Source organism: Stenomitos frigidus ULC18 (assembly GCF_003003795.1).
Classification (GTDB): domain Bacteria; phylum Cyanobacteriota; class Cyanobacteriia; order Leptolyngbyales; family Leptolyngbyaceae; genus Stenomitos; species Stenomitos frigidus_A.
Window position 1 is genome coordinate 57,672 of the sequence record NZ_PVWK01000063.1, and the last position, 52,217, is coordinate 109,888.

A 52,217-nucleotide genomic window follows, 5' to 3' on the forward strand; every position below is an offset into this window, starting at 1 on the left:
AAAGATGTCATTTGCCCGCTTCTGCAACGTCCCCCTAACGCCGCCCAGCTCATTGTAAGCATCTAGCGTTAATCGAGCAGGCCCACCACCAGGGTCGAGCTGCCGCTGCTGCCAGAGTTCGAGCAGTGTGTATTGTAAGAGCGGCAGTTCTCCTGGTGCGCCCACAACGTCAAGCAAAATGTTGTAAATCAGGTTGGGTTCGCAGACGATACCTGCCTTATCCGCTGGCTTGACTATAGAGGCTTTGATCTGGTCGTAGGTCAACGGGGTCACCGTCACCAGATGCTGCTCAATTTTCTCTGCCAGTCTGTTGTAAAGGGAGTATTTGCCAAAAAAGTCTGCCCGAAGCACGACGACAACGCTGAAGCAATCGCCGAGTTCGCGGAGAGCGGTAATGAGACTATTAAAAAAACTTTGTCGATCGCGTTCTGCATGGAGACCTTGACAGAGAGTGAAGATCTCCTCAAATTGGTCAATGATTAACAGCAGCCGAGAATTTCTGCCATGCTTGGCAGACATCAGGCTGGCACGCACCAGGTGAGACAGGCCAGCGCCTCCATCCAGGAGCAGGGTTTCTGCTCGCCGCAATTGCTCAGCACGATCGATCGCTGAGTCTTTGGGGTTAACGAAGGCGGTTGCCAAACTTTTTAACGGTTGATCGGTGGGGCTAATCAGTTGAATACGCCATCGATCGCTTCCCGAAAACTTTTTACCCTGCCGCAAGGTGTGGATTAAGCCAGCTCGCACTAAGGAAGATTTGCCGCTACCCGACGCTCCCACGATGGCAACAAAATTCCCAATTCTAAGTTTTTCGATCAATTGATCAGTCAGGTCTTCGCGCCCAAAAAAATACTCAGCGTGTGCCTCATCAAAAAACTCTAGACCTCTGTAAGGGCAAACGTCCTGGGCAAGCTCTGTCTTGACGATCGGCGAAGCCCCTTGACCCCGCGTGAGGAGAATTTCACTGCCAGAATTTTCAAACAGTGGCTGTTGCTGCTCCCGCTTCAGTGCGTTACTCACCCAATCCGTGAGTGCATAGTTAGTGACAGTGCCATTCACCGTGCGGGATGGCTCTAAGCCATCTAACAGTGCCTGAGTAAAGACGCTGTACTTACCGATCATCGATTCGTAGGCCGCTTCGTATTCGCGTGATGCCGCCATAAATAAGCGATCGGTGCCTGAGCGCGCACCCGGATCAGCCTCAAGGAAATTGAGCAGTTCACCACTGTGACAGCAATCTAACAGCACGATGCGTTGACGTACTGGGCTTTCCTGCAACAACCGCCGTAGCCAAAATAGCGATAATCCATAAAAGCTGTTGCTTGGATTAGCGTCACTGGTGGCCAGAAATCCTTCTTGCACACCAGCATCTTTTTGTAACCCGTGCCCCGAAAAGTAAAACAATGCTGTTTGCGGAATGTTGTTGCCCTTTGGCTTAAACAGCTTGACGAGGGCTCCTTCCAAATCAGCAACAGTCACTTGAGTTTTGAAGCCAATTCTGGATTGACCTGCTTGGACAATCTCTGGCATCCGAGCAACCCGGAAATCCCCATCTGCATGTAGGCGCTGAGCGATCGCTTCAGCATCATGGGAGGGGGCACTTAAACCCGGTAACCACTGATAAGTACTAATTCCGACAACTAAAGCATCGCGTGACACTATGTAACCCTCCCCAACAGTTTTTTGTCATGGGGCTGAACAATGTACTTAATAAGACTTGGTGATAAATACAGGGTTCAAACCGTCTAAAAACAGCAACAGGGCACACTTAAGACTCACATTGGAAGATCACCAAGAGTGATTGATCGCTCTGAAGAACAAAAACAATCGAGCAATTTGCACACGTTCAAGCTTGTTAAAGCTAATTCCTGTGGCTAGGTGAAATCTAAAGCGTTTGGCTTAGATTTCACCTAATCTAATAACAACGGCATTTAGAATCCTTTGCCTAAGCCGATTTCAAGGATTGAAGTTAAATCTCATTCTATGCTCAATCCTGGGCTTGCTGATTTAAATGTAGTGAATTTTGAGGCAGGCGTAAAAGGGGGTAACACCCCTAAGGGTGATTTTTAAAGCGATATTCGCCTGTCCCAGCTAAATAAGGGCTTTTACGTAAAGAACCTTATTTAGCTGGCTGGCTCAAACAATTGCAAAAGACTTTATGTGATTAAAAACTGCCGCAAAAATACTGTTTTTTATTCAAATAATGTTGAAAATCGCACACTTGCTGCGTAACTTTACTGAGCTTGAATGACTCTCAAGAAGGATTTTCGTTGACAAGGCTGAGATGAAAACAGATCAACCGTCGAGCACACGGATGTTTACTGAGGAAAACTCAGTGCCTTACAGCTCCGTGTCTCAAAAGTCACTTTTCTTATTTCTGCCTAAACTGAATCTTATTTCTGCAACTGATGTGATCGGCAAGGCCCTGTAGCAATGACAGTTAAGCATCACTTGATACTATGAACGCTGATGCAAAGTTAGTCTCAAGTTAAATTACTAGGGCTACCAAGCTGCTTGAGCATAACTGAGCTGCTGCTGCTCATTAAATAGCCTGGTGTTTGTATTAGCCCTAAATATATAGCAGTCCTAAATCATTCGTAAAACGGAAGGGCTTTGTGAAAAAGGATTCCTCCGGAATCCTTTTTCACAATCCAGATAGGAGTGCTATAAGTCTTAGACGGCTGACGGCTGGCCGTTGGTTTCAGCTGCCAGAGCCTCCAAGCGCTCTTGTTGGTCTTGAGAGATGCAGGTTTGAATGACCTCATCAATATCTCCCTCCAAAACCGGGACAAGTGAGAAGTTTTGCCCCAGCCGATGATCAGTGATGCGGTTATCTTTATAGTTGTAGGTACGAATTTTTTCGGAACGTGAACCTGTGCCAACTTGCGATCGCCGCATAGACGTGACCGCTTCTTGTTGTTCTCGCAATTTAATTTCGTAGAGCTTTGCTCGCAAAATTTGCATCGCACGCTCGCGGTTCTGTAGCTGTGATCGTTCTTCGGTGCAGAAAATTCGGATGCCAGTTGGCTTATGCATCAAGTCAACAGCTGTCTCAACCTTGTTGACATTTTGACCGCCAGCACCGCCCGACCGGGCGGTGGTCAATTCAATATCTTTGGGGTCGATGTGAACTTCGACATCATCCACTTCTGGCATAATTGCCACTGTCGCCGTAGAGGTATGTACTCGACCAGACGCTTCAGTCACCGGAACACGCTGTACTCGATGCACACCTGCCTCAAATTTAAGCTTGCTATAAACGCGATCGCCCTGAATCTCCAGAATAGCTTCTTTGAAGCCACCCATATCCGCTAACGACTCGCTTAGCAGCTTGACTCGCCAATTTTGAGTCTCAGCATAACGTGAGTACATGCGTACCAAATCACCAGCCCAAATACTTGCCTCATCGCCACCTGTACCAGCACGAATCTCCAGCATGATGTTTTTATCATCATTTGGATCGCTTGGTAGTAAGAGGATCTTTAGACGCGTCTCCAAAGCAGCAGACTTAGCTTCTAACTCAGCAGCTTCTAGAGTGGCCATCTCCTGCAGCTCCAGATCGCCACCAGACTCTTTCAAGATCTGTCTTGCTTCCGTTAGCCCCTGCTGTGTGGTCTTCCAGTCTTCAAAGGTGTTGACAACCTCTTCCAAAGACGACCGCGTCTTTGCGATCCGCTGAAACTCACCAGGATCTTTTGCCACGTCAGGGTCTGCTAATCGGCGAGTCAGCTCATGAAATGTCTGCTCTACCGATCGCAGCTTGTCTAGCAGATATGCTTCAGCCATAGGACTAACTCACCGAAAAACATAGAGGGGCTAACTAAATCTAAGAGACTCGATTTCAAAGCTTAGATTTGCTGTTTAGCTTTTCATCTAAGATCTTCAATCGTGACCTACAGTCAGCCTGTCTAACGCTTTTTCTTCTTTTGCGGCTGAGCCTCTGCAGCCTCTTCGCCTTCTAACATGCCGTACTTTCGAAGGAAACGATCGACGCGCCCTTCGGTATCAATAATCTTTTGAGTACCCGTGTAGAAGGGATGATTCCCCGACCAAACGTCCACATGTAGTTCAGGTTTGGTCGAACCAATGGTCATGACCACTTCCCCATTGCAGTAGACTTTTGCGTCGGGATACCACTTGGGGTGAATATCAGGCTTAGGCATCGTTAACTCTCCAACTTACCGTCTCATTTTTCAATTCTAGCGCTCAGCCGTGTCAACCTAAAGACTGACAGCTAAGCATACATCCCGTCCTAACGTTTCGAGAACTGAGGTGCTTTACGCGCTTTGCGTAAGCCGTACTTCTTCCGTTCTTTGGCACGGGGATCACGGGTCAAGTAACCTTCAATCTTCAAAGGCTTACGATTGTCGGGATCGAGCTGGCATAGAGCGCGTGCCACACCTAAACGTACTGCATCGGCTTGTCCAGTTAATCCGCCACCATGAGCATTCACCAAAATGTCGTACTCACCCTCAAGGCCTAATGTTTCCAGTGGGGCTTTAGCAACAGATAAATACTCGGCATTAAATTGAAGATAAAGATCTCCGGGTTTACCGTTGATGGTCAATTGACCGCTGCCAGGAACTAAACGCACCCGTGCCACTGCCGACTTCCGCCGACCGGTTCCCAAATATACAACTCGACCTTGGTCTATGGCTTGCATTAGTGCTGTCCTCCTGGAATTGTCTGAATCGCTAACGTTTGAGGCATCTGAGCTTGATGCGGATGGTCAGACCCTGCATAAACCTTCAGCTTTGTGAAAAGCTGTCGACCCAAGGTATTTTTGGGCAACATTCCCTTCACGGCTTGCTCAATGATGCGTTCTGGCAAACGCGCCTGAAGCTTTGCAAAGGTTTCGGTCTTCATCCCACCAGGACGACCGGAATGGCGACGATACAATTTCTGACTGCGCTTTCTGCCAGTGACATCAATTTTTTCGGCATTAATGACAATCACAAAATCGCCCGTATCCATATGAGGCGTGAACGTTGGCTTGTTTTTGCCACGTAGTACTGTGGCAATTTCGCTCGCGAGGCGACCCAAACGCTGATCGGTAGCGTCGACAAGATACCAGTTGCGCTCGATTGAATCGACAGAAGGGAGGTAAGTCTTGGTCATAACAGTCTCATGTACTTGAAAGGGTGATGGACAAAACGTAAAGGAATAACGTTAAGGCAGGTTTTTAGGTCACAGGCAGTCGTTCAGGAAATGCCTGTAGACTGAATGCAGGCTGGGTGTCGTACCAAACATCGGGTGGAAACGGAAACTCTGGATAGCCAACTCGCAGCAAGCACAAGCCTTGTGGTGGAGCGGCATACTTCACCTGCTCTCGATGCTCCTTTTCCCAGACTTCAGTAAAGCTAATGGGTGATCGTACTCCCCGTCCTACTTGCACCAACATTCCTACTAAGAGACGCATCATGCCATAGAGGAAACCACTTGCCTGCATCTCAATATAAATTAGGGAGCCTTCACGCTTACATTCTGCCGCTTGCACGTCTACCCAAGAGTGGGGACGATCCGACCCAGCACGATGGAAGGCTGAAAGATGGTGGCGTCCAACCATAGGGGAAAGAGCTTCTCGAATCAACGATTCATTCAGCGGCTCGTAGTAGTAATGCCATGCAAATGGGCGGATAAATAGATTAGGGCGAGGATCGGTATACAGCGTGTAGCGGTAGCGCCGCCAGATCGCAGAGAACCTGGCATGCCAAGTCGAACTGACTGTAGCTGAGGCACGAATCAGGATGTCCTTTGGCATGCGAGCATTGAGAATCGATGACCAACGAGAAGCCGGAATGTGCGAGGGAGCATCAAAGTGGGCTACCTGAGCGGCTGCATGAACACCAGAATCGGTTCGACCTGCCGCATGGATACGAACGGGATGCTGCAGAACCGTCTCCAAAACTGTTTCGATTTCTTCTTGGACGGTTCGGTGTTGCGGTTGTCGCTGCCATCCATGAAAATGAGTACCTAGGTATTGAATCACTAGGGCAACTCGTTGGGTTGGCAGGGGCGCAGAAGACGGCATGGAATCAGGTTAGCTCAATGATTGCCATCTCAGCGTTGTCGCCGCGGCGGTGAACAGTACGAATAATGCGGGTGTAGCCGCCATTGCGATCGCCGTAGCGAGACGCTGCTTGCTCAAACAGTGCGTGCACTAATTGCTTGTCGAACAAATAGCCTAACGCCTGTCGACGTGCTGCGAGTGAGCCGTCTTTAGCAAGTGTAATCATGCGATCGGCCTCGGAACGAACAGCACGAGCACGAGTTTTGGTCGTTTTAATGCGACCATTACGAATCAGCTCCGTGGTCAGTGATCGCAACAACGCACGACGTTGGTCAGCAGGTTTACTAAGTAGAGGAACACGACAGCGGTGGCGCATGAGACTTCACTTTGAGTTAATAAGTTTAAGGAACGAGTTATCAGACCTTTGTAAGCGAAAAAGGTTAACTACTAGCTAGATTTTGAGGTTTTTTCCTGCGGTAGCGTAATGCCTAAACGCTGCTGTAAGGCTTCAACAACCTCTTCAGCCGATTTTTGGCCAAAGTTTTTGATCTCAAGCAAATCTTCTTGGCTGTAGTCCAATAAATCCGCTACAGAGTTGATTTGAGCTCGCTTCAAGCAGTTGTAAGCGCGGACTGAAAGCTGGAGTTCCTCGATCGGAATCTGATTTGCTGGATTCTCCTCGTCCCCTTCATCATCATCCGAGGGCTCAAAGGTGATTTCTTTAAGGGGATTAAATAGGTCGACCAGAATATTTGCTGCCTGACTCAACGCCTCTTGAGGGGTCAAGCTGCCATTCGTCGAAATTTCCATAATCAAACGGTCTCGTTCGATTAAACCACCGCTTCTACCATCTTCTACCGTGTAATTCACCTTACGAACTGGCATAAAGAGTGAATCAATCTGGAGGAAGTCTAAAGCCGTTGTCTCGTCCCGCCCTCTTTCTACCGTACGGTAGCCTTTGCCCCGCTCAATCCTAAACTCCATTTCCAATGTTGCACCGGCTGAGAGGGTAGCAACATACTGATTGGGATCAACCAGTTCCACTTCAGATGGAAGATCAAATTGGTCTGCCGTAACAGTTGCGGGTCCTTGAGCCAACAACCGACCGATCTGAGGTTGAGAGGAATAACTTTTGAGGACGATTTTCTTCATATTGAGCAAGATATCAAGCACGTCCTCACGCACGCCTGGAATGGTAGCGAATTCGTGATTCACTCCCGCAATCCGGACAGCTGTCACTGCTGCTCCTTCTAAGTTAGAAAGCAGCACACGCCTCAAAGCATTGCCTAACGTAATGCCCTGCCCACGCTCCAGCGGTTCAATGACAAATCTGCTATTCTGGCTTTGATCCCGCTCCGTTTTAGACTCAACGCATTCGACCTGAAACTGTGCCATGTAGCAACCTCTCCGCTTCTTAGTGACAGGCAAACGCCTTACCGACTTAACTCTGAACGTACAAATCTTCTGGGGAATATAAGACAGGGTAATATTCAAACATCACGGTTCTCGAGCTGACTTGAACCAGATATATTGAGTCAACTCTTCTTAAACTCGACGTCGCTTCGGAGGGCGACAACCGTTGTGTGGAATTGGTGTCACATCGCGTATCAGCGTAATCTCTAAGCCAGAGCCTTGCAACGCACGGATTGCTGTTTCTCGACCAGCACCCGGTCCACTAACCATGACTTCAAGCTGACGCATCCCCTGATCGGCAGCCCTGCGAGCAGCACTCTCCGCAGCTGTCTGCGCTGCAAAAGGTGTTCCCTTTTTGGCACCTTTGAAACCACTTGAGCCAGCAGAAGCCCATGATATGACTTCACCATTGGTGTCCGAGATCGTAACGATAGTGTTGTTGAAAGTCGATTGAATGTAAGCCACACCGCTCGGGACATTCTTCTTCTGCTTACGTGCTCCGGTTTTTCGAGCTGGTTGTCGAGCCATGTTCAGTTCTCTAATGTGGTGTTAACGTAATTGGCCAAAAGTTTGATCAAAATCAGCGCTAAGAGACTAATAGCTGAATGTATTTGAAATCTGCATTTGCAGCCAAAGCAAAGCCATTTCTTCGAAATACAAGGTTATTGAAGACAGCTACTTCTTACTAGGTGCCTTTTTCTTACCGGCGACGGTGCGACGCCCACCACGCCTGGTACGCGCGTTTGTGCGAGTTCGCTGACCACGGACAGGAAGACCAAGTCGATGACGGCGACCACGATATGTGCCAATGTCCATCAATCGCTTAATGTTCATCGACTCAAGCCGTCTTAAATCACCTTCAATTTGGTAATTCTCTTCAACTTCCTCTCGGAGCAATGAAACGTCAGCGTCACTCAGATCCTTAACGCGGGTATCTGGATTAACGCCAGTTGCTTTCAAAACGTCCTTGGAACGGGTCAGACCAATTCCATAAATGTATGTCAGACCAATCTCGATCCTCTTATCACGAGGTAAGTCTACTCCGGCAATCCGTGCCACGCTTTTCTCTCCCAGTCTTCTACTGCTTAAACTTCAACTTTTATCCGTTAGTATCGCCATGTGTGGCAGATACAGATGCCTATCCCTGACGCTGCTTATGCTTTGGGTTAGGGCAAATCACCATGACTCTGCCGCGACGACGGATAACGCGACACTTTTCACAAATCTTACGAACAGACGCCCGAACTTTCATGCCTCATCTCGCCACTATTACAAACAAAACATTCTATCAAGCTTTAACAAGTATTGTCAAACGCCTTGGAGCTTTACATCTGCTTAAATCAGGGTCTGTGACGTTCAAAAGAGTTATTTTTTATTGCGTAACCGATACGTAATGCGACCTTTGGTTAGGTCGTAGGGTGTCAACTCTACTTTGACCCGATCGCCAGGCAGGATCTTGATATAGTTACGCCGAATCTTGCCGGAAATATGGGCTAAAACATTGAATCCATTGTCCAAATTGACTCGAAACATTGCATTAGGTAGTGACTCGGTCACTGTACCCTCCATTTCAATCAGGTCTTGTTTTGACAATTCGATCTCCTCCAAAAATCAACGATTACGAAACCTTAACCACTTGCGCGATAGGCCATTCCTTCCTTAAGTCTAAATCATCCAATCTCAGTACAGCATATCTGGCGTAGTTGTGGATATAAAGAGCGCTAGATAGAAGGTGGCGATAAGATTTGCTGAAAGCGCTTAAGTCTACTACTAAGCTGGAATACATCTATAACTAAATCATTACAAGATTTTCAGTTAGGAGTGCCTTTGAGAGATTTCGCCTACTAAAGAAGCTTTCTAAGCTCATCTGTTACTGCCTCGGGAGAAACGTTGCCATCGATCGATACCAACTTCTGCCGACTCTGGTAAAAATCAATCAGCGGGGCAGTCTGATCGTGGTAGACCTGTAAACGTCTTCGAATCACCACTTCCGTGTCGTCCTGACGTCCGCGACCCAGCATACGCTGTACAAGTACATCGTCAGGAACTTCTAAATTGACTGCACAGCCATATGTTTGATCGATCTCAACAAGCAGCTCGTCTAAAAAAGATGCCTGTGTTGCATTGCGGGGAAACCCGTCCAAAATCCATCCCTTCTGGGCATCATGCTGGCTCAAGCGCTCTTTAATTAGAGCAATGACAAGCTGATCAGGCACAAGATTCCCCTGATCCATATAGGATTGCGCTTTTAGACCTAGCGGTGTTTTCTGAGCAACTGCTCCACGTAGAATATCGCCCGTAGAGATATGAGGAATCTGTCCCAACGTTGCTAATGCCTTCGCTTGAGTTCCCTTACCAGCCCCAGGAGCACCGAGAAAAATGAGACGAGCCACTATTGTTTCACCATCCCTTCGTAGCGCTGAGAGATGACATAAGTTTGCACTTGCTTAGCAGTGTCGATCGCAACGCCAACTAGAATCAGCAAAGAGGTAGCTCCAATGCCTTGAAACGTTCTCACGTTAGTAGCGCCCTCTACTGCAGTAGGGACAATTGCCACCATACCCAGAAAAATAGCGCCTAAAAACGTGAGGCGATTTAAGACACGCTCGATATAGTCACTGGTTGCTTTACCTGGTCGAATACCTGGGATGCTGGCCCCCATTTTCTTCAGATTTTGAGACATGTCAACAGGATTAACAACTAAAGAGGCATAAAAGTAGCTAAAAAAGAGGATCAAAAGCAGGTAAAGCCCTGCATGAACCCAAGGTGCGGTGCCATTTGGGCTGAGATAGTTAGCTACCTGTATCGCCAGATCATTTTTCGTAAACTGAGCCAGGGTTATGGGCAGAACCAACACAGCAGAAGCAAAAATAATCGGCATAACACCACCTTGATTCAGTCGTAGCGGTAGGTAACTATTCCGCTCCATATAAGTGCGCCGTCCGACTTGGCGACGTGCTGAGATGATTGGAATACGACGGCTACCTTCCTGAACAAAGACAATGCCTACAATCATGACTAAGAAGACGACCAGGAGCATGACAACGCCACTGACTACGCTACGATCGCCACTTTGAGCTAGCTCCAAGGTTTGACCAACAGACGTAGGTAAGCTAGAAACGATGTTGACAAAAATCAGCAAGGAAGCACCATTACCAATACCCCGCTCAGTTATCAACTCGCCAACCCACATCACGAACATTGAACCGGCAGTCAACGCCAGAACAGTTTGTGTAATAAATAAAGGTCCCCAATTCTCAGCGTATGGGCGAACCCAGACGGCGATGCCAACACTTTGAACGATCGCCCATCCCAATGAGACATAGCGGGTAATCTGTGAAATCTTGCGGCGTCCAGCTTCACCTTCATTCTTCTGCAAGTTTTCCAGTGCAGGCAGCGCAGACGTTAAAAGTTGAAGAATAATAGACGCATTGATATAAGGCAGAATGCCAAGTGCAAAGATCCCCAATGCAGCAATGCCACCACCTGAGAACACGTTTAAAAAGCCAATCAAAGGACTATTTTGAATGCTTTGACCAAAAGCCGCTCTGTCAATTCCTGGTAGAGGTAGAAACATCCCCAAACGAATCAAGATCAGCATACCGACGGTAAGGAGAATACGACCTCGCAAACCAGCAGCTTGAGCCATCTGAGCAAATGTTTCCTGCGCACTTGGCGTTCTATCTCGACTACTATCCATGAAGCAGTTCCTCTACGTGTACGTTATTCAAGTACAGAGCTTTTTAGACTATCATGCACATCTGTCTGTCTCAGATGGAGCTAGACTCTGACTCTGAGTCGCCAGTTAAGTAACCAGATGAGGCCGTCACTCAATAGCATCCGAAGCTGAGCTAAGCAGTTCGCAAGTTCCCTTGGCTGCTTCAATCTTAGCGCGAGCAGACGCACTAAAAGCAGATGCTCGCACTGTAAGTGGTGCCGTCACCTCGCCATCACCCAGCAGCTTTAGTGGACCATCATCGTTAGTGACAATGCCTGCCTCAATCAGCGATGTGAGCGTGACATCTGTATTGGCAGGAAGCGAGGACAGGGCGCCAACGTTAATAATGGTGTAATTAGTGCGATTCACTAGCGGAAAGTGCTTCAGCTTTGGAAGCCGTCGGTATAACGGGATCTGTCCACCCTCAAAGCCAGGACGAGTCGGACGGCCCGATCGAGATTTTTGCCCGCGCATGCCAAAACCGCAGCTTGCCCCTTGACCAGCCGCAATCCCACGACCCACGCGGCGAGAGCGCTTTTTAGAGCCATCTTGTGGCGCAATGTCATCAAGTCTCATAGTCTTACCTGGTTGTTAGTTGTTAGCTATTAGCGGTTCGTTATCGGTTTTAGTCTTCTCTAAAAAACAACAACTAAGCACTAATCACTGCTCAAGCGTAGAGGTTTTCAATCGGAACGCCACGCTCTTCAGCGACATCAGCAAACGTGCGTAACGTTTCAAGTGCGTTAACAGTTGCTCTTGCGTTATTCAGAGGATTACCAGAACCAAGCTGTTTCGCTAGAACGTTGCGCACCCCGGCAAGCTCTAAGACGGTGCGCACGGCTCCCCCGGCAATTACACCTGTACCTGGTGCTGCTGGGCGCATCATGATTTTTGCACCGCCGCCCGTACCATTGGCTGGATGAGGAATTGAGTTGGATTTGGTAAGCGGCACATCGACCAAATGCTTCTTACCGTCAGCAACCCCTTTCTTAACGGCACCGATGACGTCGCTGGCCTTGCCTACACCCACTCCGACTTGACCGCGCTCGTTACCAACGACTACGATCGCCCGGAAGCTAAGTTTTTTACCGCCTTTGACGACTTTGGTAACGCGGCGAATTTGCACAACTCGCTCCTGCCAGTCTGTTTCCTTTTCCCGACTCTTAGGACTTTTACGACCCTTTGCCATATCTACTCCAAGTTAGTTGTTGGTTGCTAATTGTTAATGCATAGCGAAGGGCTAATCACTAACAGTAAACAACGATTAGAAAACGAGTCCAGCTTCACGAGCGGCATCAGCCAACGCCTTCACTCGACCGTGATAAAGACTGCCACCGCGATCGAAGACAACCTGCTTGATACCTTTAGCCAATGAACGTTGGGCAACCAACTTGCCAACCTCAATTGAGGCATCACAGTTGGAGCCAGAGTCCAAGGAAACCTTCAGATCGGGATCAAGTGTAGAAGCCGCTGCCAGAGTATGTTGCAGAGTGTCATCGATCACTTGAGCATAAATATGCTGATTTGACCGAAAAATGGCCAAACGAGGCCGCTCCGATGTTCCCGTGACGCGACGTCGAACCCGACTATGACGACGACGTGTTGATTCTTTACGAGTTAATTTCATGGTTACTTCTTCCCTGCCTTACCAACTTTGCGTCTTACCGCTTCACCGGCATAGCGAATACCCTTGCCCTTGTAAGGTTCTGGTGGTCGAACAGCACGAATGCGGGCCGCTGTGTTGCCAACGATCTCTTTATCAATGCCGCTCACAACAACATTGGTGTTGTTTTCTACCGCTACTTGGATACCCGTAGGAGGCTCAACTTCAACAGGCTTGCTATAACCCACGTTCAAGATTAAATTTCGACCCTGAACTTGGGCACGATAGCCAACTCCTTGGATTTCGAGGCGGCGCTGAAACCCCTGCGAAACCCCTTCCACCATGTTGGCAACCAATGTACGGCAGAGACCATGACGTTGCCGCGCTGCGCGGGATTCATCTTGACGGGTGACCAACAGAGTTTCTCCCTCCTGGACGATCGCGACCTCACCCGGTAAAACTCTGGAAAGTTCGCCTTTCGGTCCCTTAACCGTGACAGACTGCCCATCAATGTCTATAGTCACTTTGCCGGGAATATCAATGGGGCGCTTGCCAATACGAGACATAACTGACTACTCCTACTTAAAACAGTTGTTAGTTGTTAGTTGCTAGCTGTTTAGTGATCTAAAAACTAATCGCCAAGAGACTGACAACTGGCTTACCAGATGTAGCACAGCACTTCACCACCCAATCCGGTTTGACGTGCCTCGCGATCGGTCATAATCCCGTTTGAGGTAGAAATAATGGCAATGCCAATTCCACCCAAGACCCGGGGTAATTCCCGCCGATTGGAGTAAACTCGAAATCCTGGCTTGCTAACGCGTCGCAAGGTTGTGATAATTGGTCGCTTCGTTTTGCCTCTATACTTCAGAGCAATGACCAAATTCTGCTTAACGCCCTCACCTGCTTCGGCGAAGTCAGCTATGAAGCCTTCATCCTTTAAGACCTTGGCAATGCTGCGGGTCATCTTAGTGGATGGAACTTCGGTCGTTTGATGACGTGCCAGGTTCGCATTTCGAATCCGCGTCAGCATGTCTGAAATAGTGTCGTGTGCCGCCATAGTTTTCCCTTGATAAAGCTGCCTTAGTTATCCCGGAAGGGCATGCCCAGTTCTTTCAGCAAAGCGCGACCCTCCTCATCGGTATTCGCAGTGGTAATGATTGAAATGTCCATACCACGTACTTGGTCAACGCTGTCATACTCAACTTCTGGGAAAATGAGCTGTTCGCGCAAGCCCAATGTGTAATTTCCCCGCCCATCGAAGCTTTTGGGGCTAATCCCACGAAAATCTCTAATGCGTGGCAGAGTGAGATTGATAAGACGGTCAAGAAAAGCATACATGCGTGCTGATCGAAGCGTCACCATGATGCCGACGGGCATACCCTGACGAATCTTGAAGCCAGCGATCGCTTTCTTTGCTCGTGTGACAACCGGCTTTTGCCCGGTGATCAGACTAATCTCAGCCAACGACGCTTCTAGCGCCTTGGCATTCTGAGCTGCTTCGCCCATCCCTCGATTCACGGTCACTTTGATAACTTTTGGAACCTGATGGATATTTGTATAGCTAAATTGCTCCATTAGTTTTGGAACAATTTTTTCCTGATAGTGAGTCTTGAGTCGTTCTGCCATAGTCGTCGTTCCTTAAGCGCCCCTGGGCTGGGTCAGGGAAATGAATAGTAGTGATTAATCGATGGTCTCGCCAGTCTTTTTGAGCATGCGTACTTTGCGCCCGTCAGCATCGAAGGTATAGCAAACGCGACTAGCAACTTTTTGCTTCTCAGAGTAAAGCATCACGTTAGAGCTATGGATAGGAGCTTCACTTGAGACGATTTGTCCTGACTCGCCTTCCTGTTGAGGCTTAACGTGCTTGGTGCGGATGTTGACACCCTTGACCACAACTTTGCTCGTCTTGGGGTTCGTTTGTAACACCTCGCCCACCTTTCCTTTGTCACTGCCAGCAATGATTTGAACGGTGTCGCCTTTTTTAACATGGAGTTTGTGGCGTACTGCGGTTGGTTTAACCTTGGTCATTACAGAACCTCCGGCGCAAGGGAGACGATTTTAGTAAAGTTTTTATCACGTAGCTCACGGGCAACAGGACCAAAGACACGCGTACCTCTAGGGTTGCCATCGTTATTAATCAGGACGGCGGCATTATCATCGAAGCGGATACTCATACCGCTGTCACGACGCAGACCCTTACGAGTGCGAACGATCACGGCACGCACCACGTCAGATTTTTTAACGGCCATATTGGGGATCGCGTCTTTTACGACCGCGATGATGATATCACCGACACCGCCGTAGCGGCGGTTGCCGCCACCAATGACACGAATACACATCAGCTTTCGGGCACCGCTGTTATCCGCCACATTCAGGTAAGACTCTTGTTGGATCATGGATTCCTCCGACTATGCTTGAGCCGCTGTAGTAATAACGTCGGTCACGATCCAGCGCTTTGTAGCACTAAGGGGTCTCGTTTCCTGAATGCGCACGCGATCGCCCACATGGCATTTGTTCTCTTCATCGTGCGCCTTATAGCGCTTGGTTCGCGCCACGATCTTGCCGTATTTGGGGTGAGCAGAGCGGCTTTCCACTGCTACCACGATCGTTTTTTCCATCTTGTCGCTGACGACTAAGCCAACTCTCTCTTTTACTGCCATGGGACGTCTCCGGGAAAAGGTAAAGGATAAAAAAGGAAAGGTAAAGGACGAGGGCTTTCAGCTCTTTTAGGCTGCTGGCAACCCTCTATGGTGCTTAGCCTTGGGTTTTCAACCTTCATCCTTTTGCTTTAACGCTCGCTCGTTCTCAAGCGTTAGCAATTGAGCTAAACGATGACGGGTGTGCTTAAAGCGGTGGGACTTATCAAGTTGGCGGGTGCCTTTCTGAAAACGCAACTCAAACAATTGGCGTTTCGTCGCTACGATCTGTTCTGTAAGCTCCTGATCACTCAAATCGCGGACTTCACTAATCTTAGGAAGAGGCATGACTTAGGACTCCTCCGTAGCACGGTTAATAAACTTAGTTTTAATGGGCAGTTTGAACGAGGCAAGACGCATAGCCTCTCTTGCCGTTGCCTCAGGTACGCCAGAAATTTCAAACATAATCCGACCAGGTTTAACAACTGCCACCCAGAATTCGGGAGCCCCCTTACCGGAACCCATCCGAGTTTCAGCGGGTCTCATTGTGATGGGCTTATCGGGGAAGATCCGAATCCAAATTTTGCCGCCCCGACGGATGTAACGAGTCATCGCACGACGGCTGGCTTCAATCTGACGAGACGTAATCCAGGAAGGCTCCTGCGCCTGCAAGCCAAACTCGCCAAAGTTAAGCTCGTTGCCACGAGTCGCCAGACCGCTCATTCGTCCGCGCTGCTGTTTCCGAAATTTTGTTCTTCTTGGACTTAACATGACTCAATACCTTGAGAATTCAGGAGCCAGGAGCCAGGAGTCAGGAGCTGAGGAGATTCATTCATCCCTCATCCCTCATCCCTTATCCCTCATTCGATCGATCTTCAAACTGTTGACGGCGGCGCTGTTGACGGCGGCGCGGTTGGTTATTCGTAGGAGCGGGCTCCTGCTCTTGTCCAGGAATAATCTCACCCTTGAAAATCCAAACTTTAATGCCTAACGTGCCGTAGATCGTTTGAGCGGTGCAGTAGGCATAATCAATATCAGCCCGTAGGGTATGCAAGGGCACCCGGCCTTCACGTGTCCACTCAGGACGAGCGATTTCAGCACCATTCAAGCGACCACTGACCTGCACTTTAATGCCCTCAATACCAGCCCGTTGCGCACGCTGGATAGCTTGACGCACAACCCGACGGAACGAAACTCGCCGCTCTAGCTGCTGAGCAATGTATTCTCCAATGAGTGCAGCATCGGCATCGACCCGCGCTACTTCAACGACGTTGATCCGAATCTGACGATCGCCCCCGCCTAGAACAGCCTGCAAGCTTGCCCGCAAAGATTCAATGCCGGTACCGCCTCTACCCACTACAACGCCAGGACGAGCAGTACGCACTTCCAGATCAATTTGATCGGCTTTGCGTTCAATCCGTACTTCCGAAATCCCTGCGCTGCTAAGATTCTTTTCTACAAAACGACGGATTTTATAGTCCTCTTGTAGCAGTTCAGGGTAACGCTTATGGTCACCGAACCAGCGAGAACGGTGTTCTTGGGTAATGCCCAAGCGGAACCCAGTTGGATGAATTTTTTGTCCCACGAATGCGTCCTCTAAATAAAAGCAGTAGGGTGTCAGCGGTGGCTGTAGGCAGCTATTGAAAATCGAGTGACTGGTTAACCTACTCAGCGGCAGTGCCTGGAGCCACTGTGATGGTGATGTGGCAGGTGGGCTTCCGAATCTGATAAGCACGGCCCTGCGCTCTAGGTCGGAAGCGCTTTAGCGAGGGACCCTGGTCGGCAAAGGCTTGACTGACCAACAGTTCCGCTCGACTCAACCCTTCGTTATGCTCAGCATTAGCAGCTGCCGATCGCAGTACTTTGAGTACTGGCTCACATGCGCGATACGGCATGAATTCTAGAATGATGAGCGCTTCCCGGTACGAACGCCCTCGAATCTGGTCAAGCACACGCCGAACCTTGTGAGGAGACATGCGGACATAACGAGCGATCGCTTTAACTTCAGTGGTGGTGTCAATAGCCATACATTTTTCCTTTAGCAGAAGCGATTAACCAATCGCCCAATTTTATCGACGCGCTTTTTTATCGCCACCAGCGTGACTACGAAACGTCCGAGTGGGAGCAAATTCTCCCAGCTTGTGCCCAACCATCTGCTCAGTAACGTAGACCGGGACGTGCTGCCGCCCGTTATGCACTGCGATTGTGTGACCGATCATTTGAGGCAAAATGGTAGACGCACGAGACCAGGTTTTGATCACCTGCTTGTCACCTTTAACATTGAGTGCCTCAATCTTGCTGAGCAGGTGATCAGCAACGAAGGGTCCTTTTTTTAGTGAGCGAGCCATAGTTCTAATTTCCCCCAGTCATTTATGAATCCCGACCGCCTCTGCCTCGTTTAGAAGACTTCCGACGACGACGCACAATCAAGGCGTTGCTCAACTTCTTCTTCTTACGAGTTTTGTAGCCCAGGGTTGGCTTACCCCAAGGTGTTACAGGACCGGAGCGACCGATCGGTGCCCGACCCTCACCACCACCATGGGGATGATCCACTGGGTTCATGACGCTACCTCTCACTTGTGGGCGACGTCCCTTCCAGCGCTTGCGACCCGCTTTACCAAAGCTGGTGTTGCGGATGTCCGCATTACCGACAGCACCGATCGTGGCATAACACTCACGGCGAATAAGGCGAACCTCACCAGACGGTAACTTCAGCGTGACAAAGTTGCCCTCTTTCGCAGCCACTTGGGCACTTGCACCAGCAGCACGTACAATTTGTCCGCCCTTACCAGGAACCAGCTCAACATTATGAACGAGTGTTCCTAATGGAACGCTACCCAGCGGCATGGCGTTGCCCACTTCAAAGGGGGAATCGGGGCCGGATCGGATGATTGTACCAACCGGCAGGTTAGCTGGATGAAGAATGTACCGCTTTTCACCATCCTGATAAAAGACCAACGCGATCCGTGCATTACGGTTGGGATCGTATTCAATCGCGACGACTTTAGCGGGAATGTTGTGCTTATCACGCTTGAAGTCAATCACCCGGTAAAGGCGTTTATGCCCACCGCCCCGATGACGACACGTGATCACGCCTCTATTGTTACGCCCTTTAGGACGATGCTTTGAATGCGTTAGAGACTTTTCTGGTTCGCTTTTGGTGATTTCAGAAAAGGCAGAGACCGTGCGGGTACGCGTACCGGGGGTCATTGGTCGATAAATACGGATGCCCATAAGTTAAGCTCTTGGGGATTTTCGCGATATAAGGGGTCAAACTTTAGCGTTCAAGCTTCACGAGCAGGAATGCCTGCTACACATTAAACTTCTGGGAAGAGCGTGATGGAATCTCCAGTCGCTAAGGTAACGATCGCCCGTTTATAATGCGGACGATGACCCGCAAATTTACCAACACGACGTGCTTTTCGAGGAGGATTTTGAGTGCTAACGTTGACTACTTTGACTTCAAACAGAGTCTCGATCGCCGCTTTGATTTCCGGCTTTTTGGCTCTGGGGTCCACCTCGAACGTATATTGATTGTTCTCCAGTAGGAGAGTCGCTTTCTCGGTCACGATTGGGCGACGCACCAAATCGGCAAGAGCGCCAGCATTGTAGTTAGTCACCGTAGACCTCCTGAATTTTTGTAAGAGCCGATGCTGTAGCAACGATATGATCGGCGGCGAGCAAATCAAAGATGTTCAAATTACTGGCGGAAATCATGCGGAGGTTGTCAATGTTGCGAGCGGATAAGTAAACGTTGTCATTACGTTCAGCAACGATGAGTAGAACTTTCGCTCTAGGTGCAATACCCCAACCTGCCAGCGCTTTAACTACTTCCTTCGTTTTTGGACGAGGCAACTTTTCAGCAAAGTCTTGCACGACCACCAAATCTTCAAACCGACTTTGTAAGGCTGTCCGAAGCGCCAAACGCCGCTCTTTGCGGTTCATTTTGATGGTGTAATCTCTCGGCTTAGGCCCAAAGATTACGCCACCACCCCGCCATAGTGGCGACCGATTAGACCCAGCACGGGCACGCCCTGTACCTTTTTGCCGCCAAGGCTTACGTCCACCACCCCTGACTTCAGCACGAGTTTTCGTAGAAGCCGTCCCCTGGCGTACATTTGCCAACTGGCGCGTCAGAGCACGATGAACAATGTGGGCAGCATTTGCTTCACTTGCCACTTTTAGATCTAGAGAGGCAGTGCCTGCTTCCTGACCTTGCCAATCTTTAACGACACAATCAACCATAGTTTTACCCTTATCTCTCGTTCAGCGTGGTGGTGCATTCTAATGGAATACCCCTGCTAGCGACCAACCAATGTTGCTGGGACAATGTTAAGCAACGCACCGGGCTTGCCGGGCACCGCACCCTTGATGAGCAACAGATTACGATCGGCATCGACTCGCACGACCGTCAACTTCCGAATGGTTACTTGACCGCCACCTAAACGACCTGCCATCCGTTTACCGGGATAGACACGACCAGGCGTTGTTCCTGCCCCAGTAGAGCCGGGTGCACGATGGTTCTTAGAGCCGTGTGCCATGGGACCCCGTCTAAAGTTATGCCGCTTCTGATAACCTGCGAAGCCACGACCAATGCTGGTACCAATGACATCAACAACCTGACCAACCTCGAAGGCATCAGCCTTGAGCTGCTGGCCGAGCTCAAACTCGCCAGGAGCATCCAGACGATATTCGTGGAGGTGACGTACAGGAGCACTGCCTGATTTTGCAAGATGCCCTAGCTCTGGCTTTGTCAACGCTTTCTGAGACACGTCACCGTATCCAACCTGGATCGCAGCGTAGCCATCTGTCTGGGCTGTTTTCACTTGCGTGATGGTGCATGGTCCAGCTTGAATGACAGTAACGGGAATAGCCTTACCCGTTTCGTCAAACACCTGGGTCATACCGAGTTTTGTGCCGAGGATACCAACAGACACGGTGACTAGACTCCATTTCTACACGTACAAAAGCACATTTATAAGTCTTGAAGCTCCAAAGAACCCCAAGAACAGCTTTCATTAAGTCGATCGCAGCAAAGGCCAGACAGAAACCACATCCTGCAAAATCTAGCAACGCTAGAAAACAAAACTGTGTAACAGCCCAACAAGCCATTCAAACAGCTATAAAAGCCGATGAGATTTGATAAACGCTACATGTAATACCTATTTCTGCGAGGACTTGAGTAGACAACCACTCAGTATCCTTTTGAAGCAGAAGTAAATTTCCGGCAAATCTAGAATTCCGACGTTTGCAGATTCAGACTTGAGCCTGGATGCCCTTCGGCATAAATTCAGCAGCAGTCATCTAATATAAAACGAAATTCCTTGTTTTGTCTAGTCATCCGGAAAGATTTATCGCTGCATTGACGATCGTTCCACTTTTTTCGGCTGTGAGCCAGTCAGCGACGACATTGAGCCTTATAGTTAAGAGTAGGACTCTGCTACTGCGAATCTTGCTCTCACGGATTCAGTTAATTCACGACTGTTTTATCAAGCGCAACGATCACTTAAATGCAGTAGGCAACAGACTTCAGGCAACCATATAGCGTCAGTGCAATCTAGCAGAAATGGAGTGAAGGATCGATGGCACTACTTACGGCTGGCAAGCAGCTCATTCGTGACTTGGAAGCATTGGGCGCATTGGGTGTGTACGTTCCGTTAGAAGGTGGGTTTGAGGGGCGCTATAGACGACGGATTCGCACGGCAGGCTATGTGTCGCTGAGCATTACAGCGCGTGGTTTAGGCGATCTGGCTGCCTATTTGACCGATGTACATGGTGTGCGCCCGCCTCACCTGGGCAAGAAAAGCACGGGCACAGGTGCAGCAGTTGGCTACACTTACTTCATTCCACCACTGGTGACCTATCAAATTGAGCAACTGCCTGCCAAGTCTAAAGGGTTATTGCTGTGGATTATTGAGGGCTCCATCTTATCAAACCAGGAGCTTGAGTATCTGGCGGCTTTGCCTGCAATTGAGCCAAAGCTAAAAATCGTAGTTGAGCTGGGAGGCGATCGCGCATTCCGTTGGACACCTTTGGTACAGGCACTAGTTTCAGCTTAAAGCTACGATCATTTGCGAAAAGAGTTCTGTGGATGCCTCGTAATTTTGTAGATGGGGCACTAGGATGTAGGGGTGACTGATCTGTACTACCCTTTGCGATCCCTGAGGGAAGGTGACTGGTTCAAGCTCATTTGTGGAGCCAGTTTCCAACACCTCCCAGCTATTCGGAGCCTGGTACTAGCGTATGCGCTTGCCGGGGCGGATTGCGTTGATATCGCGGCTGATCCGGCTGTGATTGCGACTGCGAGAGAAGCGCTTAGGCTTGCCTCGGAGCTGGCTGCTAGCGATGACTTAGCGCGATCGCACATGCAGGCATTGCCCTGGCTGATGGTTAGCTTAAACGATGGCGAAGATCCTCACTTTCGTAAAGCTGAGTTTGACCCGATCGCCTGCCCACCTGACTGTCCACGCCCTTGTGAGATGATTTGTCCAGCACAGGCAATTGTCTTTGCGCCATCTCCACCAACGGCAGATAGCGCGACAGCCTTCAGAGTCATGCAGCGAAACCAGGTTTCGGCGAGCTGTTCCCCGGTGGATGAACGGGTGTCGGGTGTACTGGGCGACCGCTGCTATGGTTGTGGTCGTTGTTTGCCTGTATGTCCAGTGCAACAGATTTCAACCCGCTCTTATCTTTCAACACCAGCGGTAATCGCGCCACTCGTCTTACAGGCTGGAGTGGACGCGCTTGAAATTCATACACAGGTTGGGCATCTAGAAGACTTTCGGCGACTTTGGCAAACGATCGCGCCGTGGGTCTGCAATCTGAAGCTAGTAGCGATTAGCTGTCCTGATGGCGATGGGTTGCTTGACTACTTGTGGGCGCTGTACGACATCATTTCACCGCTCCCTTGCCCGTTACTTTGGCAAATGGATGGCCGCCCCATGAGTGGTGATATTGGTGTGGGTGCAACGAGGGCTGCGGTTAAACTGGGTCAAAAAGTTTTGGCAACGGGTTTACCAGGTTACGTCCAGTTAGCAGGAGGCACAAATCATCATACAGTGCCAAAACTGAAAGCTCTGGGATTACTGCATCCGCATTGGCGCAACCCAGCAGGAACGTTAGACTCTGCTGAGACCCGGCAATCTGATACTTTTCCCCCTAGCCGTATGCCTGCTTATATTGCGGGCGTTGCTTACGGTAGCTACGCCCGCACGTTGCTAACACCCCTTCTCAATCAGCTAGACACGAGCGTGATGGAGTCAAGCGACCTAGAGCAATCAGTGAGCGCCCCCCGGTTACTCCCGTTGACTCAAGTGACAGCTAGCCTGCGATCGCCAACTGAGCCAAAGCAGGCAACTCGGCGATCACAGCCGCTCCGGCTAGAAGAAAGACCTGAACTGCTTTGGCAAGCAGTGACGCTTGCACACACCCTTGTTTCTCAACTAAAAGCCTTCAACGTGAGTCAACGAACGCGCTTGAATCTTTGATGGCGTTCTTGTTCCTAGCACCATCTACCTCTTAATTCGCTGCTCTTATTCTTCCTTTATCGAGCAAATGGTAAACCCTAACGGCATTGATTCTTCTGATAGGCAGACTGGAACTGGACATGATCTTGAACAGTCGGTGCCTCCATTGGAACGTCGCCCGGATGCGACAGCTACTACTGCCGAAACGCTTCTCGCTGCTGATACCGCTAATCTGACAGGCATGCAAATTACAGACGATTTGACGAAGCTGCTAGACATTTTGCCCGACGCCATTCGACTGCGTTTGGAACAGCATCCCCAGAAGGACATGTTAGTTGAAGTCGTCTTAGACATTGGCCGCCGACCGGAAGCACGGTTTCCCGGTCAGGCTGAATACCTTTCTGAGGCATTGGTTTCGCAGGCAGACCTCGACGAATGTATTACTAAAGTTGGTGATTTCGGCGGTGACAACCGGGCGGGCATCGAACGGACGCTGCACCGTATCAGTGCCATTCGTAATCGTCGAGGCGACGTGATTGGGTTAACTTGTCGCGTGGGCCGAGCGATTTTTGGCACGATCGGCATGATCCGTGATTTGGTTGAGAGTGGTCGATCAATTCTGATGCTCGGTCGTCCGGGCGTTGGAAAAACTACGGCGTTGAGAGAAATTGCCCGTGTGCTGGCAGACGAACTCGAAAAGCGGGTTGTCATTATCGATACCTCTAATGAAATTGCGGGCGATGGCGATGTGCCGCATCCCGCGATCGGTCGCGCACGCCGCATGCAGGTAGCCCGACCTGAACTTCAGCATCAGGTCATGATTGAGGCGGTGGAAAACCACATGCCGGAAGTCATTGTAATCGATGAAATTGGTACTGAGCTGGAAGCGCTGGCCGCTCGCACCATTGCTGAACGGGGTGTGCAGTTGGTTGGTACAGCTCACGGCAACCGCTTGGAGAACCTGATTAAGAACCCAACGCTTTCAGATTTGATCGGCGGCATTCAGTCAGTCACACTTGGGGATGAAGAGGCGCGCCGACGCGGTAGCCAAAAAAGTGTGCTGGAGCGCAAAGCACCACCCACATTTGACATTGCGGTGGAAATGCTAGAGCGACACCGTTGGGTCATTCATGAACAGGTGGCCGAAACCGTAGACAGTTTGCTGCGGGGTCGCCAGCCCAATCCTCAAGTACGTGCGCTGAGTGAGACTGGGAAGGTTGTCATTACGCATGAGCTGTCTAGTGCAGAAGCAGACGCACAAACAGGGCAGCGACGCAGTGCTCGTGGCAGCGTCGCACCCGGACGCAGTGCGCTGAATCCGTTGGGTGGCCAGGCTGATCTTGGCGATCGCTCTGCCTTTGTTAGCTCTGGGCGGCTGGGTGGGGTGCAGAGTCGTGGTTGGCGATCGTCTGGACAGATGCGTCCGCTGTCGGCTCCAAGCCAGCTTGACCTGTCACCCGATGAACAGCAGTTTGAGCAAATGCTGGATGAATCGCTGCAAGGCGGATTTGGTGGTGGTAACGCCGCTTTTTTACACGAGATTTTAGACGGTGATCCGGAGGCGACGTTCGGTGAAGCTGGGCAACGAGTGGGGCCTAACGGTGAAGATACTCTGCATGTTTATCCGTATGCAGTCAGCCGTCATCAGCTGGATCAAGTCATTCGCACGCTCAACCTGCCGGTCATTCTGACGAAAGATATTGACCATGCTGATGCCGTTTTGGCCTTGCGATCGCATGTCAAGAATCACTCCAAGCTACGCCATATTGCCAAAGCTCGTCAGGTACCGATTCACACCATTAAAGCCAGCACGATTCCCCAAATTGCCCACGGGTTAAGGCGGATGCTAGACATGGACGACTCTGGCGCGCCTGATATTGCTGATCTCAACCTATTTTCTAGTAGCGGCAGTGAGGACGAAATCGAGGCGCTTGAAGAGGCCAGACTTGCGGTTGAACAGATTGTAATTCCTAAAGGCCAACCAGTTGAACTTTTACCACGCTCTCCGATCGTACGTAAGATGCAGCATGAGCTAGTGGAACACTACCATCTCAAATCACGCAGCTTTGGAGACGAGCCGAATCGACGGTTACGCATCTATCCAGCGTAACCGTCGCTCCTAGAATTAAGCTCACATGCTTAGCCTGCCAGCATAAGGAGATTTCTAGCAAACAAAATACCCGTATGGGCAGGTTTGATCACAAGGCTAACGGCTAGAGGGCCAGACTCTGGCAAAGCCTGCCCGTACCCGACAGTAAATTTTTCTTTGGACATCTCCTAAGGTGTCGAGCAGTAGAGGCGATCGCCTCTACCGCTCGACACCCTATTGAAAGCAGAACTTGAAGCGTTAAAATCTCAGTCGCAGCTCAAGGTTATCAGGGTTTCGTCGCATCATTCTGATGCTTTGTGGCAACACACCCACTAGCAAAGCAAAGGCTTCATCTGGCAACTGCGCCACTGTTTCGGCGCCGAAATAGTTCTCGAATTGGTTCAAAATCATTTGCGCTCGCTGCAACGGTACAGGATTGTCAGTCAGTTGCTGGGTTAAGCGAATCCATTGTCGCCGAATCAGATAAGCTTTCTGGCGATCTTCCTGATTCTCTGGCTGGACAAGCGAGAGGTCACCCACTGGGACGGCCCGCTGGCAATCGACATCAAAGAAACTGCCCACTGCGGCACCGGGTCCAGCGAACTCAGCATGAAACCGTTTATAGATGATCAATCCATTCCGTCTGCGACTATTGACCACCAACAGTTGACCACTGTTCAACTGAGTCAAAATATCGCGGGTACCGGCATATTCAATAAGCTCTTGCTGTCGATCTAGAGTTTCATCTCTCATACCGCCGAAGCCCTTAAAGCACTGGTATGAGTACAGCCAACAAAGGCAGACTCACAAAGAAACGTAGGCATGACCATCATTGACTTCTCTCTTCTTCAACCTGTATCACAAGGTGTGATTCCTTGTGTGGCATATGCCGGAACCAATGATAGATGCTAAAACATGATCGAAAGATTAAAGGGTAGTGCGACCTCTAATGCAGCGTTCCCCAACAAAATTCCTGATCATGTGACGTTTCAAGAGTAGAGCGAATTGCATTTGCTAATTCCATTCTATGGCATTCTTCAAGTGCGACGTTACAAGGAAAGCGAGGAAATATTAAAGTAACGTTGTTGCTTTATAGCGATTATTTAAAGAAATGATGAAGAACGTCTTGTAAACCTTGAAGTGCCGTCAGCGTTAAGGTAAAGCGATCGTTCTTACTTCATCAGATAAAGTGGGCGCTAGGGGCAATAGCCATGACGGAATCGCGATTGGTTTCTGGGTTATGACAGTATGTTGTTCTGGCCGTATCACTTCAGCAAAGCGCCCCCTTTGCGGTCTAAGGAGGCGCTTTGCTGATGGCGTAACCTGCACGAGCAGCTAGAAGGAGTCCGCTAGAAAGAGAATGTGGTTCTTAGCGTAAGAACCACATAGTCATCGTTGTTACTGTTTTGGTCTGGTGCCGTAATCCAGATCACGCCTGGGGTAATGGAAATATTATCTGTGAGTTGAAATTTGTAGAAGCCTTCGACGTGTAAGGAGGTGTCATTCTGCAGACCCACATTATTCAAGTTCAACCCACGGGTGTTGACACTGCCTAAATACGGTTCCACACCAACAAAAATACCGCCAAGGTTGCCTTTTTTGAATAGATCGGGGAATGCCAAACCCAGTCCGTAGTACCAGATTTCACCATTCCCGCCACCCGAAAAGTCCAGGTCAGTATAGCCACCAAAGCCATTGATGACTAGCTTGGGACTCAGTTTAAACGACACCTCTGCCCCATAAGAGTTGGTCACTGCTGATACCCCCAACGCCGTATGAAAGGCATTCGCTGGCAAAGTACCTGTGACAAAGTTGTTATTGCCAAAGCCCAGGCTAAAGATAGAGTTGCCGCTGGTGTGGTAGCCACGGACGTAAGTTAAACCGAGCTGGAACCGATCGCTCGGTGAAATGGTGAGCTGTCCTAAAGCGGCAAAATCACCGTTGAAGAGTCCATTACTACCGCTGGGAATATTGGCATTGCTTGCCAAATAACCAGCCGAGAAAACAAAGGTTTGCTTGTCATCCAGCGCAAAACTAAAACCTGTGCCCGCACCACCACCAATGCGGTAAATGGGGCTCTCCTGACTAAAGGCAGAAATGGAGCCGTTGCCACCATCAAAGTTTTCGAACAATGGATTGACGGTGCTAGAGACGTAGTACTGGCTCTTGCCACCTGCAGCCGCAATGTAGAATTTGAGGCGTTTGCCCACTGGAAACGTGTAATCTAAGCGATCGAGGAAAATCTGGTTATTACTGGTTTGACTGCTGATGCCAGACGCTAAGGAGCCTTCGACCGTGCCTCTACGTTGACCATTGGTCAAAACGAAGGGTGAAAGGGGATCGCCAACCACAAAAAACGCCGAGGCATTGCTGGCAGCAAGCCGTGTATTCAAGACATCTTTGCCAGTAAAACTGGTTTGTAGTCCAAGACGTACCCGATCTTGAAACACCGTGTTGTTTAAGCTGTCGACCTGGTTGCCAAAAATGTCATTGATGGCAAAGATGGCCTCACCCACAAGTTTTGTAGTAGTCGAGAATTGCTGCTTCTCAATGGTGGCAACACGGGCGTCTAGCGCATCGACACGACCACGGAGAGTCGCCAGTTCAGCAGCAAACTCCTCTTGCAGCTTTTGCACCACCAACAGGTCTTCTTTTTTGACCAAATCGGCTGTGCCAGCAGCAATTAGCTCGTTGATGCGCTCCATACAGGCATTTAATCCGGCTGCGAACTCGTAGCGGCTGAGTGCCCGGTTGCCTCTGTAGGTGCGATCGGGATAACCCACAATACAGCCATAGCGTTCAACCAGCGATTGCAGTGCCTGAAAAGCCCAATCAGTCGGTCTTACATCCGAAAGTTGAGAGACCGAGGTGATGGGCCCGCTCGAAATTGGTTCATCCGATGGGTTTGGGTTCTCGACGGGTTTTGCTGGTTGAGAAACGGGTTTAGCAGCTGGTTTAGTGGGTGGTGTATATGGACTGGGCTGGTAGTCAGCAATCACTTTTACTGGTTTGAGCCGCCAAGCGATTGGTGTCACTGTGTTCTTGAAGGATTGCGTCTGGAGGGAGACCTTTGGAGCCATGTCGCCGATCGCCAAGTTGCTTTGTGGCGTTACTACCGAGCCAGCGAATTGAGCCGCTGGCTTTGCTGCGAAAACGACTGACTTGATTGTTGGGCTAGCCGTCTGAATTTGAAGATCCTTAGCGCTGGTTTTGGGTGTGCTAGCCCAAGCCGATGAGCCCAGCAGAAGCACGCCTAATAGTCCAGAAGCCGCCACCAACGAATTTCTCATCACTTGAAAAGTCATATTCACATCCTCACCCTGCTAGAGTTGCAGTCTATGTTTGTTTACCGAGTCTCTAAATCGCCTGCTGTTTGGAGATTTAGTTTTAGTTAGTCAAGAAACGATTTGGAGTATACCTGTAGGGCGTTATGACTATACCGCTACAGGTATACAAAGAAGTGTGTCGGTTAGGTGATGTTACTGAGCTAGGTGAGCCCTTATCGAGGACCGATCACTGGAAAGCCATCTGGCAACTTGATGACGACCGTGCCAGTAATCGGTGAACCTAATTGACAACCATCCAGCGGTAGCAGTGTAGCTATAACGTCTGGTTTAGCCAGACCTAAACTTTGAGCGGCCATTGGCACAACCGGGATTTTGGCTTGAGTTTGACCAACTTCAAACGTGGCACTGCGTGGCATCGGCTGACAATCGACATTTTCTTTGGCACTACCCGCAACGCTGAAGCTCATAACGAGGCGTCTGGGCGCAGGTTTATCCAAATTAATGGTAAATTCACCCAGGTCGGTTGGCGCTTTCCCTTGCTCCGGCTTCGTGGCGATCGGATCGCTGGCAAACAGAGTAGCGATGGGGACTGGCGGATTGTCCGCGATCGTGACGGTAGCGGTAATACTCGCGCCTAACCGATAGTCAGCACCAGCAACTAGAGTAGCGATCACGGTTTCAGATACTTCAGCGAGGTCATCTGCGATCGGCTTGACTGGAATGATCGCGCTACTCTGACCCTGAGGAATCTGGACGCTCCGACCGATTGGCTGATAGTCTGCACCTTCTGTTGCGGTACCAGATACGCTGTAGCCAATCATCAGAGTCGTCGGTGCAGGTTTGTTAAGCATGATGGTGAACTGACCTGGATCTAACCCCACTTCAGAGGCTTGTGGATCAGTGGCAACAATGACAGCAACTGGCGGCGCTGGTGGATTGTCTTCAATTGTCACCGTCGCGCTGCTGGGTGTACCAGTTTGATAACCACTGCCACCGATTAGCGTAGCGATCACAGTTTCAGAACCTTCAGTCAGTTGATCAGCGATCGGCGTCACGAGAATCTTGGCGCTCGTCTGCCCTTTGGGCATCAGCACGCTGTTGCGGATCGGCTGGTAATCAACACCTTCTGTTGCGGTGCCAGTGACACCATACTTAATTGTTAGATCAGTCAGAGCTGGCTTATCCAGACTGATGGTAAATTCCCCTGTATCCAGTCCCAATTCCTTTGCATTCGGGTCTGAAGCGACGATCGTCGCAACTGGTTGAGTGAGGACGATCGTCGTATCAATACGGAAATGAGATTCGGTAGTATGCCGTTCGGCAAAGAACAAGCGCAGGCTGTACGTAATGCCAACCTTGAGCGATGGCAAGTCTTTTAACTTTAAGGTTTTTGTCGCTTGGGTATGAATGCCACCTAAATCAATGACTAGCTTGTTATCAATAAAAACCCATAGGTCATCATCACCAGTAAACGTAAACTCTTCGCCACCCTGGTACGTGAATTCAGTAGCCAATTCGTAGGTGAAATGATAGTTATGTGCGTTACCTTCATTTCCTAACAGTTCATTGTCAATCGGAAAAAAGGCTTGATTATCGTAGCTATAAATATCAGGGTTCGTGTGAATCTTTTTTAGCGTAATTGAGAATGGCTTTTGGTGAGGATGATCATTGGCGTACCACTGGGCAAAGGCTGCCGCGCCATGTGTTGACTTCGGGTTGACACCTGGATCAGTACCACCGACGTAAATAGGTTTATGGGTAGAGTTATCAAGCTCTAGTCCAACAATGCCTTGCTCAACAGGTACTCCCGAGTCGAAATCCGCCTCAAAATCTGGATGGTTTGTAGGGCCTTGCTGGCTTGGGAGTAAGTCTGGTCGCTCATTAGGTGAGAAATCTCGGATTATTCCTTGCAAAGTAATTGTGTCTGCCATGATTGAGTGCCTCTGTGTTGTTAGTGACGTAAACAGGACGAATCAACAGCATTCCAGAAAGAGAATAATTTAATCACCCATATGTGGTATCTCCTTGACATTGTGGAAGGTACAATAAAAGCCTCCCTAGCATGATGTAGAGAGGCTTTGGCAAAGATATTAACTCAGAATCAGCTAATTTTTCTATATTGTAGAATTTTCTTAAAGTCTAAGGTGTTCAGCAGCACGATCGCATCAATACGGCTCTGTTAACAACCGCTCTATAGCCATCACTTATATCATGTTATGACAACTTACAACGAGTAAAAGCTGACATCGAACACATAGAAATGGTGTCTGTACCGTATCGTTTGTGACAGTGAAACACTCTGTAGCTCAGTATACAAAAGATGCTTTAATTGCGTTTTTTGAACGAAAAAACGGTTCAGGTGTTGCGATCGTCTTACCAATTTCTGGCAAAATGCGTTGTACTGAGTTCGTTTTAATACTACTGCTAGATTGAAAGCTCGATCGAAACGCTGAAATTCTAATGTTATAGAACGATCGCAATTGCATCAGGATAGATGCGTTACACGCAAGCGAAACAAGAGGCTGAGACGCCAGTCGTTTGAGAGCCTAATCTCCGCTAATCTTAGGGTGATAGAAAGCAGAATTTAGATGAGCTAAAAGCAATTCGTGCAATTACAACGCCTGGTTGTCGAGCCAGGGCAACTTCAAAACGGACGGCTTCTTTTAGCCTCATCACAACAGCACTACTTACAGCGAGTCTTGCGGTTGGGTGAGGACGATCGCTTCATTGTCATGGATGGGCTGGGTCATGCATGGCTAGCAACCTTTGTGCAGTCCTCTGATGCGCTAGTGCAAGCAGAGCTTTTAGAGCCCATTACCACTCATACAGAGCTACCCATCCGTGTCACGTTGGTAGCAGCGTTGCCGAAGGGTAATGGTTTCGATGATGTAGTGCGTCAAGCGACCGAATTAGGAGTTGACCAAATTCTGCCTGTGATGAGCGATCGCACCCTTCTGCATCCCAGTGCCCAGAAGGTGGAACGCTGGCAACGCATCGCTAACGAAGCCGCGGAACAATCCGAACGGCTGTGTGTGCCCCGCCTCAATGCACCGATCTCCTTCAGCAAGTATCTTCAGCAAGAGAGCAACAATCTGCAGACACCTGATGTACTTATGCAAAAATACCTCTGTATTGCACGTGGAGCATCCCATCACTTACTCGATCGTCTGCAAGTGTCCATCGCTGATGCAGCCAGCCCATCGATCGTCATAGCCATTGGCCCCGAAGGCGGCTGGACTGATGCCGAAGTTGAGCAAGCGATCGCGGTAGGCTATCAACCTGTCTCTCTCGGTGCCCGCATCCTCCGTGCTGTAACCGCTCCCTTGGTTGCTCTGTCCTTGATTGCAGCAGTTTATGAGAAGCGAGTGGAGAGTAGGAAAGGCTAAAAGCTACAACTAAAGGCTGAACTCAAAACTCAAAACTTCTCCTTCATCCTTCACACCGCTCCTCCCATGCTTGACGAAATCATTGCTGCTTTTGACCGCCAGGATTACCGATTGGCTGCTCAGCTGGTATCGCAACTGCTGGCACAGTCGCCGCAAAACCCATGGGCACTGTTCTATGCAGGGCGCTTACAGGAGGTGGCTGGCAAGCTTGATGTGGCTCTAGACCGCTATCGTCAACTGCTACGCGATACAACTAATCCAAAGCTGGTCATTCAAGTGCGCCAAAGCATCCAGCGAGTAGAGGCAATACAGCGAGAACGCCGACAGCAGGCGATCGCGCAAGCTACTGCCGAACCAAACAACAACGCGACTGGCTTTTTGGTGCTGGAAGCGGTTACGGGAGACGATCGCGCCACCGTCGTCCAGAATTTTGCCCGCGCGATGAAGCTAGATGCCTACACGACACGCTTGCTGATTCCGAATCGCGGATGGCGTTTGTATCGGGTTGGTCTAGCGGGTGAGCTGCAAGTCTACAGCCAGGAATTGCAGCAAGCAGGGGTGCCAAATTTTTGGGCCTCGCAACCTGAGATTCAGGCCATTCAGATCTTTCGGGTGAATTCCTTCCAGCCAGCAGCACCCAAAGCCACGGTTGTTTGCCAGAATGTGCATGATCAGATTGGTTTGCTGAGCTTTGATTGGTCAGAAGTCAGGCAGCGAGTAGAAGGCATGTTGCCAATTTTTGAGCAGGTGCTCGACTTAGGGTACCGTAATCGCCTTGAGCGCAAAGAAGAAACGCAAGACTATGCCCACTTCTGTGATCTTCATTTGCCAGGAAGACGCTGTATTCTTCGCCTACACGACAGTGGCTATCAATTTGGTCAAGGATTGGTTGTTGGCACTCAAGCTGCGATCGACCCACTCGATCGCAACACGATTCGCACAAACTGGAATCAGTTGATGGCACTCATCAAGCGTCAAACGCCCCAGGCTGAGACCTGGTCAAACTTTACGCCGTTTGCTGAAACGGCTGCGGACTTTACGGTGCCACTGCTTCGCTTAACGTCTCACATTCACCTCTCTCGCCAAGCTGATAGTTATTGGGACTCAGCCTTTCAGCTCTACAGCAGTCTCATTTTGCTGCGGGGAGTAAAGCAGTTCGCCTCATAAAGTGGACTCTGCTACGCTAAACCGTGACACCAATTTACGGCCGCTTTCAAATGGGTCAACTATTGACTTCTATCTGCCGCCGATAGTCGTTGATCGGCAAGTGCATGAGGGGGCCAGCGAAGGCAATGCCAGCATTATTAACCAGCCCAAACAAGGTTTCGCCCTTTAGCTGCTCACGCACTTGTTTCGCCGCATTGCCGATAGCCGTTGCATCCGTCACATCAAATTGCAGGGGTGTCACCGCGTCGCCAAACTCAGCGACGAGGCGATCGGTATCGTCAGCTGTTGTTCGTTGCTAGAGTCTATTTGAAACGGTAGAAAGCCTCCTCACTCTGTCGCGACCCTGCCCGTGATTAAACATCCAAGCTCATGGTGCGAGACCCATTTCAACGGGTTAAAGACATGCTCCATAAGGCTTTACCCTTTCAGCGGACTTTACCCTGTGAGACCATGATTTTCAATCACGGGCGACTGGCGCAATAAGCGAGGACGTTTCAAACAGCCTCTTAGCTGAGCCGTTTGCTTGAAACTAGCAACCAAGCACTAACAACTAAACACTAACAACTAAGCACTAACAACTGCTTAGCGATTCACTGAACTCATGTGTTGAGTAGGATAGCGATCGCCCGCTGCAATTCCCTTGGGTGCAGCAGCTTCAATTTGTCTTAATTCCTCTGGAGTCAGCGTAATCTCAGTCGCAGCAACATTTTCCTCTAGATATTTGCGGCGCTTTGTACCGGGAATGGGTACGATGTCGTCGCCTTGAGCCAGCAACCAGGCGAGGGCAAGCTGGCTCGGCGTCACGCCTTTTTTCGTGGCGATCGCCGTTACCTGTTCGACCAACTCCAGATTTTTATAGAAATTCTCGCCCTGAAAGCGGGGTGAATTACGGCGATAGTCGTCAGCAGGCAAGTCGTCTGGACTGGTGAACTGTCCTGACAAGAAGCCGCGACCGAGAGGACTGTAGGGCACGAAGCCAATGCCCAACTCGCGAATGGTCGGCAGAATTTCGTCTTCGGGATCACGGCTCCAGAGAGAATATTCCGTTTGCAGTGCAGAGATGGGATGTACTGCATGGGCCCGTCGAATGGTTGCCGGAGCAGCTTCGGATAAGCCTAAATAGCGGACTTTTCCCTGCTGCACCAGTTCTGCCATTGCACCTACCGTGTCTTCGATCGGCACCGTTGCATCAACCCGATGTTGGTAGTAAAGGTCAATCACATCGACGCCCAAGCGTTTGAGTGAGGCATCACAAGCCTGACGGACGTAATCGGGATGACCGTTGACACCGAGAAAGCCACCCTCTTCCGATCTCACGTTGCCGAATTTTGTCGCCAAAATCACCTGATCGCGGCGATCGCTAATGGCCTGACCGACTAATTTCTCATTAGTAAACGGCCCATACATATCAGCAGTATCGAGGAAGGTGGCACCCAGTTCTAGCGCGCGATGGAGCGTGGCGATCGACTCTGCCTCATCACGTCCAGCGTAGAACTCAGACATGCCCATACAGCCAAGCCCGAGTTCAGATACAGTCAATCCTTGATTGCCGAGTTTTTTCGTTTTCATGAAAGCTTCTCCTGTTGTTGGTCGTTTGCTTGAGCCCGAATCTTTGCGATCGATCAAGGCATGATTCGCAGAGGGTACTCGCAACACCTCTGACACCTGACGGTCATCAACGTCTGTTAACGTTCACTGCATACTCGTGGAGTTTCACCTGTGAACAAGCTACTGATTGGCATTGGAATGTTTATGGGCTCCACTGTTGGAAGCTACATTCCAGCAATCTGGGGCGGTAGCTTGCTCTCACTGACCTCGATTTTGTTTGGCGTGATAGGCGGACTCGTCGGCATCTGGTTGGGCTACCAGCTATCAAAATATTTGGGGTTTATTTGACGCAATTGTGATTTACTTGGCGCTCAAGACATACGTTGATGAGCTGATGACTGAGAGCTGATGGCTGAGAGCTGATAGCTGAAAGTTAACCTCACCGCTCTTGCTCTGTGGGACGAATGAGAATTTCGTTGACGTTGACATGCGGTGGTTGCGTGACGGCATAGACGATCGCCGCTGCAATGTCCTCGCTTTCCAAGTTTTTGACTGACCCATAAAAGCTTGCAGTGGTTTCTTTCGCTTTGGGGTCAGTCACATGCTGCGGCAGTTCTGTTGCGACCAGCCCCGGTTCAATGATGGTGACGCGAATATTACTTTGATAGACTTCTTTCCGCAACGCTTCCGAGAACGCACCTACCGCCCATTTAGAGGCGTTATACACACCCGAACCAGCATTGGCAACACGTCCTGCAACGGATGAGATATTCACAATGTGTCCTTCGCCCTGCGCCTTCATCAGCGGCAAGACCTTGTGCGTGGCATACATCAGCCCCAGCACGTTGAGGTTGATCATCCGTCGCCAGTCTTCGGTGTTGGCACCGTCGATCATGCCCAGCAGCATCACGCCCGCATTGTTGATGAGAATATCGACTCTGCCGAATTCTGCCTGCGTCTTTTGCACCATAACGTTGACCTGATCTTCGTCAGACACATCGGCAGTAATCGACAAAACCTGACCACCGCTCTCGGTAATACGCTTGGCGAGCTTGCTTAAACGATCGCTCCTCCGAGCTGCGATCGCCACCGTTGCACCCTCAGCCGCCAGCGCGATCGCCGTGGCTTCCCCAATACCAGAGGACGCCCCTGTGACGATCGCCACTTTTCCAGTTAATTTCCCACCCATGTTCAATCTCTCCTTGCATCAATACTTCGTTTCTTTTGCGTCCCAACCAACGGTCGATCGTGGTTAAGTTCACTAGCTCACGCATCCCGCTCTTGGAAGACTTCTTTGGCTGCGGCAATGCCATTCAGCGCTGCTGGAAAGCCTGCATAAACAGCCATTTGTAGAATGACCTCCACCACCTCCTCACGGGTACAGCCTACATTCAACGCCCCGTGAATATGCACTTTGAGCTGTGGTTGTGCATTGCCCAACGCTGTCAGCGCTGCCACCGTCGCCATTTCGCGTGACTTCAAATCCAGTCCCGGACGAGCATAAATGTCGCCAAAAGCAAATTCGATAATGTAGCGTCCAAGGTCAGGCGCAATGTCTTTCAGGCTCTCAATGACTTTTTCACCAGCTTCACCATCAATTTCTTTTAGCTTGTCCCAACCGTTTGCATAGCGATTTGGGTCGTCTGTGTGTTTAAGTGTTTGCATCTGCGCCTCATTTAACTTTTACGTTAACGTTAGATTCGAGTCAAAAAAATTACTCGCTTTCGACGCGCGCATCGATCCACTGTTGGATGCGATCGATGTTTGCCTGTAATTCCGATCGAAACTGGTTTAGCGCTTCGATCTTCTCATCGGCTTCTTGAAGATGGGCTTTGAGGATTTCGACGAGCTTTTGCTTTCCTTGCACTCCAGTCGGGTCTTGAGAATAAAGTGGCAGCACAACGGCAATTTCATCCAGGCTCAAACCCAACTCTTTGTAGATATTGATTTTCTGCAGAATGGCTAATTCAACATCGGTATAATAGCGAAAGCCCGCGCCTGCTCGCTCACTGGGACCAAGTAGCCCTAAACTTTCGTAATACCTCACCGTTCGAGGCGTCACACCCGCCCGTTCGGCAAATTCACCAATCCGCATGCGTTCTTTCACGCTTTACTTATAGCGTAACTCTAACGTCAACGTCAAGTCTGTATTGTGCTTGTGTGAGTCGGTGGTTAGTGGTTAGTGGTTAGTGGTTAGTGGTTAGTGCTCGGTAGTCAGCACAAGCTCAAAACTCTCTAGCGTAACGGCGCAAAGTGCTACTCAAAACTCAAAACTTCCCCTGCCTCCCCTGTTTTCCCTGCTTCCTAAGCTTGTCGCCCACTTTCACTGACTGCTTTGCTTTTTTCGAGGCCATGTAAGCCCAGCCAAGAGTTGGCTATTTGCGCCTGTCCTTAGTCTAAACTTCAGTAACATAGCGACCAAACCCACCTGTATAATAGGCCGACAACATTATCCGACCATATAAACCGCTTCAAAAACAACTAAGAGCTTAGACAGTAAAGATACCATCTAAGCTCTTTGAAAGCGATTCAAGAATCAGTAAACCTGACAATCAAGCTTGCTTCCTGCAAGGTGAAAATAATTACCCTGGTTGGATTTGAAGTAATTAATCAATGATTTTCTTGACGTTATCTTTGATATCTTCAACGCTGTGACGTCCAGCTGCTTCTGCTTGCTTTGCTTGACCTTCTGCCTGTGCTTGAGGATCACCAGTTACATTACCAACGGCCTCTTGAACCTTACCTTCAATGTTTTTGGCAGTTGCCTTAACTCTATCTTCTAAGCTCATAATGATCTCCATAATTAGTGTAGAAAGTAAATGCTTCTTGAACGGATGAAGTAGATAATAACAACTACACCATTTGAAGCACCTCACTAATCTACCGGGATCAAGCCTTTTTACTGTCTCCCTTTAGGGATAAAACAGTAGAATAAAGACCTTTCTAAAGGCATAGCAACTCCACAGACCGACGCGGATGCTTGAACAGTATAGAAAGCGGCATTGCTGAATCTAGGGCTGTAGGGGCGGTTTGCGAACCGCCCGAAACAATGTCTACCAAACCGCTAAGGCACGTATTGCTTCGACATGAGCCACAGAAACGAAGCATGCAGCATTCAAGTCCAGAGAGTAGTGCAAGTTGATGGTTGAAGCACTCCTACAATTTTTAACAAGCCGCAAGCAACGGTTAACGTAGCGCCAGAGGCGAGTTTAGTGTGAGTGTGAGGTCGTTATTAGGATTAACTACAATCACATCTGCTCGTTTTTTGCCAAAAATCAAACCGCCTAGAGCACCCGCTCCGCCACCAATCAAGATCTTGCCGAGGGTAATGCGTTTTTTGCCCGTGACACCAGAGATGATAGCAGCCGCACCCGCACCGATCGCAGCCCCTTTGAGCACGGCATCAGTGTTTGTTCCCGGAACAATCTCCTGCGTTTTGGTGACCACTTCAGAGGTAGCATCGATCGATTGCACAGTCCCATCGGTTAAGGTAATGTCCTGCGCATAAAACTGAGAACCGCCATCCACAGGTCTCAGTTCGCCTCTAATTTTGCTACCCGATCGCACCAGGATTTCGCCAGACGAAGAGCGAATATTTTTCGCTAGCAACAGCGTGAGCGGGCTGGTCTCATTGGGCGCTACTACAATCTTTTGTACGCCATCATAACGAACAGGAAGTTGTGTTCCAGCTGGAATAGCGACTCGACGAGGCGATTGTTGTGAGGGAAAGAGCTGCGCCATGGTGTAGGGAGCAGGGTTTGCTGTAGCGGTCGTAGCGATCGCCAGCGGTGCGATCGCGCTTGTGCCCATGCCTAAGGCAACTACAAGCGCCGTGCTGGATTGCCATTGTCTCAAATTAACCATAGGGATCACCCCAAAAATACGTGTGCGGATGCTTTCTAGACCCGATGAGAGATTAAAAGGTTCCATGCTAAGAGTTTTGAGTTTTGAGCAGCGCTTTGCGCCGTTACGCTAGAGAGTTTTGAGTTTTCACTTCCCCACATCGTCATTCCCTCATCCCTCTTTGCCTCCTCAGCCCCCAGCCTACCCTCTCCCCCTCCCTATCGCCCTTTCAGCCGTCGCAGCAGCCAGTCGAGCCGAGTTTCTGCCAGCGCCACATTGTCTTTGGCGTCTCGCGTTAAGTCATCTCTAGAGAGGTCAGTTGTTTCAGATTGGTTGTTGCTGCCGTAGCCAAGCTGGTTGACGGTCACGCGTAGTCGATTGGAGAGAAAAATGGCAAGTGCGCGGTAAAACCGGGATGCAAAGCCCACATCTTGACGGAGCTTAGTCGCAAGCTGTTCTCTAGGCAGCGAAAGGACGAGGGATGGTTGGGTGGCTGTGACGGTCGCAGACGGTGGACGGGTGTCAATAAACGACATTTCACCCACAACATCCCCACTCGACAGTTGGGCAATTTCACGATCGCCCATTGCCGCTACTGAAACGCTCAGCGTCCCTTCCAGCAAAATATAGAGGGTGTCGATCGGCTGCCCTTCATAAATCAGCACGGTGCCTGCAACCACGTCTTGCCGGACGGCTGTTTCAATCACCCAATCAATATCATCGTCATCCAGTTCACCCAGGATGAACAGAACTTTCTTCATGCGTTTGTAGTGTGCCTCATGCTACCAGGATAGTCTGTTCGCTTTCCTGAGTCACTGAAAAACGCTTGTACTGCTTTTATAAAGGCTGCTGTTTTTTCAAGATGGATGACGTGACCACACCCCGAAATCATTTCCAGTTGTATAGTTGCACAACCGTCAGCCATTGCTTGATTGATGGCACAAAACTTGCGATCGTCCTCGCCCACCAACAGCAGCGTTGGTGGTGTCTGTGGCAACAAGTCCCACAGCGATGGCTGTAAGCCAGTACTCAGACGGCGCAATGATTTTGCCAACTCCGACGGCCGATTGCGCGATCGCCGCTCTTGCACTTGCAGAAACGTAGGCTGGTGCCGCAGCGAGTAAAATAATGGCTGACTGTACCAGTGAACGAGAAAAGCAGGAAAATCTGCCTCCAGCCGATCGGCTAGCGCGTGGTCGTGGCGTAATCGTGCAGCTCGTTCGGTGGCGGTTGGCAGACCAGGAGACGCTGACTCCAGCACCACTTTGGGAAAGCGTTGGGGAAAATGCAGCGCCAGATAGAGTGCCAAACGCCCACCCATTGAGTAACCGACCAGGAAGCAGCGGGAAACCTGCAATTCATCGAGCCAAGCCACGATTGCATTAGCCGTCTTAGGCATGGTGTATAGCTCCTCTTCACCATCCACAACGGTTTCCCCATGACCAGGCAAATCAACAGCAAGACAGCAAAACTGTTCGGATAGATGAGCGATCGCGGCATCAAAATCGGCGCTACTGCCCAGAAAACCGTGCAAAAACAGCACCACTGGCAGCGCACGATCGCCTTGAAAAACAGAGTGGAATTGATATCCCATCGTTAATGCTGCACTGTTGAGGTTGAACGATTGTTGAAGTTGAACAAGAATGTTGAAGTTGAACAAGAAATGAGTGTGATGCCTTTACCAACGGGTCCACAAACGCCCTCACTGCTGCAAACGCTGGCTCTGGTTACCCAACCCATTGGATTCCTGGAGCGCTGTGCCCAGCGTTATGGCGATACGTTTACTACACGCGTGCTGGGCTGGCAGTCGCCGCCTGTCGTCTTTTTTGGCGATCCAACCGCGATCGCGCAGATCTTTACGGCTCCTGCGGGTCGCTTTGAGCTAGGCAAAGTAACCCATGTCTTTCGACCGCTGACGGGTGATCAATCTCTCATTATGCTGGATGGCGATCGGCACCAGCGACAGCGGCAGCTTCTGATGCCATCGCTGCATGGCGATCGCATGCGTACGTACGGTCAGCTCATCTGTGACATTACCCGTCAGGTCATTGGCGACTGGACGCTGCATCAGCCCTTTTCGATTCGCGCCTCCATGTCAGAAATTTCCCTTCAGGTGATCCTGCGGGTGGTCTTTGGCATGACGCCAGGTGTCCGCTATCAGCAGCTCAAACAGCTCTTGCATACCCTGCTAGAGTCGGTGACTTCGTCCCTCTATTCCAGTCAGTTTTTCTTCCCATTTTTGCAGCAGAACCTGGGTGCCTGGAGCCCCTGGGGCGCTTTTTTGCAGCAGCAACAGCACATTGATGCCCTCGTGTATGCCGAAATCCAGGAGCGTCGATCGCACGTTGATCCAGCGCAAGAGGATGTGCTGACGTTACTGCTGTCTGCCCGCGATGAGGACGGGCAAGGGATGACCGACCAAGAGCTGCGCGACCAGTTGATGACCCTGCTGCTATTGGGGCACGAAACAACCGCATCCTCTCTGTCCTGGGCGTTTTACTGGGTGCATGAGCAGCGATCAGTCCTCAAACAGCTGCGAGAAGAACTAGAGCCGTTAGGACAAGAACCAGACCCCGATCGACTGGCTCAACTGCCTTACCTCACCGCTGTTTGCAAAGAGTCACTGCGAATCTATCCGATCGCCCTCATTTCTCAGCCGCGCAAGGTGAAAGAACCAGTGCAAATTGGGGACAACACCTTTGACCCCGGCACCATTTTGATTCCCTGTATCTATCTCGCCCATCGTCGCGCTCAAACCTATCCCAACCCGGAACAATTTCGACCAGAACGGTTCCTGCACCAAAAATTCTCTCCTGCCGAGTTTCTGCCCTTTGGAGGCGGTGCGCGGAGCTGCATTGGGGCTGCGTTCTCGCTGTACGAGATGAAGCTAGTGCTGGCAACCGTCCTGACGTGCTACGACCTAACCGCAAGCCATCAAGGCACGGTCACTCCTGAACGACATGGCATCACCTTTGTACCATCGAAGCAATTTCGCTTGAGCGCGATCGCCCGGCACAGCCGTGTCAGTAGAGTGAATGCTGGCGTTTAGTCCAAGCTCAAGCCAGGGCGGCTCAAGTCAGGGCCCACAATCGTGTGCCCCGACTAATCTTCCGGATCGCCGATCATGTTGGGGCTAATCAGCGTAATGTCAAATTCGTCTGGCGGCACCGTCATGATGGCGTCCCGGTTCAGCGAGTAATAGATCGCACGTACTTGCGGTCCAAACACCACCTCATCCTCATTTTTCAAATCATGTGCCTGCAATTTCCGCCCATTGACGAGTAAGCCATTCGCACTAGATTTGCCTTTCAGGTTGCCATCGACAATACGGTAGTAATAGGTGCCGTCGTCGTTGAGTAGCTGCACCAGCGTGGCATGACGGCGTGAGACAAACTGAGAAACGAGGCGAATATCGCATTTCGGATCCCTGCCGATCGAGTAAACAGAACTATCCAGGACAAATTCGCGCCGTCCTTTGTCATCTTCAATAATCAGCAGATGGTTTTGATGCGGTTCTGAAGGCATTGAGCAATACGTGACGTGATTGAGTTTAAGCGGTGGCTAAGCTTGTTGCCCTACCGCTAAGCAGGTTCACTACACTCCCCGCCCAGCTTAATCGATCCGAGGCAACAATCAGTAGTTCGTGAAAAATTTAACAGAGCTATTTTGTCATCATAGCGTCTGTCGTAGACCCAAGACACGCGATCGCAGTGCACAAGATGCCCGTGGAGAAAAAAATTCTGGCCAGCGCAAAGCCTGGTAGATGCAGCCGCGGCAATGAAGCACCAGTCATCCGCAAATCGCTGAGGCCGTTGCTGTTCACTGCATGGTTAAACCCGCCCCATGAGCCAGTGTTTAACCGAATAAACGCCTACGTCGCAATTTCAAAAGCGATCGACGTGGCGGTTGCCGCTGCAAAGAAATGGGTAGACTGAGCGAATGGCGCTTCTGCCCGTTAGGCCCCGTATCACCAATCATCCCTGGACTAATCAACGTAATGTCAAATTCGTCAGACGGTTCAGTTAACACAGCATCACGATGGCACAAGTAGTAAATGGCGCGCACTTGTGGTCCAAAAACAACTTCATCTTCATTTTGCAAGTTGTGTGTGCGAAGACGATACCCATTCACCAAAAAACCATTTGAGCTCCGTCGGCCTTCCAAATCGCCATCCACAATGCGATAGCTGAAAGTACCATCGCCATTGGGCAAGCGCAGCAGCGTAGCATGACGACGGGAAACAAACAAAGACTCAAGGCAGATATCGCAGGTTGGATCTCTACCGATGGAATACTCGGAACCGTCCAGCACGACACCGCGCCGTCCGTTGTCATCTTCGACGATCAGCAAGTGACTTTGATAAGGTTCTGAAGACATGAGACGCTAGGAGGCTGTTGGTTTACTTGATACAGACAAGGCAGAAACAAGCCTTACTGAAACTACAACAAGCTACCTGGCTTTTCCAGATCGCTTCGATGCAGGAAAAGTGAGATACAGCAACAGGGAATTGGTCACGACGCTAACGGAACTAAATGCCATCATAGCGCCTGCCGCCGCAGGACTGAGCAAAAAGTTAGCAGTTGGCAAAAGTAAGCCTGCTGCTAAAGGAATGCCTAACACGTTGTAAATGAAGGCCCAGAAGAGGTTTTGGCGGATTTTATGGAAGGTCGCCTGACTCAAGCGGATGGACTCTACAACATCTATGAGGCGATCGCGCATAAGGATAATGCCTGCGGTTTCGACAGCGACATCAGTGCCAGAGTGCATGGCGATCCCAACATCCGCTTGCGCCAGAGCAGGCGAATCGTTGATGCCATCACCAACCATCGCAACGTTGTGCCCCTGCGCTTGCAATTGGGCAATGACCTTCGCTTTACCATCCGGTAGCATGCCCGACAAGATAGCGTCTGGAGGCAATGCCAGTGGCTGAGCGATCGCGGTGGCTGTCTCTTGCTGATCGCCCGTCAACAGCATGACATTGAGTCCCATCTGCTTCAGTGCGGCGATGGTTTCAACCGCATCCGGTCTGAGCGTGTCCGTTACAGCAATTAACCCTGCCAACCGTCCATTCACCGCCACATACACAACGGTCTTACGAGCGTTGAGTAAGCCATGCACGGAGGGTGTCATTACCGCATCAGCAACCACATTTTGTTGCACCAGCCAGGCTTGAGTCCCGATCACGACGGCTAGCGTCTCCGAAGCAGCCTCTATAGGCACGGTCACGATCGCCGCCACGCCCAACCCCGGTGCTGTCACAAAATCTCTCGCAGGCAATAACGACAGCGCCTGCTGCTGTGCTTGCTTCTGAATAGCGACCGCAAGTGGATGACGAGTGCCGCTCTCGACACTGGCAGCCAGTTGGAGGAGGAGGGAGGGGGTGAGGGGTAAGGGGTGTGGGGTAAGGGGTGTGGGGTGTGGGGTGACTGCTGACCCGTCGCTTGCTAAAACAAGGCAATCGGTTACGACTGGTTTGCCTGTGGTGAGCGTGCCCGTTTTGTCGAAGATGATGGTGTCTAGTTTATAAACCCGCTCCAGGACATCGCCCCCCCGAATCAGGAGTCCCCGTTCTGCGCCAATGCCAGAACCGACGAGAATGGCAGTGGGTGTAGCGAGTCCTAACGCACAGGGGCAGGCGACAACAAGCACTGCGATCGCCAGTTTGAGGCTGAGAATGAGGGGTGTGGGGTGAGGAATATAGCTCGCTTCCACTGTGTGGTGGAGTGAGGAGTGAGCCATTGTGTGCCCAGCGCTCAGGGCTAATTGTCCAGCATGCATCAAAGCATCACCCCAGAGGTGACTGCCAATGAAGTACCAGAAGAGGAAGGTGAGCGTGGCGATCGCCATCACACCATAGGTAAAGTAGCCAGCAACGGTATCGGCCAGTTTTTGAATGGGGGCTTTGCGGGTTTGGGCGGCTTCCACAAGAGCAATAATTTGTGCCAGCGTGGTGTCGTTGCCAGTACGAGTGGCACGCAGGGCGATCGTGCCCGTCTGATTCAGCGTCCCTGCAGCAACCCTATCGCCAGGCTGTTTCCAAACGGGAAGCGGCTCACCTGTCAACATCGATTCATCGACGGTGGTTTGACCGATCACCACGTCGCCATCAACGGGAATTTTGTCTCCCGGCAAAACTTGCAGCCATTCACCCAGTCGAACGCGATCGGCGGGAATTTCGATGAAGGAGGGGTATGGGGTATGGGGTGTGGGGTGTGGTGGGGCAGAGAATTTATCCCCCTGCTCCCCCGGCCTCTCGCTCACCTCTCCCCTCTCCTGCTCACCCCTCACTTTGATCAAGCGTGCAACGGTTGGTTGAAGGGCAAGTAACGTTTGAAAGGCACTGGCAGCACGATTTCTGGCTTGTTGCTCCAGGGTACGCCCCAATAGAATAAAGCCGACGAGCATGACGGGTTCGTCAAAGAAGCACTCCCAGCCCAGTTGAGGCACGAGTAGCGCGATCAGGCTGGTAAGGTAGGCGGTCAGTGTGCCCAGACTAACCAGCGTATTCATGTTAGGAGCGTTGCGTCGCAATCCTCGCCAACCGTCGATCAGCATCGATCGACCTGGCACTAAAAGCGCCACTGTTGCCAGCCCGCAGTGGAACCAGATATTGGTTAAGCCTAATGGAGCCAAAGCGGGAACATTGAAGCCACCCAACTGGTCAAGATGCCCGATGCCGGAGAACAACAGTAAGAGGGTTGCGATCGCTAAGCGCCAAAGCTGGCGCTGCGACTCTTCACGCCTCAAGGCTTGGGGATCAAAGCGATTACCTGTGGCATCGGCAGTTTCTCGGTCACGCGCAGACAGGCGAAGCTGAGACGGGAAACCCGCCTCGGTTAAGGCAATGGCTAAAACAGACGGTTTGAGAGCACCGTTCTCGTATTCAACCGTTGCCACCTCTGTTGCCAGGTTTACCGTTGCCGTCACGACTCCTTGACACTGCTGGAGTGCTTGCTCAACGGCTCGCACACAGCCAGCGCACTTCATCCCAGTGACATCCAGGGTCGCATTTTCTAATCTTGGTAAGGCGATCGCCGTATCAGCACGATCGTCCAGCAACAGCGTTGGCTTCGTAACGTCTAAAACCAATGGGAAACCTTCCACAAGCATCTACAGGGTTCTCTCTTGAGAGTAGATGAAGTGGAAGGCGATTGGTCAAAAATCATCAACTTTCTTTAAGCAAACGTGTCCCAAGTAGGGGCGCAAGGTCTTTTGCCCCTACTTGGGTAAAACAGTTCTCAGAAGCCACCTTAGGATTGCGATCACTTTCTAGAAGTCAGCTGAAGTTCTAGAAGTCAGATGATGCTGGCAAACCAACGATGTCAGCATAGGCGGCCGCGATCGCGCCGACAGAAAGAGGAATGGTAACCAGTAACCCAAGACCCAGAAGCAAAGCACCAGCGAAGTTGATCAACACCAACACAAACCCAAAACCGAAGAAGGAAAACCAATTTTTGGAAATGAGCTTGCGGCTAAATTCCATTGCATCCCAGAAGTTCATCTTTTTATCGAGCACCAATGGCAGGGCAAAGGTGTAAGAAACCGCCAGATAAATGCCGGGAATAATTAATAGCACAAAGCCCAGACCAATGAGCACGCCAGAAACCAGACTCACCAAGAACAACGGCACATAGTTGTTAAAGCCTCTGAAGAAATCCCCAAAGGCGGTTTCACGGTTGCGCAATACTTTAAACGCAACAATTAAAAAGCCTGCATTTAAGGGGCCAGAGATTAAAAGGCTAATGAGTGAGCCTACGGGAGAGGCAGCCTCATTTATTTTTGCCAGTACGAGGTTAATCAGCACTAAGACGACTGTAAAGCCAATGAACCCTCCAGCATTCTTCTTGAAGATTTCAAAACCACTGCTAATGTAATCGCCAATCTTGACTGTATAGCTTTTTTGAAGCAGACCTTCGAGACTAGTTGATCCGTAGCTTTCCATCGTTGTATGTCTCCAGAATGTACGATCTATATCTTTTTCAACCAACACTAAAAATAGTCTTTAGAGTTGCGTATGCGTCAGTTTTCAACAAATCTGATGAACCCCTCATGAGTCCATCATCAATTTACTCGTCGAAATTATTGAATGGAGTAATCACCAGAAAACTTAACTCATCAAGAAGCATCAGAAACAGTTTTCAGGCGGTGGTTCGATCATTGAGGGCGTAAAGCTGGATACATCCAATCGTTCAAGTCAACGCTTTAGACCTGCTCTTCATCGACCTAAAACCGGGAGTATAACCAAACACCAACCGAACTTGAAAGCCATTGAGTCAACCGATCGTCCGTTTTTCACACACAGCAGCCGACAGGCAATGCCAGCATGAACAGTAGTTCAACCTCTGCAATGTGGCATCAGGACAATTCATTCAGCTGGGAGATTAAAATCGCTTAACGCTTGCAACGCTAGCGGCACTAAATCAGTTGGATTACACAAACTGAACGATCTGCGTCTAGTTGAATGCACCTATTAATCACCGAACCTTGCTGTAAACAACAGTAGGATGACTACAGTTAACAAAAGTTTATGCTTAGCTCAAATTTCGTGGCTACTGTGAGCTACTGCCCAACACAAACAGACTCAGCAACGTGCCGCTATTCCATAAACTGTGCAGCAGCATGGACGAGAGCAGATTGCGCGATCGCGAGTAGACAAAGCCCAGCACCATCCCCAGCACCATGAGCGGCAACACTTCGGAAAGGCTGAGGTGAGCCAGGGCAAAAATAAAGCTGCTGAGGGTAATCGCACCCCAAACGGGCATATAGCGAGTTAGAGAGGGAAGCAAAAAGCCACGAAACAGAATTTCTTCAAACAGGGGAGCGGCGATCGCAGCCGTCACAAAAAATAAGATCAGAGCACCGTTATCTTTACCTTCCAGGGCGATCGGTAGAATGGGGTTGCTGCCGCCTTGCCCCTGCCAAATTTGTTGGTTCAGTAGCGAGATCAAAATGACCAGTGGCAACGCTGCAAAATAGCCACCCAGCCCCCACAGCAACCATTTGCCTCGGAGCTTGACCTGAAACCAACCTTCGGGCAGCGGTAAAAAGGCTCTGACAGAGACATACAGCACCACTAAACCACCCGCCGCCAGCAGCAAATAGTTCGCCAAAATGTAAAACGCTCTAGCACGCTCACCCAACCCTGCCGGATTAAAGCCCGAGGCCTGCTGCAGGAAGCCAAGCGCTAGCGGTAGTAGAATTTGCCCGACCAGGAAAAAGCCAAAAATTAAGACCTGCCAGACAATTTCCCCGTCCCACGGTACCGTCCAGGGCGCAATACCCTCTGGCGCGAGAAGAGACTGCTTTCGTCGCACCACCCATTGGCCGCCGAGAAAAAGCAGGATGCCAATCCCAATAAAACAACTAATGGTGGGAATGCCACCGACGATCGCCAAATTTGTGAGTGCTCGTTCTGCCGTTTGCTGTTGCGCTGCCTGCAATTCCGTCAGGGACTCTTGCCGTTGCTGGAGTTGATAGAGCTGAGCCAGCGATCGATAGCGAAACCAGCTATCCAGATTTTTCTTCAATGCCTGTTCGGCATCAGGCACCAAACGCGGGGGATCGCTCCAGAGTCCTGCCAACACTCCTGCTGTTTGACTGAGCGGTTCCAGACTCGCCTTGCCATCCGTTTCCTGAATAACGCCTGCCCACGTTTTTTGAGCTGTGGCTCCCTGTCTCTGCTGCACCTGAAGCACACCAAGTCTCAGATCCAGTTCGGCGAGCAACCGCTCTAGCTTCGGCAGCGACGCCTTTAGCGATGGATCAGCCGTCGGCGAGACAAGCAGCATCTGAGTTCGTTCCAGATTCTTTTGAGCAGACTGGCGTAGTTCCTCGTACTGCTTCGTTGCACCCTTGACGGGTTCACTGCCAATAATGCCTTGGCGAACCGATACCAGTCCTGGGTCATCGCCTTGCCACTCGGTTGCTTGCAATACCAGGTTTGTTTGGTACAGTTCCAGCCGACTTTGGAACTGGGGTTGACTCCAGCTTGCCAGCAAATCTTGACCGATGAGGGCGATCGCCAACACCGTTAAGAACGCCAACACGACCCGCTTAATTGTCATGAACCCTCAACTTAGCTATTAGCCGTTAGCTGTCAGCTAAAGACGGCTGGAACGTTTGCACTACAAACAAGGATCACAGATCCCGTAGAACGATTGTCGCTTAGATAGCGCAAAGGCTGTGCGCCAGACGGGGTAAAATTCTTCAGGAGGTGAGGGGAAGAGAGAAGAAAAGTTTTGAGTTTTGAGTAGCACTTCGTGCCGCTGCGCTAGAGAGTTTTGAGTTTGGGAATCACGCAAACCTCGGAGGTTTTAATCAAGCATCAAGCAGCGTGACCAACGTGGTGGTTTAAACCTCCGAGGTTTTAGTCCCCTCCGCTTCCCCTGCCCTGCTACAAACGAACCACCAACTACCAACACCTACACGCACTGGGAGGACAAACTTCTGACTACCCGCATCATCCTCGTTCGTCACGGCGAGAGTAGCTATAACGTTGAACGCCGCGTGCAGGGTCATGGTGACAAATCGACCCTTACTGAGGCAGGGCAACAGTCTGCCGATCGCGTGGGTGCAGCCCTGAGCGATCTCTCCTTTGATGCGGTGTATTGCAGCCCTCTGCGACGGGCAAAGGATACCGCCGATCGCATTCTGTCCCGCTTACAAAACCCACCTGCTACGCCACTGCAAACGACAGACAACCTGAAGGAGATCAACCTGATCTTGTGGGAAGGCCTGTTGTTTAAGGACGTTGCCACCAAGTATCCCGATGGTTACCGCGATTGGCAAACCCAGCCTCACAAGCTCAAGATGTCGATTCCTGGAGAGTCTGGAGAGACGGACTATTACCCGGTGCCAGCGCTGTTTGAGCAAGCCGCTACCTTTTGGCAAGAAATTTTGCCGCGTCATGCAGGACAAACCATCCTCTTGGTTGCCCACAGCGGCATTAATCGCGCCTTGATTAGCACTGCGATCGGGCTGTCGCGCGATCGCTACCAGTCGGTGCAACAGTCTAACTGCGGTATCAGCGTTTTGAACTTTGCCGGTGGCTTCGGCGATCCGGTGCAGATCGAGTCGATGAACCTGACTGCCCATCTAGGCGAACCATTGCCCAAGCCTAAAGCAGGTCAGCAGGGCTCCCGCTTTCTGCTGGTGCGTCACGGCGAAACCAACTGGAATCGCGACAAGCGGTTTCAGGGTCAGATCGATGTACCGCTGAACGAGAATGGACGGGCGCAATCACAACGAGCGGCAGAGTTCCTCAAAGCGATCCCCATTCATCATGCCGTCACCAGCCCGATGCTGCGTCCCAAGGAAACCGCCGAGATTATTCTGCAACATCATCCGGATGTGCGGCTCGACCTGGAGGACAACCTGAAAGAGATTAGTCACGGGCTGTGGGAAGGCAAGCTCGAAGCCGAGATTGAAGCAGGTTATCCCGGTGTGCTGCAACAGTGGCAACGATCGCCCGAAACAGTGCAGATGCCTGAGGGCGAAAATCTCCAGCAAGTGTGGGAACGGGCGATCGCAGCCTGGGACAGCATTGTGCAAACAGCAGCTAGCCGACCCGAACCAGGAACCACCCTGGTTGTTGCCCATGACGCCGTAAACAAAGCCATCCTTTGCTACGTCCTGGGCTTAGAGCCTGAGCATTTCTGGAACTTCAAGCAAGGCAACGGTGCGGTGAGCGTGATCGACTATGCCCAAGACACGGATATTCGACCCGTCATGATGGCAATGAATATCACCGTTCACCTGTCGGATGGCATTCTGGACAAGACGGCAGCGGGGGCGCTATAGAACCTATGCCCAGTGAACTGCTTCAACAAGTCCGAGTCATTGATCCCGTTTCAGACACCGATCGCATTGCCGATGTGCTCATTACAGATGGTGTGGTGACAGCGATCGAAGGGGCGATCTCTGACTACCCCAGCGAAACAAACGTGCTCGATGGTCGGGGCTTGATTCTGGGCACGGGACTGGTTGACCTCTACAGTCACTCAGGCGAACCTGGTTTTGAGGAACGTGAAACCCTGCAATCCCTTCTGCAAGCCGCCAGTGCAGGAGGCTTTACCCGCATTGCCATACTGCCAGATACCAACCCTGCTACGGATAACCCGGGCAGTGTTTCCTGGTTGCAAACACGCTGGCGGGAGGAGCGGGGAGCGGGGAGCAGGAGGAGCGCAGGGGAAGCAGAGGGAGCGGGATCGCGATCACAAGCTTCACACCTCACACCCTACACCCCACACCCTATCCCCTACCTCTACTGCTGGGGCGCATTAACTCTGGGCGTTCAAGGCCAGCAGATGACGGAGTTAGGTGAACTGTCAGCCACCGACATCGTTGGGTTTGCGGATGGCCGATCGCTCACTAGCTTGCTGTTGGTGCGTCGTTTGTTGGAATATCTGAAGCCGATCGCGAAACCGATCGCGCTCTGGGCTGCCGACCCAACCTTGAGCGGTAACGGCGTCATGCGTGAAGGGCAAGAGTCGCTGCTTTTTGGGCTGCCGGGGATTCCGGCGATCGCGGAGACAGCGGCTCTATCGGCACTATTGGAATGCGTTGAGGCGATCGGCACCCCCGTTCATTTGATGCGGCTTTCTACTGCCCGTGGAGTCATGCTGATTCAGGCTGCGAAGGCGCGTGGATTGCCCATTACTGCTAGCACGACCTGGATGCATCTGCTGCTGAATAGTGAGGCGATCGGCAGCTATGATCCCAATCTTCGCATCGCGCCGCCGTTGGGCAACCCTGCTGACCAGGAAGCGCTAGTGCAAGCGGTCAAAGAGGGCATCATCGACGCGATCGCGATTGACCACACGCCTTACACCTACGAAGAAAAGACCGTTGCTTTTGCAGAGGCACCCTCTGGCGCGATCGGGCTAGAGTTAGCGTTGCCGTCGCTGTGGCAAGCATTGGTCGAAACCGGACGCTGGACAGCGCTGGACCTATGGCGCAGTCTCAGCAGTCGCCCAGCCTTGTGTTTGCACCAAAAAGTAGCCGCGATCGCGCCCGGCCAACCTGCCGAACTGACTCTCTTCGATCCACAGCAAACATGGACAGTGGAAGCGCGATCGCTCAAGTCCCTTTCAGCCAATACGCCTTGGCTCCACAAGGAGGTGACGGGACGGGTGGTGAGAACGTGGGTAGGGGAGAAAGGATGAAGGCTAAAGGCTAAATATTTTAGCCTTTAGCCTTCATCCTTTAGCTTTTCTTACTTATAGTTCGGTTCTGGGGTAATTTCGCCCAGACGGTTCATGGGCCAAAAACGGACGATCGCCCGACCGATGATGTGGTTGCGTGGCACAAACCCCCAATAATGGCTGTCGTAGCTGTTGTTGCGATTATCGCCCAACACTAAGTAGGAGTCTTGCGGCACTGTCACAGGCCCATACTGGTATTGGGGGTTGTCGGCAATATAGTTTTCCTGGAGCGGCTTGTCGTTGATAAAGACGCGTCCACCTTTGACTTCCACCTTGTCACCTGGCAAACCGATGACGCGCTTAATGAAGGCATCGTGGAAGTTTTGCTTCTCTAGCGTATCGGTCGGTGAAAAGACGACGACGTCACCCCGCTGGGGATTTTTGAAGTGGTAGCCCAGCTTATCGACAATGAGTCGATCGTTGATCTGTAGCGTCGGCAGCATGGAGCCGGACGGAATATACCGCGCTTCAGCAACAAACGTCCGAATGCCAAACGCTAGCACCGCACTCAGGCCGATGGTTTTGAGCCCCTCCAACCAGGGATTCTCAGACGCTTTCTGAGGTGGCTTCTCGTCCGATACTTTGCCTTGTACTCGTGTCATAAAGAGTCAAATGTAGAATAGTCGCAGGCTTGAGTAAAAAGGAGGACTGACTTGCTTTGAAGCATGAACAGTAGAGGTGACCCGTCACAACATAAATGCAACTTTAAACCATCTCACCAGTTTATTTCGGAATTTAGCTCATGATGAAGGGGATTCTCCATGTAAGTTAGGACTTACGCATTGACAAAAGTAGCAATATCTGGGGTCAGGTAGCAATCGGTTTGGAGAGGTGTTCCAAAATGAA

At 50.6% G+C, this 52,217-nt stretch carries 59 protein-coding genes and 1 pseudogene (1 of these 60 only partly in view); 9 read left to right on the forward strand and 51 right to left on the reverse strand.

The genetic code is table 11. The annotated features are described in order from the left end of the window. From C7B82_RS11920 to rplC, 32 genes are all read right to left on the reverse strand, one after another. Positions 1-1,659, reverse strand: partial view of an nSTAND1 domain-containing NTPase gene (locus C7B82_RS11920; RefSeq protein ID WP_106256509.1) — the start only. Its footprint begins 3,657 nt before the window's first position; the window shows 1,659 of its 5,316 coding nt (coding positions 1-1,659); the start codon lies at positions 1,657-1,659; its stop codon lies off the left edge, out of view. A gap of 1,014 nt (positions 1,660-2,673) precedes the next feature. After that, positions 2,674-3,786, reverse strand: coding sequence for a peptide chain release factor 1 (gene prfA, locus C7B82_RS11925; protein WP_106256510.1), 1,113 nt, complete (start codon positions 3,784-3,786; stop codon positions 2,674-2,676). Between the two features lie 122 nt (positions 3,787-3,908). Continuing rightward, positions 3,909-4,163 carry a 50S ribosomal protein L31 gene (gene rpmE, locus C7B82_RS11930; protein WP_106256511.1) on the reverse strand — a complete coding sequence of 85 codons (255 nt, stop codon included), beginning with the start codon at positions 4,161-4,163 and terminating at the stop codon, positions 3,909-3,911. Positions 4,164-4,252: 89 nt separating this feature from the next. Next, on the reverse strand, positions 4,253-4,663 hold the full coding sequence (gene rpsI, locus C7B82_RS11935; RefSeq protein WP_106256512.1) for a 30S ribosomal protein S9: 411 nt from the start codon (positions 4,661-4,663) through the stop codon (positions 4,253-4,255). Beyond that, a complete protein-coding gene (rplM, locus tag C7B82_RS11940; protein WP_106256513.1) occupies positions 4,663-5,118 on the reverse strand; it encodes a 50S ribosomal protein L13 in 456 nt (151 codons plus the stop codon). Before rplM ends, rpsI begins: the two co-directional genes overlap by 1 nt. A gap of 64 nt (positions 5,119-5,182) precedes the next feature. Beyond that, entirely contained in the window at positions 5,183-5,989 is an 807-nt protein-coding gene (truA, locus tag C7B82_RS11945) for a tRNA pseudouridine(38-40) synthase TruA (protein ID WP_425443604.1), read from the reverse strand. A gap of 46 nt (positions 5,990-6,035) precedes the next feature. Beyond that, positions 6,036-6,386 carry a 50S ribosomal protein L17 gene (gene rplQ, locus C7B82_RS11950; protein WP_106256515.1) on the reverse strand — a complete coding sequence of 117 codons (351 nt, stop codon included), beginning with the start codon at positions 6,384-6,386 and terminating at the stop codon, positions 6,036-6,038. Positions 6,387-6,457: 71 nt separating this feature from the next. Beyond that, positions 6,458-7,405, reverse strand: a complete 948-nt coding sequence (locus C7B82_RS11955) for a DNA-directed RNA polymerase subunit alpha (RefSeq protein WP_106256516.1) — start codon at positions 7,403-7,405, stop codon at positions 6,458-6,460. A gap of 150 nt (positions 7,406-7,555) precedes the next feature. Next, entirely contained in the window at positions 7,556-7,951 is a 396-nt protein-coding gene (rpsK, locus tag C7B82_RS11960) for a 30S ribosomal protein S11 (RefSeq protein WP_106256517.1), read from the reverse strand. A 147-nt stretch (positions 7,952-8,098) separates the two neighbouring features. Continuing rightward, entirely contained in the window at positions 8,099-8,482 is a 384-nt protein-coding gene (gene rpsM / locus C7B82_RS11965) for a 30S ribosomal protein S13 (protein ID WP_106256518.1), read from the reverse strand. Positions 8,483-8,561: 79 nt separating this feature from the next. Then, complete coding sequence (rpmJ, locus tag C7B82_RS11970) at positions 8,562-8,675, reverse strand: 50S ribosomal protein L36 (RefSeq protein WP_071777214.1); 114 nt, start codon at positions 8,673-8,675, stop codon at positions 8,562-8,564. A gap of 113 nt (positions 8,676-8,788) precedes the next feature. Beyond that, the gene (infA, locus tag C7B82_RS11975) at positions 8,789-9,016 is read right to left on the reverse strand and encodes a translation initiation factor IF-1 (RefSeq protein WP_106256564.1); all 228 of its coding nucleotides are present in this window, start codon (positions 9,014-9,016) and stop codon (positions 8,789-8,791) included. 251 nt (positions 9,017-9,267) lie between these two features. Further along, the gene (locus C7B82_RS11980) at positions 9,268-9,816 is read right to left on the reverse strand and encodes an adenylate kinase (protein WP_106256519.1); all 549 of its coding nucleotides are present in this window, start codon (positions 9,814-9,816) and stop codon (positions 9,268-9,270) included. Next, entirely contained in the window at positions 9,816-11,123 is a 1,308-nt protein-coding gene (secY, locus tag C7B82_RS11985; protein WP_106256520.1) for a preprotein translocase subunit SecY, read from the reverse strand. Before secY ends, C7B82_RS11980 begins: the two co-directional genes overlap by 1 nt. A gap of 126 nt (positions 11,124-11,249) precedes the next feature. After that, the gene (gene rplO, locus C7B82_RS11990) at positions 11,250-11,717 is read right to left on the reverse strand and encodes a 50S ribosomal protein L15 (RefSeq protein WP_106256521.1); all 468 of its coding nucleotides are present in this window, start codon (positions 11,715-11,717) and stop codon (positions 11,250-11,252) included. 91 nt (positions 11,718-11,808) lie between these two features. Beyond that, positions 11,809-12,330 carry a 30S ribosomal protein S5 gene (gene rpsE, locus C7B82_RS11995; RefSeq protein WP_106256522.1) on the reverse strand — a complete coding sequence of 174 codons (522 nt, stop codon included), beginning with the start codon at positions 12,328-12,330 and terminating at the stop codon, positions 11,809-11,811. Positions 12,331-12,405: 75 nt separating this feature from the next. Then, complete coding sequence (gene rplR / locus C7B82_RS12000) at positions 12,406-12,768, reverse strand: 50S ribosomal protein L18 (protein ID WP_106256523.1); 363 nt, start codon at positions 12,766-12,768, stop codon at positions 12,406-12,408. A gap of 2 nt (positions 12,769-12,770) precedes the next feature. Then, on the reverse strand, positions 12,771-13,310 hold the full coding sequence (rplF, locus tag C7B82_RS12005) for a 50S ribosomal protein L6 (RefSeq protein WP_106256524.1): 540 nt from the start codon (positions 13,308-13,310) through the stop codon (positions 12,771-12,773). Positions 13,311-13,402: 92 nt separating this feature from the next. After that, positions 13,403-13,804, reverse strand: coding sequence for a 30S ribosomal protein S8 (gene rpsH / locus C7B82_RS12010; protein ID WP_106256525.1), 402 nt, complete (start codon positions 13,802-13,804; stop codon positions 13,403-13,405). Between the two features lie 23 nt (positions 13,805-13,827). Continuing rightward, positions 13,828-14,373: a 50S ribosomal protein L5 gene (rplE, locus tag C7B82_RS12015; protein WP_106256526.1), complete on the reverse strand. Its 546-nt coding sequence runs from the start codon at positions 14,371-14,373 to the stop codon at positions 13,828-13,830. 54 nt (positions 14,374-14,427) lie between these two features. Beyond that, positions 14,428-14,775: a 50S ribosomal protein L24 gene (rplX, locus tag C7B82_RS12020; protein WP_106256527.1), complete on the reverse strand. Its 348-nt coding sequence runs from the start codon at positions 14,773-14,775 to the stop codon at positions 14,428-14,430. Continuing rightward, positions 14,775-15,143: a 50S ribosomal protein L14 gene (gene rplN / locus C7B82_RS12025; protein ID WP_106256528.1), complete on the reverse strand. Its 369-nt coding sequence runs from the start codon at positions 15,141-15,143 to the stop codon at positions 14,775-14,777. The genes rplX and rplN overlap by 1 nt, the downstream gene beginning before the upstream one ends. 12 nt (positions 15,144-15,155) lie before the next feature. Then, entirely contained in the window at positions 15,156-15,407 is a 252-nt protein-coding gene (gene rpsQ, locus C7B82_RS12030; RefSeq protein WP_106256529.1) for a 30S ribosomal protein S17, read from the reverse strand. A gap of 108 nt (positions 15,408-15,515) precedes the next feature. Further along, positions 15,516-15,731 carry a 50S ribosomal protein L29 gene (gene rpmC / locus C7B82_RS12035; protein ID WP_106256530.1) on the reverse strand — a complete coding sequence of 72 codons (216 nt, stop codon included), beginning with the start codon at positions 15,729-15,731 and terminating at the stop codon, positions 15,516-15,518. 3 nt (positions 15,732-15,734) lie between these two features. Further along, positions 15,735-16,154, reverse strand: coding sequence for a 50S ribosomal protein L16 (gene rplP / locus C7B82_RS12040; RefSeq protein ID WP_106256531.1), 420 nt, complete (start codon positions 16,152-16,154; stop codon positions 15,735-15,737). An 82-nt stretch (positions 16,155-16,236) separates the two neighbouring features. Continuing rightward, positions 16,237-16,968, reverse strand: coding sequence for a 30S ribosomal protein S3 (gene rpsC, locus C7B82_RS12045; RefSeq protein ID WP_106256532.1), 732 nt, complete (start codon positions 16,966-16,968; stop codon positions 16,237-16,239). A gap of 79 nt (positions 16,969-17,047) precedes the next feature. Continuing rightward, entirely contained in the window at positions 17,048-17,410 is a 363-nt protein-coding gene (gene rplV / locus C7B82_RS12050) for a 50S ribosomal protein L22 (protein ID WP_106256533.1), read from the reverse strand. 42 nt (positions 17,411-17,452) lie between these two features. Then, positions 17,453-17,731, reverse strand: a complete 279-nt coding sequence (rpsS, locus tag C7B82_RS12055; RefSeq protein ID WP_106256534.1) for a 30S ribosomal protein S19 — start codon at positions 17,729-17,731, stop codon at positions 17,453-17,455. A gap of 22 nt (positions 17,732-17,753) precedes the next feature. Beyond that, the gene (gene rplB / locus C7B82_RS12060) at positions 17,754-18,617 is read right to left on the reverse strand and encodes a 50S ribosomal protein L2 (RefSeq protein WP_106256535.1); all 864 of its coding nucleotides are present in this window, start codon (positions 18,615-18,617) and stop codon (positions 17,754-17,756) included. A gap of 83 nt (positions 18,618-18,700) precedes the next feature. Next, positions 18,701-19,003 (reverse strand): 50S ribosomal protein L23, encoded by a 303-nt coding sequence (locus C7B82_RS12065; protein WP_106256536.1) that lies wholly within the window; start codon positions 19,001-19,003, stop codon positions 18,701-18,703. After that, positions 18,996-19,628, reverse strand: coding sequence for a 50S ribosomal protein L4 (rplD, locus tag C7B82_RS12070; protein WP_106256537.1), 633 nt, complete (start codon positions 19,626-19,628; stop codon positions 18,996-18,998). The genes C7B82_RS12065 and rplD overlap by 8 nt, the downstream gene beginning before the upstream one ends. A 56-nt stretch (positions 19,629-19,684) precedes the next feature. Continuing rightward, positions 19,685-20,320, reverse strand: coding sequence for a 50S ribosomal protein L3 (gene rplC, locus C7B82_RS12075; RefSeq protein WP_106256538.1), 636 nt, complete (start codon positions 20,318-20,320; stop codon positions 19,685-19,687). Between the two features lie 645 nt (positions 20,321-20,965). Between rplC and ndhN the strand changes: the two genes are divergently transcribed. The 3 genes from ndhN (at position 20,966) to C7B82_RS12090 (ending at position 24,959) form a co-directional block, all read left to right on the forward strand. After that, positions 20,966-21,442, forward strand: a complete 477-nt coding sequence (gene ndhN / locus C7B82_RS12080) for an NAD(P)H-quinone oxidoreductase subunit N (protein WP_106256539.1) — start codon at positions 20,966-20,968, stop codon at positions 21,440-21,442. A gap of 72 nt (positions 21,443-21,514) precedes the next feature. After that, entirely contained in the window at positions 21,515-22,870 is a 1,356-nt protein-coding gene (gene ldpA / locus C7B82_RS12085) for a circadian clock protein LdpA (protein WP_106256540.1), read from the forward strand. Between the two features lie 67 nt (positions 22,871-22,937). Next, positions 22,938-24,959, forward strand: a complete 2,022-nt coding sequence (locus C7B82_RS12090; protein WP_219904298.1) for a R3H domain-containing nucleic acid-binding protein — start codon at positions 22,938-22,940, stop codon at positions 24,957-24,959. 29 nt (positions 24,960-24,988) lie between these two features. Here the strand turns inward: C7B82_RS12090 and C7B82_RS34265 are convergent, their stop codons facing one another. The 4 genes from C7B82_RS34265 to C7B82_RS12105 all read right to left on the reverse strand — a co-directional run bounded on the left by C7B82_RS34265 (position 24,989) and on the right by C7B82_RS12105 (position 30,156). Continuing rightward, complete coding sequence (locus tag C7B82_RS34265; protein ID WP_281258965.1) at positions 24,989-25,123, reverse strand: hypothetical protein; 135 nt, start codon at positions 25,121-25,123, stop codon at positions 24,989-24,991. Positions 25,124-25,196: 73 nt separating this feature from the next. Next, entirely contained in the window at positions 25,197-25,691 is a 495-nt protein-coding gene (locus tag C7B82_RS12095; protein ID WP_106256541.1) for a hypothetical protein, read from the reverse strand. Between the two features lie 596 nt (positions 25,692-26,287). Further along, positions 26,288-28,243, reverse strand: coding sequence for an iron uptake porin (locus C7B82_RS12100; protein WP_181357459.1), 1,956 nt, complete (start codon positions 28,241-28,243; stop codon positions 26,288-26,290). A gap of 194 nt (positions 28,244-28,437) precedes the next feature. Next, the gene (locus C7B82_RS12105; RefSeq protein ID WP_106256542.1) at positions 28,438-30,156 is read right to left on the reverse strand and encodes a fibro-slime domain-containing protein; all 1,719 of its coding nucleotides are present in this window, start codon (positions 30,154-30,156) and stop codon (positions 28,438-28,440) included. A 675-nt stretch (positions 30,157-30,831) separates the two neighbouring features. On the opposite strand from C7B82_RS12105, the gene C7B82_RS12115 reads away from it, so the two are divergent. Both C7B82_RS12115 and C7B82_RS12120 read left to right on the forward strand, forming a co-directional pair. Next, positions 30,832-31,611, forward strand: coding sequence for a 16S rRNA (uracil(1498)-N(3))-methyltransferase (locus C7B82_RS12115; RefSeq protein ID WP_106256544.1), 780 nt, complete (start codon positions 30,832-30,834; stop codon positions 31,609-31,611). A gap of 66 nt (positions 31,612-31,677) precedes the next feature. Then, positions 31,678-32,778 carry a tetratricopeptide repeat protein gene (locus C7B82_RS12120; protein WP_106256545.1) on the forward strand — a complete coding sequence of 367 codons (1,101 nt, stop codon included), beginning with the start codon at positions 31,678-31,680 and terminating at the stop codon, positions 32,776-32,778. A gap of 55 nt (positions 32,779-32,833) precedes the next feature. On the opposite strand, the pseudogene C7B82_RS12125 reads toward C7B82_RS12120, so the two are convergent. Both C7B82_RS12125 and C7B82_RS12130 read right to left on the reverse strand, forming a co-directional pair. Next, positions 32,834-33,049: pseudogene (locus C7B82_RS12125) on the reverse strand (SDR family NAD(P)-dependent oxidoreductase); the annotation flags it as partial. Between the two features lie 311 nt (positions 33,050-33,360). Then, entirely contained in the window at positions 33,361-34,347 is a 987-nt protein-coding gene (locus C7B82_RS12130) for an aldo/keto reductase (RefSeq protein WP_106256567.1), read from the reverse strand. Positions 34,348-34,497: 150 nt separating this feature from the next. On the opposite strand from C7B82_RS12130, the gene C7B82_RS32240 reads away from it, so the two are divergent. Further along, on the forward strand, positions 34,498-34,674 hold the full coding sequence (locus C7B82_RS32240) for a hypothetical protein (protein WP_181357460.1): 177 nt from the start codon (positions 34,498-34,500) through the stop codon (positions 34,672-34,674). 91 nt (positions 34,675-34,765) lie between these two features. Here the strand turns inward: C7B82_RS32240 and C7B82_RS12135 are convergent, their stop codons facing one another. The 7 genes from C7B82_RS12135 to menH form a co-directional block, all read right to left on the reverse strand. After that, positions 34,766-35,515, reverse strand: a complete 750-nt coding sequence (locus tag C7B82_RS12135) for an SDR family NAD(P)-dependent oxidoreductase (RefSeq protein WP_106256547.1) — start codon at positions 35,513-35,515, stop codon at positions 34,766-34,768. A 77-nt stretch (positions 35,516-35,592) separates the two neighbouring features. Next, positions 35,593-35,991, reverse strand: a complete 399-nt coding sequence (locus C7B82_RS12140; RefSeq protein ID WP_106256548.1) for a carboxymuconolactone decarboxylase family protein — start codon at positions 35,989-35,991, stop codon at positions 35,593-35,595. A gap of 49 nt (positions 35,992-36,040) precedes the next feature. After that, positions 36,041-36,421, reverse strand: coding sequence for a MerR family transcriptional regulator (locus C7B82_RS12145; RefSeq protein ID WP_106256549.1), 381 nt, complete (start codon positions 36,419-36,421; stop codon positions 36,041-36,043). A gap of 511 nt (positions 36,422-36,932) precedes the next feature. Continuing rightward, positions 36,933-37,115, reverse strand: a complete 183-nt coding sequence (locus C7B82_RS12150; protein ID WP_106256568.1) for a CsbD family protein — start codon at positions 37,113-37,115, stop codon at positions 36,933-36,935. 397 nt (positions 37,116-37,512) lie between these two features. Beyond that, positions 37,513-38,256 carry a hypothetical protein gene (locus C7B82_RS12155; RefSeq protein ID WP_245939846.1) on the reverse strand — a complete coding sequence of 248 codons (744 nt, stop codon included), beginning with the start codon at positions 38,254-38,256 and terminating at the stop codon, positions 37,513-37,515. 131 nt (positions 38,257-38,387) lie between these two features. After that, the gene (locus C7B82_RS12160) at positions 38,388-38,930 is read right to left on the reverse strand and encodes a cyclic nucleotide-binding domain-containing protein (protein ID WP_106256550.1); all 543 of its coding nucleotides are present in this window, start codon (positions 38,928-38,930) and stop codon (positions 38,388-38,390) included. Next, on the reverse strand, positions 38,927-39,763 hold the full coding sequence (gene menH / locus C7B82_RS12165) for a 2-succinyl-6-hydroxy-2,4-cyclohexadiene-1-carboxylate synthase (RefSeq protein WP_106256570.1): 837 nt from the start codon (positions 39,761-39,763) through the stop codon (positions 38,927-38,929). The genes C7B82_RS12160 and menH overlap by 4 nt, the downstream gene beginning before the upstream one ends. A 39-nt stretch (positions 39,764-39,802) precedes the next feature. On the opposite strand from menH, the gene C7B82_RS12170 reads away from it, so the two are divergent. Next, the gene (locus C7B82_RS12170) at positions 39,803-41,218 is read left to right on the forward strand and encodes a cytochrome P450 (RefSeq protein WP_245939847.1); all 1,416 of its coding nucleotides are present in this window, start codon (positions 39,803-39,805) and stop codon (positions 41,216-41,218) included. A gap of 53 nt (positions 41,219-41,271) precedes the next feature. Here C7B82_RS12170 and C7B82_RS12175 read toward each other — a convergent pair whose 3' ends face one another. The 5 genes from C7B82_RS12175 to C7B82_RS12195 form a co-directional block, all read right to left on the reverse strand. Continuing rightward, entirely contained in the window at positions 41,272-41,694 is a 423-nt protein-coding gene (locus C7B82_RS12175) for an FHA domain-containing protein (protein WP_106256551.1), read from the reverse strand. A 330-nt stretch (positions 41,695-42,024) separates the two neighbouring features. Beyond that, positions 42,025-42,546 (reverse strand): FHA domain-containing protein, encoded by a 522-nt coding sequence (locus C7B82_RS12180; protein WP_106256552.1) that lies wholly within the window; start codon positions 42,544-42,546, stop codon positions 42,025-42,027. A gap of 72 nt (positions 42,547-42,618) precedes the next feature. Then, entirely contained in the window at positions 42,619-45,258 is a 2,640-nt protein-coding gene (locus C7B82_RS12185; protein WP_281258966.1) for a heavy metal translocating P-type ATPase, read from the reverse strand. Positions 45,259-45,457: 199 nt separating this feature from the next. Then, positions 45,458-46,156 (reverse strand): DUF2189 domain-containing protein, encoded by a 699-nt coding sequence (locus tag C7B82_RS12190; RefSeq protein WP_245939848.1) that lies wholly within the window; start codon positions 46,154-46,156, stop codon positions 45,458-45,460. A gap of 562 nt (positions 46,157-46,718) precedes the next feature. Further along, positions 46,719-48,233 carry a CPBP family intramembrane glutamic endopeptidase gene (locus C7B82_RS12195; RefSeq protein ID WP_106256555.1) on the reverse strand — a complete coding sequence of 505 codons (1,515 nt, stop codon included), beginning with the start codon at positions 48,231-48,233 and terminating at the stop codon, positions 46,719-46,721. A gap of 397 nt (positions 48,234-48,630) precedes the next feature. On the opposite strand from C7B82_RS12195, the gene C7B82_RS12200 reads away from it, so the two are divergent. Together C7B82_RS12200 and C7B82_RS12205 are read left to right on the forward strand one after the other, a co-directional pair. Further along, positions 48,631-49,968 carry a histidine phosphatase family protein gene (locus tag C7B82_RS12200; RefSeq protein ID WP_339375283.1) on the forward strand — a complete coding sequence of 446 codons (1,338 nt, stop codon included), beginning with the start codon at positions 48,631-48,633 and terminating at the stop codon, positions 49,966-49,968. 5 nt (positions 49,969-49,973) lie between these two features. Further along, the gene (locus C7B82_RS12205; RefSeq protein ID WP_106256557.1) at positions 49,974-51,332 is read left to right on the forward strand and encodes a dihydroorotase; all 1,359 of its coding nucleotides are present in this window, start codon (positions 49,974-49,976) and stop codon (positions 51,330-51,332) included. Positions 51,333-51,382: 50 nt separating this feature from the next. Here C7B82_RS12205 and lepB read toward each other — a convergent pair whose 3' ends face one another. Then, a complete protein-coding gene (gene lepB / locus C7B82_RS12210) occupies positions 51,383-51,973 on the reverse strand; it encodes a signal peptidase I (RefSeq protein WP_106256558.1) in 591 nt (196 codons plus the stop codon). Positions 51,974-52,217 lie beyond the last annotated feature (244 nt).

Excerpts from the sequence above, each read along its gene's own strand:
- prfA (WP_106256510.1), bottom strand. The coding sequence starts at position 3,786 with ATGGCTGAAGCATATCTGCTAGACAAGCTGCGATCGGTAGAGCAGACA.
- rpmE (WP_106256511.1), bottom strand. The coding sequence starts at position 4,163 with ATGCCTAAGCCTGATATTCACCCCAAGTGGTATCCCGACGCAAAAGTC.
- rpsI (WP_106256512.1), bottom strand. The coding sequence starts at position 4,663 with ATGCAAGCCATAGACCAAGGTCGAGTTGTATATTTGGGAACCGGTCGG.
- rplM (WP_106256513.1), bottom strand. The coding sequence starts at position 5,118 with ATGACCAAGACTTACCTCCCTTCTGTCGATTCAATCGAGCGCAACTGG.
- rplQ (WP_106256515.1), bottom strand. The coding sequence starts at position 6,386 with ATGCGCCACCGCTGTCGTGTTCCTCTACTTAGTAAACCTGCTGACCAA.
- C7B82_RS11955 (WP_106256516.1), bottom strand. The coding sequence starts at position 7,405 with ATGGCACAGTTTCAGGTCGAATGCGTTGAGTCTAAAACGGAGCGGGAT.
- rpsK (WP_106256517.1), bottom strand. The coding sequence starts at position 7,951 with ATGGCTCGACAACCAGCTCGAAAAACCGGAGCACGTAAGCAGAAGAAG.
- rpmJ (WP_071777214.1), bottom strand. The coding sequence starts at position 8,675 with ATGAAAGTTCGGGCGTCTGTTCGTAAGATTTGTGAAAAGTGTCGCGTT.
- secY (WP_106256520.1), bottom strand. The coding sequence starts at position 11,123 with ATGGATAGTAGTCGAGATAGAACGCCAAGTGCGCAGGAAACATTTGCT.
- rplO (WP_106256521.1), bottom strand. The coding sequence starts at position 11,717 with ATGAGACTTGATGACATTGCGCCACAAGATGGCTCTAAAAAGCGCTCT.
- rpsE (WP_106256522.1), bottom strand. The coding sequence starts at position 12,330 with ATGGCAAAGGGTCGTAAAAGTCCTAAGAGTCGGGAAAAGGAAACAGAC.
- rplR (WP_106256523.1), bottom strand. The coding sequence starts at position 12,768 with ATGAAATTAACTCGTAAAGAATCAACACGTCGTCGTCATAGTCGGGTT.
- rplF (WP_106256524.1), bottom strand. The coding sequence starts at position 13,310 with ATGTCTCGTATTGGCAAGCGCCCCATTGATATTCCCGGCAAAGTGACT.
- rpsH (WP_106256525.1), bottom strand. The coding sequence starts at position 13,804 with ATGGCGGCACACGACACTATTTCAGACATGCTGACGCGGATTCGAAAT.
- rplE (WP_106256526.1), bottom strand. The coding sequence starts at position 14,373 with ATGGCAGAACGACTCAAGACTCACTATCAGGAAAAAATTGTTCCAAAA.
- rplX (WP_106256527.1), bottom strand. The coding sequence starts at position 14,775 with ATGACCAAGGTTAAACCAACCGCAGTACGCCACAAACTCCATGTTAAA.
- rplN (WP_106256528.1), bottom strand. The coding sequence starts at position 15,143 with ATGATCCAACAAGAGTCTTACCTGAATGTGGCGGATAACAGCGGTGCC.
- rpsQ (WP_106256529.1), bottom strand. The coding sequence starts at position 15,407 with ATGGCAGTAAAAGAGAGAGTTGGCTTAGTCGTCAGCGACAAGATGGAA.
- rpmC (WP_106256530.1), bottom strand. The coding sequence starts at position 15,731 with ATGCCTCTTCCTAAGATTAGTGAAGTCCGCGATTTGAGTGATCAGGAG.
- rplP (WP_106256531.1), bottom strand. The coding sequence starts at position 16,154 with ATGTTAAGTCCAAGAAGAACAAAATTTCGGAAACAGCAGCGCGGACGA.
- rplV (WP_106256533.1), bottom strand. The coding sequence starts at position 17,410 with ATGGCTATTGACACCACCACTGAAGTTAAAGCGATCGCTCGTTATGTC.
- rpsS (WP_106256534.1), bottom strand. The coding sequence starts at position 17,731 with ATGGCTCGCTCACTAAAAAAAGGACCCTTCGTTGCTGATCACCTGCTC.
- rplB (WP_106256535.1), bottom strand. The coding sequence starts at position 18,617 with ATGGGCATCCGTATTTATCGACCAATGACCCCCGGTACGCGTACCCGC.
- rplD (WP_106256537.1), bottom strand. The coding sequence starts at position 19,628 with ATGGTTGATTGTGTCGTTAAAGATTGGCAAGGTCAGGAAGCAGGCACT.
- ndhN (WP_106256539.1), top strand. The coding sequence starts at position 20,966 with ATGGCACTACTTACGGCTGGCAAGCAGCTCATTCGTGACTTGGAAGCA.
- C7B82_RS12090 (WP_219904298.1), top strand. The coding sequence starts at position 22,938 with ATGGTAAACCCTAACGGCATTGATTCTTCTGATAGGCAGACTGGAACT.
- C7B82_RS34265 (WP_281258965.1), bottom strand. The coding sequence starts at position 25,123 with ATGTCCAAAGAAAAATTTACTGTCGGGTACGGGCAGGCTTTGCCAGAG.
- C7B82_RS12095 (WP_106256541.1), bottom strand. The coding sequence starts at position 25,691 with ATGAGAGATGAAACTCTAGATCGACAGCAAGAGCTTATTGAATATGCC.
- C7B82_RS12100 (WP_181357459.1), bottom strand. The coding sequence starts at position 28,243 with ATGACTTTTCAAGTGATGAGAAATTCGTTGGTGGCGGCTTCTGGACTA.
- C7B82_RS12105 (WP_106256542.1), bottom strand. The coding sequence starts at position 30,156 with ATGGCAGACACAATTACTTTGCAAGGAATAATCCGAGATTTCTCACCT.
- C7B82_RS12120 (WP_106256545.1), top strand. The coding sequence starts at position 31,678 with ATGCTTGACGAAATCATTGCTGCTTTTGACCGCCAGGATTACCGATTG.
- C7B82_RS12130 (WP_106256567.1), bottom strand. The coding sequence starts at position 34,347 with ATGAAAACGAAAAAACTCGGCAATCAAGGATTGACTGTATCTGAACTC.
- C7B82_RS12135 (WP_106256547.1), bottom strand. The coding sequence starts at position 35,515 with ATGGGTGGGAAATTAACTGGAAAAGTGGCGATCGTCACAGGGGCGTCC.
- C7B82_RS12140 (WP_106256548.1), bottom strand. The coding sequence starts at position 35,991 with ATGCAAACACTTAAACACACAGACGACCCAAATCGCTATGCAAACGGT.
- C7B82_RS12145 (WP_106256549.1), bottom strand. The coding sequence starts at position 36,421 with ATGCGGATTGGTGAATTTGCCGAACGGGCGGGTGTGACGCCTCGAACG.
- C7B82_RS12150 (WP_106256568.1), bottom strand. The coding sequence starts at position 37,115 with ATGAGCTTAGAAGATAGAGTTAAGGCAACTGCCAAAAACATTGAAGGT.
- C7B82_RS12155 (WP_245939846.1), bottom strand. The coding sequence starts at position 38,256 with ATGGAACCTTTTAATCTCTCATCGGGTCTAGAAAGCATCCGCACACGT.
- C7B82_RS12160 (WP_106256550.1), bottom strand. The coding sequence starts at position 38,930 with ATGAAGAAAGTTCTGTTCATCCTGGGTGAACTGGATGACGATGATATT.
- menH (WP_106256570.1), bottom strand. The coding sequence starts at position 39,763 with ATGGGATATCAATTCCACTCTGTTTTTCAAGGCGATCGTGCGCTGCCA.
- C7B82_RS12175 (WP_106256551.1), bottom strand. The coding sequence starts at position 41,694 with ATGCCTTCAGAACCGCATCAAAACCATCTGCTGATTATTGAAGATGAC.
- C7B82_RS12180 (WP_106256552.1), bottom strand. The coding sequence starts at position 42,546 with ATGTCTTCAGAACCTTATCAAAGTCACTTGCTGATCGTCGAAGATGAC.
- C7B82_RS12195 (WP_106256555.1), bottom strand. The coding sequence starts at position 48,233 with ATGACAATTAAGCGGGTCGTGTTGGCGTTCTTAACGGTGTTGGCGATC.
- C7B82_RS12205 (WP_106256557.1), top strand. The coding sequence starts at position 49,974 with ATGCCCAGTGAACTGCTTCAACAAGTCCGAGTCATTGATCCCGTTTCA.
- lepB (WP_106256558.1), bottom strand. The coding sequence starts at position 51,973 with ATGACACGAGTACAAGGCAAAGTATCGGACGAGAAGCCACCTCAGAAA.